This window comes from Pseudoxanthomonas sp. LjRoot206 (assembly GCF_056175725.1).
In genome coordinates this window covers 54,842-110,723 of record NZ_JBGFFI010000001.1, presented here as the reverse complement: position 1 = coordinate 110,723, position 55,882 = coordinate 54,842, and the positions used below count along the sequence as shown (strand labels likewise).

Genomic DNA, 55,882 nt, shown 5'->3' with positions numbered 1-55,882 from the left:
ACGGCTTTCTGCTGGCCGGCCGCTATACCTTGCTCGATCATGCACGTGCGCTGCAACGCGTGATGCCGAAGGTCGCCGAGCGCGACCTGGGCATCGTGGTCGGCGGTCCGTACAGCTCCGGCGCACTGGTCGGCGGCCCGAACTTCGAATACGCCCCGGCCACGCCGGAGATACTCGACAAGGTCGCCCGCATCAAGGCGCTCGCCGATCGCCACGGCATCAGCATGAAGGCCGCAGGCCTGCAGTTCGCCCTCGCGAATCCTGCGGTGGCCGCAGTGATTCCCGGCGCCAGCCGGCCCGGCCGCATCGCCGAGGATCGTGCGGCCTTGCAGGAAGTGGTGCCGGTGGATTTCTGGCGCGAGCTGCGCAGCGCCGGCCTGGTGCATCCCGACGCGCCGCTGCCCGGTCTTGGCTGAGCGCGGGATCGCGGCCGCCGTCACCGCGACGGCGGCTTGTGCTCCGGAATCCGCCGCCGCGGTGCCTGCGCCTCGCGCTCATCCATCTCGCGCACGCGACGACCCGCCTCGCGGATCAGGTCCGGAAGAAGATGCGTCTCCGGCAGGTGCTTCCAGTATTTCTGCGGCATCTCCTGCTGCATCATCCGCGTATTGAGCCGCGCTGGATTGAAGATGTTGGCGTAGTAGGTCCGCCACAGCGCATCCTCGGCATCGTCGGCCGGCGCATCCGACCGCTGCGCCCCCTCGCCTGCCCACAAATGTTCGCCATCCCACTGCACGCTGCGGTAGGGCGTGAGGATCGCCCAGCGCATGCCGGCGAAACGGCGCATGAAGAACGGCGCCACCCGATCGACGATGTAGTGATCGGGTTCGAACCAGGCGATGTAGGCGTTGTCTTCGCCGTCGACCTGGCGGAAGCGCACGAAGGCCTTCATCTTGTGCGTATCGCGGCGCACCGCCTGCGCCCAGCGCGTCGCGCGATGCACGTCGGGATCGGTCGCACGATCGAGCAGGGCGCGCTCGCCATTGCCGATCCGCCACAGCAGGCGGTACAGCAACGCATGCCGGTCCACGTCGCGATGGCACAGCACGGAGGCCGCGAACGCCATGAACTCGGCCGGCACCGACAGGCCCTTCCGGCGCGCGGGCTGATCTACGACGGCGGCCGCCGCGAGCAACGCGCCCTGCGCATCGGCCTGCCACTCGACCGCCTCCGGCGGCAGCTCCGCCTCCCAGGCATGGCGCGCCTGCACGCGCCACGCATCCAGGTCCCACGCAGGCATCACGGTGGCGCGGAACATCGCGTGCTCAGCCGAACAGGTCGGCTTGACGTGGCGCCGGCGCCAGTTCCCGCCGCAGCCGCACAGGATCGTCCAGGCGCTGGCGCGGGTGATGGTCGAGCAGCACCACGAACGGCAGCACCTTCTGCAGCGGCGCGCGCAAGCGGGCCAGGTCGGCGACGCGCAGCTTGCCCTGACGCCGCGAATCGATGATGCGCTGCACGTTGCGCGCGCCCAGCCCGGGCACCCGCAGCAGGGTCTCGCGCGGCGCGGTATTGAGGTCGACCGGGAACTGCTCGGCATGCCGCAGCGCCCACGCCAGCTTGGGATCGACGTCCAGGTCGAGCATGCCGCCCTGCGTGCCGATGTCGTCGACGATCTCCTTCACGTCGAAGCCGTAGAACCGCAGCAGCCAGTCGGCCTGGTACAGGCGGTGTTCGCGCAGCAGCGGCGGCGCGCGCAGCGGCAGCTGCGTGGACGCGTCGGGAATCGGGCTGAAGGCGGAATAGTAGACGCGCCGCATGCGGAACTGGCCATACAGCGCGTCACTGGTCTGCAGGATGGCGCGGTCGTCGGCGGCATCGGCGCCGACGATCATCTGCGTGCTCTGCCCGGCCGGCGCGAACTTCGGCGGGCGCTTCCGCTTCGATTGCTGCGCCTCCTGCTTGCTCGGCTTCGCCGCCTGGATGCGCCAGTGCAGCTCGCCCATCGCGTCGCGGATGCCCTGCGCCTGCTTCTGCGGCGCCAGCTGCTTGAGGCCCGCTTCGGTCGGCAGTTCGACGTTGATGCTCAGGCGGTCGGCGTAGCGGCCGGCGGCGGCGAGCAGTTCCGGCGAGGCCTCCGGGATCGTCTTCAGGTGGATGTAACCGGCGAAACGGTGGTCCTCGCGCAGGCTGCGCGCCACCTCGACCATCTGCTCCATCGTGTAGTCGCCGTTGCGGATGATGCCGCTGGAGAGGAACAGCCCTTCGATGTAGTTGCGCTTGTAGAACTCCAGCGTCAGCCGCACGACCTCGGCGGTGGCGAAGCGGGCCCGCGGCACGTTGCTGGATACGCGGTTGACGCAGTACGCGCAGTCGTAGATGCAGAAATTGGTCAGCAGGATCTTCAGCAGCGACACGCAGCGCCCGTCCGGCGTGTACGAATGGCAGATGCCCATGCCCTCGGTGCTGCCGATCCCGCCCTTGCCCAGCGAGTGCCGCTTGCCCGCGCCGCTGGACGCGCACGACGCGTCGTACTTGGCCGCATCGGCGAGGATCGCGAGCTTGTCCTTCAATTGCATGGCGTCATCCTATCCGGCGCCTGCTCACGCGGTGAGACCGTATCGCCGCGATCGGCCATGCGATGCCGACATGCGGACAAAGCACGATATCCAGCGCCCTGAATCCCGGCATGCGGAACGGCGGATGCCAAGCGACCAGAACTGCATTCATGAACGTGATGTCCGGCGGGCCACGCCTGGAGGGCGGGCGACAGCCCTTCTACGTCGTTACGCCACGAATGGATTCACACCAACACCGCATCTGCGGTCCGGGAGGAAGCGTCGAAGGCGGGACGGATCCACAGAGTTTCCCGTCAGCGAGAGGGAACGTTCTCCAGTACGTCGATCTTGTCTGCGGAACCGACCACGACATGCGTCTGGTAGTAGAACGAGCCCGTGGGCTTGCCATTGGCGACGAAATCGATCTTGGCCCGCTGCGCATGGCCGACCACCTGGATCACCATGCCGTTGAACAGGGTATCGGGCTCCTGCCGGTAGAGCCGACGCAATTCCTCCTGCGCCTTGGGCAGCAGGTGCACCGACAGGTTGCGCTGATCGCGATAGTCCTTTTCGGAGTTCAGGTACAGGCCGTTCCCACTGCGTCCGCTGGCCTGGACGCGCATCACGAAGATCCCGGGAACGGCCTCCGGTGCCCGGTCCGCCGCCAGCATCACGGCGTCGGCGGGCCCGATACGGAAACCCTTGCCGCTCATCTGCATCGCCTGTAACGCGCGATGCACGACAGGCCCACCGCAGACGTCCTTCAGCACCAGCGCAGGATCGGACGCACCACCGTCAGCGAGGACTTGCGACTGCCGCCACGCCTCCTCGGCCTGACTCTGGCGACCGGCCAGCACATGCGCGGACCAGCGGTCGTAAAGTGCGGCGGTTTCGGTCCGACGGGCGATGCCGTAGTCCATCACGCTACGTGCCTGGCGTACCTGTAGCAGCGCGGCGTCGACGTCTTCGCGCCAGCACAACAGCCAACTAGCGTAATCGCCTCGAAGCCACGCGCTGCCAGGATGGTCGGCCAACCGCGTCTTGTAGACGCGCTCGGCGTCGTCGAGCCTGCCGGCGCGGTTGTAGTGGGGCAGCATTTTGTTTTCTGCCGCGGCGCGTTCCGCTTTCGTCGCCTGTCTGGACCCCAGCACTTTCTGGTACTCGGCGACGGCTTCGACATGACGATCCTGATCGTCGAGCAGGTTGCCGCGCCGGATCGCCAGCCACGCCGGCTCGGCGCCGGCTTGCTCGGCCTTCCGAAGCGAGGCTTCACCTTCCTCCCATTGCCTGCTCAGGCGATGGACCTCGGCACGCAGCAGATGGTTCTTCGGGTCCGCTGGCGCCAGCGAAATGGCCCGGTCCACGGATCGCGCCGCAGCTTCCAGCGTTCCAGGCTCGTAGACGCTTCCGTATCGGAATCCCTCGGCCATCACGATCCCAGCCTCGGCACGATACGCAGGCGCGTAGTCAGGGTGCGTACGCAGTACACGATCGACGATGGCCCGGGCCCGTAACAACTCCTCGCCCGCGCCACCCCAGGCATCCAACAGTTCGACAGCCTGCTCGATCTCCCGCGAAACCTCGACAGGCACGGTCTGCGGCGATTCCTGCGCGACGGCCTGCGCAACCCCGCCCGCCAGTGCCACCCACGCAAACGCCACCCGCATCGCCCTGCGCCACTGCTCGCTCATGCCTGCATCCCTGGTCTGTTCCGCATCCGATGGCAATGCGAAAGGCCCGCACGGCGAGCCGATCCCCTCCGCGGATTCTGACGGATGCGACGGCGCCACGCACGCGCGAGCGGCATGACGCCGGGCCGCGCGACGGGCGCGATGCGCCTCAGAGCTTGAACAGCGGCTGCAGCTTACGCGCCAGCCAGCCGGGGAACCGCAGCGGTGCGTCCAGTGCGGACACGCAGATGCAGGCAGTGCCGGGCACGGTGACCGGCTGGTGTTCGACGTCGCTGTCGAGATCGGCGACGTCGCCGGGCGCGAACTGGCCCAGCGCGTCGTGGTAGGCGCCACGCAGGATCTGGGTCAGTTCGGTGCCGCCGTGGCTGTGCACCGGCATGCTGCGGCCAGGACCGATCTTCAGCATCAGCAGCGTGCCGCCCTTGGTGCCGCTCGCGCGGATGCAGTGCACGCCCGGCGCCATCCAGCGCCACTTGAGCGCGCGGTAGGAGCTGCCGAAGTACGGGTGCAGCGGCGTCGGCAGGCGGTCGTCGTCTTCGTAAGGCGCACTGCGCGGCGACAGGGCGGCGACCGGCGGCGCCACGTCGTCCAGCTGCGACAGCATGGCGGCGCGCAGGCCGGCGAACCGGTCCGTCGCCACGAGGGTCGCCGGCTGCTGGTGCTCGATCAGCTGGCCGCCGATGCGTTCGGCCTCGTCCACGCGCGCGCGGCAATGCGCGCACGTCTCCAGGTGCGTGGCGGCGACCACCGCCACCTCCACCGCGAGGGCGCCGGCCGCGTAGCTGACCACGGTGGACGGATCGAGATGGTGGTGCGGATTCACGGCTGACCTCGTACTTGGCCCTGCAGGCGCAGGAAGGCGCGCCGCAGGTGCGATTTCACGGTGCCCAGCGGCATCTGCAGTTCGTCGGCGATGTCCTGGTGGCTCTTGGCCTCGAAGTAGGACATGCGCATCAGGCGCGCCTGCACGGCGGGCAGTTCCTCGATGCGACGCTGCAGGTGGGCGTGTTCGGCGTAGTCCTCAGCGGACGAGAACGGGCGCGCCAGTTCCTCGTCGGTGGCAGGGAGCGCCTCTTCCAGCACCTGCACCCAGCCCGGCTCGCGCCGCACGCGGTCGATATGCAGGTTGCGGCCGATGCGGAACAGCCAGGTCGACACCGCCCCCTGCTGCGGGTCGTACATCGACGCGCGCTGCCACAGTCGCAGCAGCGCTTCCTGCGACAGCTCCTCCGCGATGCCTTCCGGACTGCCGAGGCCGCGCAGGTACAGGCACAGGCGCGGCATGAAGTGGTCGTACAGGCGCATGAAGCTGCCGCGGTCGCGCAGCCGGGCGACCGCGACCATTTCGCTGGTCCAGTCGTGGGCATCGCGCGCGAGGGGGATGGGCGTGGACACGGGCCGGGCCGCCCGCAGGGGCGACGGTCTCCTTGTGAGGTCGATGGGCATGGTATGCCAGGTCCTGGTTCGGCTCGTGATGGCGGTCTCTACGAAGATGACCGCGCTTCGGATGCACCGTCCCGCCCGGTCCGCATCGCATCCAGCCGCGGCCGGCGCACGTAGACGCCTCCGGCTTCCCGCGACCCACTCCGCCATGACCTACCTTCCGCCTCTCCCGTTGGTGCTGCTGGCCTTCGCCGCGCTGGCCAGCCCCACCGCGTCCGCCAGTGTCGACGTCCTGCGCCAGGAAGCCACCGCCTACGGCCGCAAGAGCGCGTCTGTGGTGTATCGCGAGTCGCACTGGCGCTACCGGCAGGACGGCACCGCCCGGCGCTTGGTGCTCTACCGCTGCCCGGACGGCCGTGCGTTCGCGCGCAAGACCCTGGTGGAGCGCACCGGCCCACAGGCGCCGGACTTCGACTTCGAGGATGCCCGCGACGGTTACCGGGAAGGCGTCCGCAGCAGCGAGCGGGGACGCGTGGTGTACGTCAGGGAAAAGTCCGGTGCACGGACCCGGGAACAGGTGGTGACGGTGCCGGCAGGCGCGGTCATCGATGCCGGTTTCGACGCCAGCGTGCGGCTGCACTGGGACGCGTTGGGTGTGGGCCGCGACGTCACCCAGCCATTCCTGTTGCCCAGCCGCTTTGCCTTCGTGCCGGTGAAGCTGGACCCGGGGCCCGTGGTGCGCTGGAACGGCGTTCCCGCCCAGCGCATGTCGATGAAACTGGACCGGTGGTACGGCTTCGTCGCGCCGACCATGCAGCTCACCTACGCCACGGCCGACCAGCGGCTGCTGGAGTTCGCCGGCATCGCCACGATCCGCGACGGTCAGGGCAAGCATCAGGACGTGCGCATCGTGTTTCCGCAGCCGGCGGCGCCGGCCACGGTGCAGGCGCTGCAGGCTGCGCTGGCAACGCCGCTGGTGCGCGCGTGCAGGGGATGACCGGTCGTCACGCATCCAATGCACGACTTCGTCCGTAGTATGAGTCAACGCAATCGAGAACCCCGTGATGCCGGCAAGCGACTCCCCCTCCTCCCCGCCGGCGCGTCGCGGCCTTGCCGCCGTTCGACGCTGGTTCGACACGGAGGCCGCACAGGACGATGACGCGCAGGCGGCCCGCATCGACTGGCTGCGGGCGGTGCCTTTCATCGGCATGCACCTGGCCTGCGTGGCGGTGCTGTGGGTGGGCGTGTCGCCGATCGCGCTGATCGTCGCGCTGGCGCTGTACGCGGTGCGCATGTTCGCCATCACCGGCTTCTACCACCGCTACTTCTCGCACCGCACCTTCCGCACCTCGCGCGTGCTGCAATTCGTGTTCGCGCTGATCGGCGCGGCCAGCGTGCAGCGCGGGCCGCTGTGGTGGGCCGCGCACCACCGCAACCACCACCGCCATGCCGACACGGCGGCCGATCCGCACTCGCCCAACGTGCACGGCTTCTGGCGGAGCCATGCCGGCTGGTTCCTGACGCGCGAGGGCTTCCGCACCGACTGGTCGCGCATTCCCGACCTCGCCCGCTATCCGGAGCTGCGCTGGCTGGACCGCTACGACACCGTCGTGCCGGTGCTGCTCGCCGCTGGCCTGTATGGCCTCGGCGCCGTGCTGGAACGCGTCGCGCCTACGCTCGGCACCAGCGGTCCGCAGTTGCTGGTGTGGGGCTTCTTCGTCTCCACCGTCGTGCTGTTCCATGCCACCGTCACCATCAACTCGCTGGCGCACCGCTTCGGCAAGCGCCGCTTCGATACGCGCGACGACAGCCGCAACAACCTGTGGCTGGCGCTGCTGACCTTCGGCGAGGGCTGGCACAACAACCACCACTTCTTCCCGGGCACCGCGCGCCAGGGCTTCCGCTGGTGGGAAATCGATCTCACCTGGTACGGCCTGCGCCTGCTGGCGATGCTGGGGCTGGTGCGCGACCTCAAGCCTGTGCCGGCCTGGGTGCTGGCGAAGGCGAGGCGCTGAGCATGCGCATCGCCGTCATCGGATCGGGCATCGCCGGGCTGGCCTCGGCCTGGTGGCTGTCGCACCACCACGACGTGGTGCTGTACGAGGCCAACGACTACCTCGGTGGGCATACGCACACGCACGACGTCGAACAGGCCGGCCGGCGCTACGCCATCGACAGCGGCTTCATCGTCTTCAATCCGGACCACTACCCGCTGCTGTGCGGCCTGTTCGACGAACTCGGCGTGGCCTCGCAAGCGACTACGATGAGCTTCTCGGTGCACAGCGAGCGTACCGGCCTGGAGTACAACGCGACCACGCTGGACACGCTGTTCTGCCAGCGCCGCAACCTGGTGTCGCCGCGCTTCCTCGGCATGCTGAGGGACCTGGCGCGGTTCTACCGCGAAGCGCCCGCCCTGCTGGCCGACCACGGGCCGGGCCCGACGCTGGGCGACTACCTGCAGGCCGGTCGTTACGGGGTGGCGTTCCGCGATGAACACCTGATCCCGATGGCCTCCGCGCTGTGGTCGTCGCCGCCGCAGGAAATCCTCGATTTCCCGGCGCGCTACCTGGTGCAGTTCATGGCCAACCACCGCATGCTGACGCTGGGCCGGCGCGATCCATGGCGCGTGGTCAGCGGCGGCTCGGCGACCTACGTGCGTGCGTTGCGCGAGCGCTGGAGCGTGCAGGAGCGCCTGTCCTGCCCCGTCTACGCCGTGCGCCGCGATGCGGGCAGCGTCGAGGTTGTCAGCGAGCACGGCCGCGAACGCTACGACCACGCCGTGCTGGCCTGCCACAGCGATACCGCCCTCGCCCTGTTGCAGGGCGATGCCGACGCGCGCGAGTGGGAGATCCTCGGTGCGATGCGCTACCAGACCAACGACACCGTGCTGCATACCGACGCGTCGCTGCTGCCGCGCCGGCGCAAAGCATGGGCGGCGTGGAACGCGCACGTGCCGCGCGATCCGGACGCGCCATGCACCGTCAGCTACTGCATGAACCTGCTGCAGGGCGTGGACGCGCCCGAGCCCTTTGTCGTCACGCTGAACCGCAGCGACGCCATCGATCCTTCGCGCATCCTGCGGCGCATGCAGTACCGGCATCCGGTGCATGACCACGCGATGGTGGCGGCGCAGCGCCGCAAGGCCGAAATCCAGGGGCGCCGCCGTACCTGGTTCGCCGGCGCGTACTGGGGCTGGGGTTTCCATGAGGACGGGATCCGCAGCGCGCACGAACTGGTCGACGCCTTCCACGCCCGGCATCGCGGCGAAGGCGTCGATCTGGGACTCGAGCTGGCCTCCGCATGACCATGGCGCTCGCCAGCGCCGTGTACGAAGGCTCGGTGCGCCACCGCCGGCATGCCCCCCGGCCGCATGCGTTCCGTTACCGGCTGGCGCAGCTCTACCTGGACCTGGACGAGCTGGAGCACGTGTTCGACCGCCGCTGGCTGTGGTCGCTGGACCGGCGCAACCTGGCCGAGTTCCGTCGCAGCGATTACCTCGCCCCGCACGACATGCCGCTCTCCGAGGCGGTGCGCGAGCGCGCGGCACGCCACCTGGGCCGGCGCCCGGCGGGCCCTATCCGCCTGCTGACGCACCTGCGGTATGGCGGGCTGGCATTCAACCCGGTGAGCTTCTACTACTGCTTCCAGCCCGACGGCGCCACGCTCGACGCGGTGGTCGCCGAGATCACCAACACCCCCTGGCGCGAACGCCACAGCTACGTGCTGCCGGTGCACGACGGCGCACCCCGGGGCGACGGTTGGGAATGGGGTTTCGACAAGGTCTTCCACGTCTCGCCGTTCCTGCCGATGGACTGCGCCTACCGCTGGCGTTTCAACACCCCCGATGACGACCTGCGCGTGCACATGCAGGTGGACCGCGAAGGTCAGCGCGCCTTCGACGCCACGCTGACGCTGCAGCGCCGCCCGCTGGACGGTGCTTCGCTGGCGCGCGTGCTGTGGCGCTACCCGCTGATGACCGCACAGGTCGTCGGCGGTATCCATTGGCAGGCCTTGCGCCTGTGGCTGAAGCGCACGCCGGTCCACGATCACCCTTCCCTCTCCCGCGAAGCCCCATGAACGAGATCGCCCACGCTTCCCCTCCTGTTGCATTCAGTGCGATCGACCGCTGGCTGCGCACGCAACTGCTCGCCCGCCTAGACGCCCTCGACCACGGCACGCTGGTCGTGCACGACGCGCTCGGCGAGCATCGATTCGGTGATGCGAGCGGCGATGCGCTGCCCCCGGTGCACGTGTGGGTAGACGAGCCCGCGTTCTATCGCGCCGTCGCCGCGCAGGGCAGCGTCGGTGCCGGCGAGGCCTACATCGCCGGTCATTGGCGGTGCGACGACCTGGTCGCACTGGTGCGCCTGCTGGTGCGCAACCGCGCACTGTTGGACGGCATGGAAAGCGGACTTGCCCGCCTGGGCGGCTGGGCGCTGCGGCGCTGGCACGCGCTGCGCCGCAATACGCGCGAAGGCAGCCGCCGCAACATCGCCGCGCACTATGACCTGGGCAACGACTTCTTCGCGCTGTTCCTGTCGCCGGACCTGATGTACTCGTCGGCGATGTTCGCCTCGGCGGACGACGACCTGGACACCGCCTCGTTCCGCAAGCTCGACGCGGTATGCCGCAAGCTGGCACTGGGCCCCGACGATCGCGTCATCGAGATCGGTACGGGCTGGGGCGGCTTCGCGCTGCATGCCGCCCGTCACTACGGCTGCCACGTCACCACCACCACCATCTCGCGCGAGCAGCATGCGCTGGCCAGCCAGCGCGTGGCCGGCGCCGGCCTGCAGGACCGCGTGACCCTGCTGCTGCAGGACTACCGCGACCTGCAGGGCACGTACGACAAGCTGGTATCGATCGAGATGATCGAGGCGATCGGCGCGCAGTACCTGGACACCTTCTTCGGCAAGCTGGGCGCGCTGCTGCGTCCCGGCGGCCAGGCGCTGCTGCAGGCGATCACCATCGAGGATCACCGCTACGTGCAGGCGCGCGACTCGGTGGACTACATCAAGCGCTTCGTCTTCCCGGGCAGCTTCATTCCGTCGCTCAACGCCATGTATGCGGCCAAGACCCGCGCCAGCGATCTGCAGGTGGTGCACCAGGAGGACTTCGGCCTGTCCTATGCGTACACGCTGCGCGCGTGGCGCCGCCGCTTCCTGACGCGCCTGCACGACGTTCGCGCGCAGGGCTTCGACGAGCGCTTCATCCGCCTGTGGGAGTTCTACCTGGCGTATTGCGAAGGCGGCTTCCTCGAGCGCTCGATCGGCGTGTCGCACCTGCTGATGGCCCGTCCCCATCATCCGGAGGTCGCGTGAGCGCGCCGCATTCCCTCGGTCTGGTCGCGGTGCTGGCCGCAGCGGTGATGACGCTGGGCTGGTGGTGGCAGCGGCGGCGCGAGAACGCCGGCATCGTCGACGTGCTGTGGTCGGCCTGCGTCGGCGGCAGCGCGGTGCTGCTGGCGGCGCTGGGCGACGGCGCGTGGCAGGCGCGCGCGGTCATGGCCCTGCTCGGCGGCCTGTGGGGCGCGCGACTGGCGCTGCACCTGTGGCACCGCGTGCGCAGCGAGCCGGAAGACGGCCGCTACCGCTACCTGCGCGAGCACTGGCAGGGGCACCAGGGCAAGTTCTTCCTGTTCTTCATGGCGCAAGCGCTGCTGGTGGTGCTGTTCGCCCTGCCCTTCGCCGCCGTCGCGCGCAGCCCGGTGGACACCGCGTGGCCGTGGATCGCGCTGGCGGTGGCGATCTGGGTCGGCAGCGTGGCCGGCGAAGCCATCGCCGACCGCCAGCTTGCGCGCTTCCGTGCCGATCCGGCCAACCGCGGCAAGACCTGCCGCGACGGCCTGTGGCGCTACTCGCGCCATCCCAACTACTTCTTCGAGTGGCTGCACTGGTTCGCCTACATCGCGCTGGCGGTCGGCTCGCCATGGGCGTGGCTGTCCTGGTGCGGGCCGGTGGTGATGTACGTGTTCCTGCGCTGGATCAGCGGCATTCCCTATACCGAAGCGCAGGCGCTGCGCACGCGCGGCGAGGAGTACCGCGAGTACCAGCGCACCACGCCGATGCTGTTCCCCTGGTTTCCCAAACCCGCCACCAAGGAGGCGACACGATGAACGCAATGGTGGACGAACTGGCGGCCGACCGCGCCGCTTCCGGCCTGCTTGGCCTGGCCGAACGTGGGCTGCTGCCCGACGCACTGATCCGCCACGGCATCCGCCAGCTCTGCGCACAGCGCCTGCGCGACGAGCGCCAGGGCGGCCAGGAAGCCCAATCGGCGCTGCTGGCGCACCGGCTGCGTGCGTTGCGGCAGGGCGCGCTTGCGGTCCATACCGATGCCGCCAACCGGCAGCATTACGAATTGCCGGCGGACTTCTTCCGCCGCTGCCTGGGCGCACGGCTGAAGTACAGCAGCTGCTATTACCCGACCGGCGACGAGACGCTGGACCAGGCCGAAGAGGCGATGCTGGCGCTGTACGGCGAGCGCGCCGCGCTGGCCGACGGCCAGGACATCCTGGAACTCGGCTGCGGCTGGGGTTCGCTGACGCTGTGGATGGCCGAGCGCTACCCGAACGCGCGCATCACCGGCGTGTCCAATTCGCACTCGCAGCGACAGTTCATCGAGGCGCGCTGTGCGGAACGTGGCCTGCGCAACGTCCGCATCATCACCTGCGACGTGAACCAGCTGCAGCTCGAAGCGCAGGCCTTCGACCGGTGCGTGTCGGTCGAGATGTTCGAGCACGTCAGCAACCATGCTGCGCTGATGCGCCGCATCCACGATGCGCTGCGCCCCGGCGGCGCGCTGTTCGTGCATATCTTCGTCCACCGCGATCTGATGTATCCGTTCGAGACGCAGGGCGAGGACAACTGGATGGGCCGGCATTTCTTCACCGGCGGGATGATGCCGTCGGCCGACCTGCTGCTGTTCTTCCAGGAGCACCTGAAGCTGCAGGAGCGCTGGCTGCTGGACGGCACCCACTACCAGCGCACCGCCAACCACTGGCTGGCGCAGCACGACGCCAACCGCGACGCGGTGATGGCGGTGCTGCGCGAGGCCTACGGCGACGCCGCGGCGCTGTGGAACCAGCGCTGGCGCATGTTCTGGATGGCCTGCGCCGAACTGTTCGGCTACCGCGACGGCCAGGAATGGCTGGTGGCGCACTACCGTTTCCAGCGTCCGGCCAGGGAGCACTGAGATGCGCACCCTGCCCTTCGTGCTGCTCGCCCTGGTCGTGGCGACCACCGCCGCCTGCCGCTCGGGCAACGTCAAGCCTTCCATCCCGACCGCCGCACCGGTGGACGTGGACCGTTTCATGGGCGACTGGTACGTCATCGCCCACATCCCGTCGTTTCCGGAGCGCGAGGCCTACAACGCGGTGGAGTCCTACGCGAAGCTGCCGGATGGCCGCATCCAGACCACGTTCCGCTTTCGCAAGGGAGCGCTGGATGGCCCGGAGAAGACCATGCATCCGGTTGGCACGGTCAAGTCCGACGGTGGCGGCGCCGTGTGGGACATGCAGTTCGTCTGGCCGATCCAGGCCGAATACGTGATCGCGTGGGTGGATGCCGACTATCGGCAAACGATCGTGGGACGCAGCAAGCGCGACTACGTGTGGCTGATGGCGCGTACGCCGAAGATTCCGGAAGCCGACTATCAGGCGCGCGTGAAGCAGATCGAGGCACTGGGCTACGACGTCTCGAAGCTCCGTCGGGTACCGCACTGACGGCGCGCGGGGAGTCGCTGGTTGCCGGCCATCAGAAAAGAGCACCGAACACGTCCGTGCTACCTGGCAGCGCGTTCGTTGTTCCAGGCCTCGAAACGGCGTTCCGCATCGCGGATCTGCGCCGGGGTCAGGCTGGCCCGCAGCTCGCTGTCCAGAGCCGGATCCCCGGGGTTGCCGAGGGCGACCGCCTGCAGGTAGAGCACCAGCGCACGGACAGGATCCGCTTCCACGCCCTGCCCCAGCAGGTACATCACCGCCATGCCCCGCAGCGCATGCGGTTGGTCGTGGCGAGCCGCGTCCTCGTACAGGCTCAAGGCCTTGGCATAGTCCTGTGGTACGCCGTCGCCGGTCGCGTACATGACGGCCAGCGAGGTCATGCCACTGCCGTCGCCGCCCTCGGCCGCACGCTGGAAGTGCGCGACCGCACGCGCGGCATCGCGCGGACGACCCTCGCCGTTCACCGACGCGAGGCCCATGCGCCAGTTGGCGCGCGCGTTGCCGTTCTCGGCGGCCTTGGCGTACCAGGCCAGCGCTTCCACGGGATCGGTGGTCACGCCGACGCCCTGCTCCAGCGCCAGTGCCAGATCGTGCTGGGCAGCCGCCAAGTCCTTGTCCGCTGCTCTGCGGAACATTTTCACGGCGGCAGCTTCGTCGACGGCACGGCCGCATTCACCACGCATCAGGATCAGCCCGACCGTGTGCGCCGCAATCTCCCGCACCTGCTCCTCTTCCAGCAGATCGAAGGCCAGCGGGCACGCCTTTGCTCGGTCGCGCGGCACCAGCTCGCTGCCCGCGTACAACGCGTGCATGTAGTTGAGCTTGGCCCCGACATCGCCTCCTTCCGCACCCTTGATCATGTAATCGAGCGCGCGCCCGAGATCTTCCGGCACCCCGATGCCGTTGACATGGATGAGGTAAAGCAGGTTGTACGCCGCCGCATTGCCGTGCCTCGCGCTCCGTTCCGCGTAGTGGATGGCCCGTCCGATCCCGTCCGCATCGACACGGCCGTTTCCGATGGCCATCGCCGCCTTCATGTTGGCAAACGCGAGCGCGTATTCTGCGGATGCGTCCTGGCTGTCCTCGTAGGGTTTCAGAACGGACAGCGCACCGGAAAAATCGCCTTCGTCCAGTCGCTGTTCCGACGTGGTGATCGCACGTTGCATGTCACCCGGCGTCGCCAGGACAGACGCCGCGGACAACGCGAGGAGCAGCAGGACGAGGGCGCGCATGCGTCAGCGCCCGATCATCGGCAACTTCAACCCCTGCTCCTTCGCGCACTGCACGGCGAGGTCGTAGCCGGCATCCGCATGCCGCATGACGCCGGTGCCAGGATCGTTCCACAGCACGCGGGCGATGCGCTGGTCGGCGGCTTCGCTGCCGTCGCAAACGATGACGACGCCCGAGTGCTGCGAGTAGCCCATGCCCACGCCGCCGCCGTGGTGCAGCGACACCCAGGTGGCGCCGCCGGCGACGTTCAACATCGCATTCAACAGCGGCCAATCGGACACGGCATCGCTGCCGTCCTTCATCGCTTCGGTCTCGCGGTTCGGCGAGGCCACGCTGCCACTGTCCAGGTGATCGCGGCCGATCACCACCGGTGCCTTCAATTCGCCGTTGCGCACCATCTCGTTGAACGCCAGGCCGAGCTTGTGGCGCAGGCCCAGGCCGACCCAGCAGATGCGCGCCGGCAGACCCTGGAAGCTGATGCGTTCGCGCGCCATGTCCAGCCAGCGGTGCAGGTGCGCGTCATCGGGAATCAGTTCCTTCACCTTCGCATCGGTCTTGTAGATGTCCTCCGAGTCGCCGCTCAACGCAACCCAGCGGAACGGACCCACGCCGCGGCAGAACAGCGGGCGTACGTAGGCCGGCACGAACCCGGGGAAATCGAACGCATTCTGCAAGCCCTGGTCGAATGCCATCTGGCGGATATTGTTGCCGTAGTCGAACGTCGGCACGCCCATCTGCTGGAACGCCAGCATCGCTTCGACATGCACGCGCATCGCCTGCTTGGCAGCGTCGCGCACGCGTTCGGGTTCGGACTTCTGCGCGGCCAGCCATTGCTCGACCGTCCAGCCGATCGGCAGGTAGCCATGCACCGGATCGTGCGCGCTGGTCTGGTCGGTGACCGCATCCGGACGCACGCCGCGCTTCACCAGCGCCGGCAGGATTTCCGCCGCATTGCCGAGCAGCGCGATGGACTTCGCTTCGCCGGCCGCGGTGTATTTCGCGATGCGGGCAAGCGCGTCGTCGAGGTCGCTGGCCTGCTCGTCCACGTAGCGCGTGCGCAGGCGCATGTCGATGCTGGACTGGCGGCATTCGATGTTGAGCGAACTCGCGCCGGCCAGCGCCGCGGCCAGCGGCTGCGCGCCGCCCATGCCCCCGAGACCGGCGGTGAGGATCCACTTGCCGGTCAGATCGCCGCCGTAGTGCTGGCGCCCCATCTCGACGAAGGTCTCGTAGGTGCCCTGCACGATGCCCTGGCTGCCGATGTAGATCCACGAGCCGGCGGTCATCTGGCCGTACATGGCCAGACCCTTCTTGTCGAGTTCGTTGAAGTGCTCCCACGTGGCCCAGTGCGGCACCAGGTTGGAGTTGGCGATCAGCACGCGCGGCGCATCGGCGTGCGTGGGGAACACGCCGACCGGCTTGCCCGACTGCACCAGCAGCGTCTCGTTGTCGTCGAGGTCGCGCAGCGATTTCAGGATGGCGTCGTAGCAGGCCCAGTCGCGCGCGGCGCGGCCGATGCCGCCGTAGACGACGAGCGAAGTGGGATCCTCGGCCACTTCCGCATCCAGGTTGTTCTGCAGCATCCGGTACGGCGCTTCGCTGAGCCAGGACTTGCAGGTGAGCGTGGCGCCGCGCGGGGCGCGGATGACGCGGGACGGGTCGTGGCGGGGATCGGACATCGCGGATTCCAGGTGCAGGTCTGGCGCCATTATCGGCGGGAGCGCCCTCGAGGCGCGAGCCGCGCCGATGCTGCAGTGCGTGATGGGCTGCGTGGCAGAATCCGGCCATGAACGCCCATCGCCCCGCCGTCTCCCTGCTGCTTGCCGCCCTGCTGCTGATCTCGCCGACATTCGCCGCCCCGCCGGAGCGGGTGCTGGTCTTCACCAAGACCGCAGGCTTCCGCCACGACGCCATTCCCACCGCCGTGGCGACGTTGAAGACGCTGGCGAGCGACGCCGGCATGGTGGCCGACCACACCGAGGATGCGCAGGCCTTCACCGCCGGCAACCTGGCGCGCTACCGCGTGGTGGTGTTCGCCAGCACCACCGGCGACGTGCTGGACGACGCGCAGCAGGCAGCGATGGAAGGCTTCGTGCGCGGTGGTGGCGGCTTCGTCGGCGTGCATGCGGCAGCGGATACCGAGTACGACTGGCCGTGGTACGGACGACTGGTCGGTGCCTATTTCAAGAACCATCCGCCGGGACTGCAGTCGACGCATGTGCAGCCCGAGCACGACGGCAAACCCGCCGGTGCACGCTGGCCGATCACCGACGAGCTGTACAACTACCGCGCCAATCCGCGCGCGCAGGTACGCGTCGTTGCATCGGTGGATGAGCAGGAATACGAAGGCGGACAGATGGGCGCGGACCACCCGATCACCTGGTGCCATGCCTTCGATGGTGGCCGCAGCTGGTACACGGGGCTGGGGCACGACGAGAAGGTCTACGCGGACAAGAACCCCCTCGCCCAACTGGCACGCGGGCTGCGCTACGCCGCAGGTCGTTCCGGGGAGTGCTGAGTCGCACCGCCTCCCGCGTATCGCGCGGGAAGCGGTTCAGCCGACATCGGTCAGTTCATCGCCGGATCGAGCGCGCGCAGCGCGTCGGCGAGATTGGTGTGGCCGGTGCGGTCGATGTCGTCCTTGCTGTAGACGCGACCCGGCTGGCCGGTGCAGCGCGGCTTGCCGTCGCGCTGGGTGATGCGGCTGCCGGTGTGGCGCAGGCAGGTCTCCTCGGACAGGCGCTTCTTGCCATCGGCTGCCGCAGGGGTCTGCGCGTCGGTGGCCGCCTGCGGGGCTTGTTCTGCAGGGGCAGGCGCGGCGGTCGGGGTCTGTTCGGCGGTGGTCTGCGCCTGCGCGGTCGCGGCGGCCAGGCAGACCACCAGGGCCAGCATCAGGGGAAGGCGGTTCATGGGCGGCTCCCGGACTTGAATGTGACTTCACCATACGCCTCCCGCCCGCGGGCGGCACTCCGGCAACGCCCCGCGTTTAGGCCGGCCTCAGCCGGCGGGACAGGCGGCGCCTTCGCCGTCGCGGAAGCGTTGCACGGCGGCCGCATCGGCTGGCTGCGGCGGGATGCCGTCGTCGAACAGCACCCGCCAGACACCATCGTCGCCACGCTGCCAGACCGAGCCGAACCGCCCGAGCCGCGTGGCCCCGGTCTTCGGATCCTCGTACAGCGCCGGGCCACTGGAATAGGCCGTGCGGCCGTCTCCGCCCAGGGTGACGACGGTGGGATACCAGCGCAGGATCACTGCGGTGCCATCGATCAGGCCCGCCCACTCGCGGGTGATCGCATCGCGGCCGTGCGTAGGCTTACCACTGACGCCGAACGCGGCATCGGGATGCAGGTGCTCGGCGAAGGCGGCGGCGTCGTGCTCGGCGACCGAGCGGGCGAAGCTCAGCTCGCGCTGCCAGACGGCGCATTCCGCCGCATGCGCCGGTCCGGACGCGGACGCGTGAAGGGGCGCGACCACGAGCGCCAGACAGCACAGGGACGAAAGTCGAAGAGACCGTGTCATGCGGATGTTCCCGGAGTCTGCCAAGCTGTACGCGATTTCAGCTTCTGTCCGTACCGCATGCGCCTGCCATTGGTCAGGGTGACGGTGCTGGCCGCCCTGCTGGGCATGGCCGGCTGCACCATCCCTTCCACCCGCCCCACTCCCGCCAAGCCGGTCGACCCGCACAGCGTCGTCCTGATCTCCGTCGATGGCCTGCCGGCCAGCGCCCTCGGCCGCGGCAACACCCCCGTCCTCGATGCGCTTGCGCGCGAGGGCGTGCGCGCTGCGTGGATGAATCCGTCCTACCCGGTGCTGACGTTCCCCAACCACTTCACCCTGGTGACCGGCCTGCGGCCTGACCGCCACGGGATCATCCACAACAGCATGCGCGACGAGACCGTCGGCGGCTTCAAGGTGGCCGACAAGGCGGCCGGCGCCGATGCGCGCTGGTGGCAGGGCGAACCGATCTGGAACACCGCCGGCAAGGCCGGGCTGCGCACCGCCGTCTGGGCGTGGCCGGGCAACGCTGCGCCGATCGAGGGCCTGCGCCCCACACGCTGGGTACCGTACTCGCCGGAAATAAATTCCGCTGCGCGCGCCGACCAGGTCGCGGCCTGGATGACGGAACCGCCGGCCACGCGCCCGCACCTGGCGGCGCTGTACATCGAGCGCGTCGACAACGTCGGCCACGAGCAGGGCCCGGAGGCGCCGGAGACGCAGGCCGCGATCCGTGAGGTCGACGCCGCCATCGGGCGCATCGTGCAGGCACTGGACGCCCATGGCCTGCGCGCATCGACCGACATCGTCGTGGTCTCCGACCACGGTATGGCGCCGGTACGTCCGGATCAGTACATCGCGATCGAGGACATGGCCACCATCGAACAGGCCGAAGCGGTGAGCACCGGCCAGGTGATCGGCTTCAACCCGCGCGCGGGCCACGAGGCGTCCACCGCGCAGCGCCTGCTCGGTCGCCACGACCACTACACCTGCTGGCGCAAGCACGACCTGCCGGCGCGCTGGCATTACGGCACGCATCCGCGCGTGCCGGCGATCGTCTGCCAGTTCGACGAGGGCTGGAACGCACTGCCCGCCGAGCAACTGGCGCGGGTACCGACCGATCGCCTGAACCGGGGGTCGCACGGCTACGACAATGCGCTGCCCTCGATGCGCGCGGTGTTCGTGGCCGCCGGTCCGAGCTTCCGCCACGGCACCACGCTGCCTGCATTCGACAACGTCGATGTCTATCCGCTGCTGGCGAAGCTGCTTGGCCTCACGCCGGCGCGCAACAACGGGACGGCGGATGGGTTCACGCCGATACTGACGCCGCGGACGGCCCCCGCGCATTGATGTCCGGAAACGGCGAGTCCGTGCACGGGGCCGGTGCTAGCCTGCGCACATGCCCGCCGTCGACACCACCGCCCTGCCCGATCCGCGCGTCTGCGAACAGGCGCGACTGAGCCGCGACGCGCGCTTCGACGGCCTGTTCTTCACCGCCGTCACCAGCACGCGCATTTACTGCCGGCCGGTCTGCCCCGCGCCCGCGCCGAAGCCGTCCAACATCGTCTACTACCGCCATGCTGCGGCGGCGGAAGCGGCCGGCTTCCGTCCCTGCCTGCGCTGCCGCCCGGAGCTCGCACCGGGTGACGGCGCGTGGCGGCGCGGCGACGATGTGGTGGCGCGTGCGCTGAAGATGATCGACCAGGGCGCGCTGGTGGATGCACCGCTCGCGGACCTGGCGGACAAGGTCGGGCTGGGCGAACGGCAGTTGCGTCGTCTCTTCAGCGAACGGCTCGGTGCGACCCCGAACGAAGTGCACGGCACGCGCCGGCTGCTGTTCGCCAAGCAACTGCTGACCGAGACCACGTTGCCGATCACCCAGGTGGCGCTGGCCGCCGGCTTCGGCAGCCTGACCCGCTTCAATACTGCGTTCCGCGAGGAGTACCGCATGGCGCCGCGCGAACTGCGCAAGCGCGATGTGCCGCCGGCACACGACGGGGTGACGCTGCGGCTGGGCTATCGCCCGCCCTACGATCTCGCGGCGATGCTGGATTTCCTGCGCGGGCGGGCGTTGCCTGGCGTGGAAGTCGTCGACGAACGCAGTTACCGGCGCGTGATCGGCACCGCCGACGCGCCGGGCTGGCTGCGCGTCAGCGCATGGGGCGGCGATGCGCATGCGCTCAGGCTGGAGCTGCACGGCGCGGCGCCGGCGCAGTTGCTGGGCATCGTGCAGCGCCTGCGCCGCATGTTCGACGTGGATGCGGATCCGCACGTCATCGCGCAGGCGCTGGGCCATGATGCGCGCCTGCGCCCGCTGCTGGAGGCACGCCCCGGCCTGCGCCTGCCGAGCGGCTGGGACGGCTTCGAGATCGCAGTGCGCGCCGTGATCGGCCAGCAGGTCAGCGTCGCGGCCGCCCGCACGCTGACCGCGCGGCTGGCACAGCGGCATGGCACGCCGCTGGCGCTGGCCTCGGAGGGACTGACGCACCTGTTCCCGACACCGGAGCGGCTGGTCGATGTCGACCTGACCGAGATCGGCCTGACCCGCGCGCGCGCCGACACGATCCACGGACTGTCGCGCGCCCTGCTGGACGGCCGCGTCGATTTCCTTCCCGAACGGACGCTGGAAGACTTCACTTCGCGCTGGGTGGCGCTGCCCGGCATCGGCCCGTGGACCGCGCACTACATGGCGCTGCGTGCGCTCGGCCATCCGGATGCGTTTCCCGCCGACGACCTGGTGCTGCAGAAGGCCGTGCCCACCGACGGCGTGCGCATGACCGCGAAAGCGCTGACCGCGCGCGCGGAGACGTGGCGCCCGTGGCGCGCCTATGCGGTGATCCATGTGTGGAAGGGGAGTATGGTGCCGAGCAAATCCCCGGCCGTTGTAGGAGCGAAGTGAGTCGCGACCGGAATGCTGCCATCGGCAAGGACATTTCATTCATGCGGTCGCGACTCACGTCGCTCCTACATTGAGCTTTCCCACCATGATCCTCTTCCGCCACCTGGACAGCCCCGTCGGCACGCTCACCGTCGCCGCGACCGATGCCGGCCTGCACGCGATCGAGTTCCCGCGCAATCGTCATCCGGCGGATCGCGAGGGATGGAGCGAAGGCGATCACGCCGTGATCGACGCGGCAGCGAGCCAGCTGCAGGACTACTTCGCTGGCCGGCTGAAGGGCTTCGACCTGCCGCTGGCACCGCGCGGCACGGACTTCCAGCGCACGGTGTGGATGACACTGGCGGGCATCGGCTATGGCGAGACGATCAGCTACGCGCAGCTGGCGCAGCGTGTCGGCAAACCTACCGCGATGCGCGCAGTCGGCGCGGCGAACGGACGCAACCCGCTGCCCATCGTGCTGCCCTGCCATCGCGTGATCGGTGCGGACGGCTCGCTGACCGGGTTCGGCGGCGGCTTGCCGACCAAGCAGTTCCTGCTGGAACTCGAAGGTGCCTTGAAGAAGGCGGACGACCTGTTCGGTTGAAGGCGGCTACATGCCGCGGAAGCGCTGCTGGAATGCGGCGCTGACCGGCAGCACCTCGCTGCGACCCCTGACGCTGAGCTGGTGGCGGCCGAGTTCGTCCTTGCGTACGCGATCGATCGCCTGCACGCGTACCAGCACGCCACGATGCACCTGCCAAAACACGTCCGGATCCAGCCCGCCCAGCAACTCCTTAAGCGGCATGCGGATGATCGCTTCGTCGCTGGCGGTGACCACGCGCACGTACTTGTCCTGCGCCTGGAAGAACAGCACGTCGTCGATGGCGATCATGCGCACGCTGTCGCCGACGCTGGCGGTGATCCAGCGGATCAGCCGGTCGCCCTGCGGACGCAGGCGCGCCTCCAGGTCGTCGATCAGCGTACGCAGGTCCAGCGCATGCGCATCGGCGAGGCGTTCGCGCACGCGCAGCACGGCCTGCTCCAGGCGCGCGTCCTGCACCGGCTTGAGCAGGTAATCGGCGGCGCCGGCGTCGAACGCGCGGATCGCGTAGTCCTCGTAGGCGGTGGTGAAGACGACCAGCCCACCCTGCGCGACGACCTGGCGCGCCACGTCCAGCCCGCTGACGCCCGGCATGCGGATATCGAGGAAGGCCACCTGCGGTCGGTGCTGCGCGACGGCTTCCAGTGCGGATACACCGTCTTCGCAGACCGCCACGATGTCCAGCTCCGGCCATACCGCGCGCAACTGCTGCTGCAGCGCACGCCGTTGCGGCGCTTCGTCTTCGGCGATCAACGCGGTGACCGGATTCATGCCGGCGACCCTAGCGGTACCCGGATCTCGGCGCAAACACCGCGTCCTTCCTCGCACGCCGCCAGCGAGAACGATGCCAGCGCTCCGTAGCGCGCCACCAGTTGCTCGCGCACGTTCGCCAGGCCAACGCCGGTGCTCAGCCCCGGCTGCAGGCCTGCGCCATCGTCGATGACACGGACCTGCAGGCGGTCGCCATTCCGTTCGGCGATCACCTCGATGCGGCCAGCGCCCGGACGCGGTTCGATGCCGTGCTTGATCGCGTTCTCGACGAGCGTGATCAGCAGCGAGGGCGGAAACGGCAGCGGACGCAGTGCGTCGTCGGCCTGGACGGCAAAGGTCAACCGTCCGCCCATGCGTACCTGCATCAGCGCCAGGTAGCTCGCGCACAGGTCGAGCTGCTGGCCGAGCGTCGCATGCAGGCCGCGGTCGTCGCGTAGCTTGGGAATGGTGGCGCGCAGGAAGTCGACCAGCGCGTCCAGCGTGGCTTCCGCCTGCGCGGGATCCTGACGGACCAGTGCGCGCACCGACGCCAGCGTGTTGAACAGGAAGTGCGGTTCCACCTGCGCCTGCAGCACGCCCAGGCGAAGATCGGCGGCCTGCACGCGACCCTCGAGCGCCTGCACTTCGCGGGCGTGATGGTGGTCGTCCCACCGACGGCGTTCGCTGAAGTAGGCACGCAGCGCCAGGCCGCCGCCGAACAGCCCATAGATCAGCACCAGCGCGGCGACATTGATCGCCACGCCGATCGCCTTCAGCAGCGGCTGCGGCGGTACCACCTGCTTGGGCATCGGCAGGCCGGCGGCCAGCATGCCGGGGCGGATCAGCTGCTCGATGTACGACGACGCCAGCCGGTCCACGAAAAAGCTCAGCACCATGCCGGCCAGCACCGCCACCACCACCGCCTTGCGCTCGCGCGATTCCGGCCAGCGGCGGTGGCGCACGGCGGTGGCCAGCGCCGGGCCCAGCGTCGCCATCAGGCTGAAGGCGACGAACTGGATGACGACCACCTGCAGCGCGACCCCCAGATCGCGTACCGCGATGCCGGTGCCCAGGCCGATGAACGCGGCCACCACCGCGATCGCGCTGCAGAACAGCAGGCTGCGACCGGCCCACCAGCGCAGGCCGAACACCGGGTACTGGCGATAGCGACTCCAGATCGCGTTGCTGCCGACCAGCACTTCGGCGGGCAGCTTCTGTCCCAGCGGATAGGTGTTCCTCGCGCTCACTGCTTCTCGCCCCGCAACTGCTGGCCGGCCTGCTTCAGCGTCAGGGCGACGACCTTGCCGGCGGCATCGCGTTCGAAACGGATCTCCGCACCCACCGCATCCATGACGAAGACATCGCGCTCCACCGCCTGCACCGGCAATGCCGGCTGGCCCGTGCCCTGGATCGTCAGCGCGTCGCCCTGCACGTTCACCGTCAAGCCGAAGCCGGGCACCAGCGGGTACTCGCCTTCATAGTCGCGCAGCGCAGCGGGATCGACAGCGAAGGACGGCTTCGCCGCCGTCTTGTCGACGCGCGTCGCGGGCAGCGCCCCGCCCATCTGCATCCAGATGAAGGACTGGCCCGCGGCGTTGCGCTGAGGACGCAGCACCGCATCGAATTCGCGCGGATAGAAGTCGCCGGCGCTGTCGTAGCCCATGGCGTGCGCGCCCTGCCCGGCCGCCTGGACTTGCAGGCCATCGTCTTTGCGGCGCAGGGTCATCTTCATGCCGCCGGCGAGCTGGTACTCGCCCGCCAGTGCATCGAGCAGGGCAACGTCTGGCTTCACTTCCCGACGTGGCGCCCCGAGCGGGAAGCTGGCGTCGACCAGATGCAGGCCGAGCGAGCCGAGGCTGCCGATCGAGTTCCACGTCGTATCGGAGAGGATCACCACGCCGCGCCGCTTCGCCTGGTCGAACGATACGAACGAGGAGAAACCACCGGTGCCGCCCTCATGGACGTGCACGTTGCGCCCGCCGACCGGCACCAGCATCCAGTTCATCGCCATCGGCGGTGCATCGGAAATCTTCTGCTGCGACATCCGCAGCGCAGGCGAGATGGAACTTGTTTCCGTACCGAGCTGGCCCTGCACGTAGCGCACCATGTCGTCGAGCGTTGCGCGCACGCCGCCTACGCCGGCGAGGTTGGTCTGGAAATGCCAGGCCGACGTCGGTCGCGTATTCGGCGTATGTCCTGTGGCGGCGCGCACGCCTGTCGGCACGGCGGTGACGTAGGCGTGCCGCATGCCGAGCGGCGCGAACAGGCGTTGCTTCAGCAGCGTTTCCATGTCGGTGCCGGCGCGGCGCGCGACCGCGTACGACAGCACCATCGAGGCGAAATTGGAGTACTCGAACTTCGTGCCCGGTGAAGCGCCGAGCGTGACGTCGCCGAGGGACGCGAGCAATGCAGCTTCGTCCAGCTTGGCGTAGGGATCCGCCATGTCCGGCGCCCCCATGCGCGATGGCAACGCCGGCAGGCCCGAGGTGTGGGTGACGACATGGCGCAGCAGGATGGGCTTGCCCTGGTAGTCCGGCAGCTTCGTGGCCGGCGGGAGCCAAGCGGACAGCGGATCGTCGAGCGAGCCCTTGCCCTGCCCGATCAGGTCGGCCAGCAGCGCGGCGGTCATCGTCTTGCTGACCGAACCGATCTCGAATGCGGTATCGGGCCCGATGCGGGCGGCATCCTTCGGATCCGCGCACTGGAACGTCCGCGCCACCGTCCCGTTCTCGACCACGGCCACCGCCATGCAGGCGCCGGTGCGATCGCCGGTCAGGCGCTGGCCGACCATGTCGGCCAAGGCGGCGTCGTTCATCGCGTGGGCGGAACCGCTGGCGATCGCCAGCGTCAGGGCAAGGGTATGCGCGTAGGGCATGGCGGAGCTCCTGTAGGGACGAGGGCCATGCTGCCGCGCGCGCTCGACCCGTATGCGCATATCGGATGGGACCTGGTCTGCCCGCGATGGAACCCCCGATCCGGCCGATGACCTGCGGCGCCCGCGCATCATCCCCAGCCCGACTCAATCACGCAGCAACCGCCGGAGCGTCTCGCCATAGCGGCGCGCGATGCTGTCGCGATCTACATGGCGACCTTCGGTGACGACCTCGCGCCCTGCCACGCGCACCTGCTTCACCAGCGGCCGGTTGCCCGCGAACAGCCAGCGATCCACGACGTCGTCCGCCGTCGCACCGGCCAGCAGCGGCGCTGCCGCATCCAGCAACACCTCATCGTCCGCGTGCGGGAAGCCGGTCGCCTCCTTCGCGCTGTCCAGCACGCCACGCAGCAGGGTTTCGCCGACGCTCGGCGACTGCGTCGTGACCGCGATATTGCGATGGCGCGTGACCAGACGCTGGCCGTATTCCAGCCAGCGCAACTCTTCCACCGGAGACACCGAGACATGCGAATCCGAACCGATGCCCCAGCGCCCGCCCGCCTGAAGATAGTCGCGCAACGGGAACAGGCCGTCGCCGAGGTTGGCTTCGGTCGTCGGACAGATCGCGACAGTGGCTCCGCTCGACGCGATGCCCTGCGTTTCCTCGCCGGTCAGGTGGGTGGCGTGCACCAGCGTCCAGCGACGGCCGACGGGAAACTCGCGCAGCAGCCATTCGACCGGGCGCGCATTGCGCACCGCCAGGCAGTCCTGCACTTCGCCCACCTGCTCGGCGATGTGGATATGCACCGGCGCATCGGCAGGTAGCCCGGCCAGGACCTGCCGCATGGCCGCTTCCGGCACGGCGCGCAGGCTGTGGAACGCGCAGCCGATGCGCAACGTTTCATCCTGCAGCGGCCGCACATCCTCGAGCAGCCGGAGGAAATCCTCGACGCCATGGCCAAAACGCTGCTGCCGCGCCGACAACGCGCGCCCGTCGAATCCACCCGTCATGTACAGCACCGGCAACAGCGTCACGCGGATGCCGGTGTCGCGCGCCGCGGCGATCAGGGCCTTCGACATGGCAGCCCGATCGGCGTACGGCGTGCCGTCCGGTTGGTGGTGGACGTAATGGAACTCGCAGACGGTCGTGTAACCGGCTTCCAGCATTTCCGCATAGAGCTGCGTCGCTACCGCATACGTGCTGTCCGGATCCATGCGCGCGGCGAAGCGGTACATGATCTCGCGCCAGGTCCAGAAGCTGTCTTCCGGATGGGTCTGCCGCTCCGCCAGTCCAGCCATGGCGCGCTGGAACGCATGCGAATGCAGGTTGGCGATGCCCGGCACGCGCCAACCGCCGTCGACGGCGGAGGCCAGGCCTGCGATGGAATCGGGGTTCGACATGGCGGTGCTTACGGCCGGCGACAGGGGTGCGTTAGGCTACCGCGTCGCTCCCCGCTCTGGCACAACCGTGGACATCCTGGAAATCTTCCTGCTGGTCGCGGTGGCGGTGCTGTTCGCGGCCATGGTCTTCCTGAAGGTCGCGAGACGCGGCCAGGATGGCGGCGGTAACGGCAGCATCCATGGCTTCGAGGGCGATTCCGATGGTGGCGGCGATGGCGGAGGCGACTGATCGCATGACGGTGCAGTGGGATGGCGTGCTGGTGAACGCGCGGCTGGTGACGCTGGCGGGCGACACGGGATATGGCGTGTTCGAGGCGGGCGCACTGGCGTGGCACGAAGGCCGGCTGGTCTTCGTCGGCCCCATGGACGACTTGCCTGCGGCAGCCGAAACGCTGGCGACCCACGTGGTCGATGGAGCGGGCGACTGGGTAACCCCGGGACTTGTCGACTGCCATACGCACGTCGTGTTCGGCGGCGACCGCGCGGGCGAGTTCGAGCAGCGCCTGCAAGGCGCGAGCTACGAAGACATCGCGCGCGCCGGCGGCGGCATCGTCTCGACCGTGCGCGCCACCCGCGCCGCCAACGAGGAAGACCTGCTTGCCCAGTCGCTGCCGCGCGCCCGGGCATTGCGCGATGACGGCGTGACCACGCTGGAGATCAAGTCGGGCTACGGACTGGACCTGGAGAACGAGCGCAAGATGCTGCGCGTGGCGCGCAGGATCGGCGAGGCACTCGGCATCACGGTGCGTACGACGTTCCTCGGCGCCCACGCACTGCCACCGGAATACGCGGGACGAGCGGACGACTACATCGGCGCCGTCTGCGAATGGCTGCCGATCCTGCACGCGGAAGGGCTGGTGGATGCGGTGGATGCGTTCTGCGAGCGCATCGGATTCAGCGCAGCGCAAACGCAGCGCGTGTTCGAAACGGCCCGCGCCCTCGGGCTGCCGGTGAAGCTGCATGCCGACCAGCTCAGCGATGGCGGCGGCGCGGCGCTGGTGGCCGGCTTCGGCGGCCTGTCCGCCGACCATGTCGAATACACCTCGGACGCCGGCGTGGCCGCGATGAAGCAGGCCGGCAGCGTGGCCGTGCTGCTGCCCGGCGCGTTCCATGTGCTGCGCGAGACGACGTTGCCGCCCCTCGACGCGTTCCGCGCGCACGGCGTGCCGATGGCGGTGGCGACCGACTGCAATCCGGGCACCTCACCGCTGCAGTCGCTGCGGTTGGCAATGTCGCTGGCCTGCACCCACTTCCGCCTGACCCCGGAGGAAGCCCTGCGCGGCGCCACCGTGCATGCAGCGCAGGCTTTGGGTCTAAGCGACCGGGGACGCTTGGTGGTGGGCCAGCGTGCGGACTTCGTGCGCTGGCGCATCGGCCAGCCAGCGCAACTGGCGTACTGGCTGGGCGGCAACCTGGTATCCGGCGTCTACGCCGGCGGTCGCGCGATCACGACGGGCCGATAAAAACGAAAACCCCGGCCAGGGCCGGGGTTTCGTGTTCGCTGCCGGTCGAACCGGCGCGGATGGCTTACGCCTTGGCGACGGCCTTCTTGGCGACGGCCTTCTTGACCGGCGCCTTCACCACGGCCTTCTTGGCGGTGGCGGTAGCAGCCACGGCGGCCTTGGCGACGGTGCTCTTGCGCGCATTGCCGTAGCTCGACGAATAGCGCTTGCCCTTGGCCGTCTTGCGATCACCCTTGCCCATCTCTGTTCTCCTGATTCGATGAAAAGTCCGCCCGGGTCTGGGCGGCTGCGCGGGCGTCCACCGGTTCGGGGGCCGCGCGCGAGGCCGCAAAGCCTATCACAGCAGGGCCTTCCCGGCCGCTTCCGGGGCCCCGGGGACGGGTCAATGCGCGCAGCTGGCGTCGTGGACGTGCCAGTGGTTCAGGCGCAGGTTCAACAGATGGGCGAGGCCCACCAGCATGCCGCCGACCGTCATCACGATGGCGTGCGGCACGACCGATTCGTGTAGCGGCGCGTACAACACGCCCGCCCATAGTGCTGCCAAGCCGAACAGCAACATCCCCAGCGCGCGGAAGGCGCGATGCCGGCGATAGCCCCAGACCAAGCTGAAAAGACCGAGCACGGTCACAAACACCACGAAGGCGCGTTCGAAGCCGTCACCCAACCAGATCGACAGGCCCAGCGACGGGATGACGGCCAGCATCAGCGGCGTGATGGCGCAATGGAGCGCGCAGACCAGTGAGCCGGCGGCAGCGAATCGGTCGAGCAGGGAGCGGAAGGAGGACTTCATGGGGACCAGTATGACTTCTGGGAGGGTTATATTGTCACTATTGGTATAATATAACATCATTCTTCACCCTCACGAGTGCACCACCCCATGCCCAACGCACGTCGCCTGTCTCCCGTCCCCTCGACCCTTGCCGTCGCACTCGCCCTCGCGCTGGCCTCTCCGCTGGCATCGGCCGACGACGCCTCCGGATCGACACCCAAGGATCTGGATGCGGTGGTGGTGACCGCTTCGCCGCTGAAGGGCAATGCCGAATCCGTGGCGACGCCCGTGGACGTGCTGTACGGCGAGGACCTGGACAAGGCCAAGGCCGGCACCCTTGGCGAGACCGTCGCCAAGCTGCCGGGCGTGCAGACCACCTATTTCGGCACCGGCGTCGGCCGCCCCATCATCCGTGGCCAGGAAGGTCCGCGCGTGCAGGTGCTGTCGGGCGGCATCGGCTCGATGGATGCCTCCACGGTCAGCGCCGACCACGCCGTCAGCATCGAACCCTTCCTCGCCGACCAGATCGAAGTGCTGAAGGGCCCCGCCACCCTGCTGTTCGGCAGCGGCGCCATCGGTGGCGCGGTCAACGTGGTGGATGGACGTCTCGCCGAGTCGATTCCGGACCAGCCGCTGAGCGGCCGAGCCGAAGTCCGCGGCAACACGGTCAACGACGAGCGCACCGGCATGTTTCGCCTCGATGGCGTGAACGGGAACTGGGTGCTGCATGTCGACGGCCTGGTGCGCGACACGGACGACTACGACATTCCCGGCGTCGCCATCCTGCACGACCACGAGGAAGGCGAAGAACACGATGAAGCACCCCAGCCGACCGGGACGCTGCCCAATAGTTCGGTCAGGACCAAGGCCGGCGCCATCGGTGCGACCTATCTGGGCGACCGCGGCTATTTCGGCCTGGCCGCCAGCACCTATCGCAGCAACTACGGCATTCCGGCCGGTGCGCACGTGCATGGCGAGGAAGACCACGATCACGACCATGACGGCGAAGAAGACCACGACCACGAGGAGCACGAGGAAGGCCCCGTGCGCATCGACATGGTGCAGAACCGCCTGGACATGAAGGCCGGCATCTACAACCCGGTGTCGTTCCTGGAAAGCGTCAACCTGCGTGCCGCCTGGAACGACTACGAGCACCTCGAGCTGGAAGGCGACGAGATCGGCACGCGCTTCACCAATGAAGGCTACGACGCGCGCCTGGACGCGGTGCAGAAGACGTGGAACGGCTGGCGCGGCGCGTTCGGCCTGCAGTTCGGCAGCACCGATTTCAGCGCGGTGGGCGCGGAGGCGTTCGTGCCTTCCACCGTCACCGACACGCTGGGCCTGTTCGTGCTGCAGCAGAAGGATTTCGGCCCGTGGAAGCTGGAACTGGGCGGCCGCTACGACCAGGTCAAGCTGAAGCCCGATGATCGCGCCTCCACCGATTTCGATTCGGTCAACCTGTCGGCCGCCGCGATCTGGCGCCTGAGCGATGGCTTCGACCTGCGCTTCGGCCTGGACCGCTCCGAGCGCGCGCCGACCAACGAGGAGCTGTTCGCCGGCGGCACGCACGTGGCCACGCAGTCGATCGAGATCGGCGATGCAGCACTGGATACTGAAAAAGGCATGCGCGCGGAGATCGGCGCGCACTGGCATACCGATCGCGTCGACCTGAAGCTCGCCGTGTACCAGACCAAGTTCAAGGACTTCATCTACCTGACCGATACCGGCGTGGAAGAGGAAGGCTATCCGGTCCGCCTGTGGACGCAGGACGACGCCACGTTCACCGGCGCGGAGGCCGAAGCCAAGATCCAGCTCGCCGACACCACCGCCGGCGCGTGGGACCTGCGCCTGTACGGCGACTATGTGCGCGCCAAGCTCGACGGCAGCGGCCTGCGCACGGTCGCCTTCGAGGTGCCGCATGGCGATCACACGCATGGCTATGAAGTCGACATCGCACAGGGTGGCTACCTGCCGCGCATCTCGCCGATGCGCGTGGGCGCCGACCTCGGCTGGTCGCTCGGCGGCTGGCGCGCGTCGCTGGGCGCGGTGCGCTACAGCAAGCAGGACGATCTGGCGCAGAACGAGGAACCGAGCGACGGCTACACGCTGGTCGATGCCCACGTGGCGTACCGCTGGGATCGCCCCGCATCGAGCTGGGAAGTCTTCCTCGACGGCAGCAACCTGACCGACGAAGAAGCCCGCCCGCACACCTCGCTGCTGCGCGACTACGCGCCGCTGCCGGGTCGCGGCGTCGCCTTCGGCATCCGCGCGTACTTCTGATCCACCGCTGACGATCCTCCCCCGGGGCGGCTGGCCGGCATGGCAGCCGCCCTTCTTGACAGGATTTAAGTGCATATACACATAATTGCCCAGCCCCTTGCCTGCTTGCCCGCTTGCCCGATGACGCCCTCTCCTGCCCTCGTCACGCCCAGCCTGTGCACCTGCTTCCGCCTGCGGCGCGCCAGTCGCCGGGTGACGCAGGTCTACGACCACGAACTCGCGGCCGTCGGTCTGAGCCTCAACCAGTACTCGATCCTGCGCCGGACCGAACGCGAGCCCCGCGTGCTGGGCGGCTTGGCGGAAGAACTGGGCATGGACCGCACCACGCTCACCCGCAACCTGTCGCCGTTGATGGACGCCGGCCTGCTGGAAACGGTCCGCGGCCAAGATGCCCGCCAGCGGGTGATCACGTTGACGGACGAGGGCCGCGCTCGCCTGGCCGCCGCGACGCCTTGTTGGCAGCGTGCGCAGGCCGTCATCGACGCGATGCTGGGAGAAACCGGCATCCAGCAACTCCATGGCGAGTTGGACCGCCTCGACGGTCTTCTGCGGCGGCACCTGGGAGAGGCGGCATGAACACCGGCGCTGCGACCTCTGCACCCCGCATGCACTGGGGCCTGCTGCTTGCAGCCTCCGCGACGCTGATGATCACGATGGGCGCGCGCCAGACCACCGGCCTGTTCGTGTCGCCGATCCACCAGGACACCGGCATCGGCATCGCCGCGATCAGCTTCGCGCTGGCCATCGGCCAGTTCACCTGGGGCGCCGTGCAGCCGGTGTTCGGGGCGATTGCCGACAAGCGTGGTTCCACCGGCATCCTCGTGCTCGGCGCTGTCCTGCTCGCCCTGGGCCTGGCCCTGACGCCTCACCTGACATCGCCGTGGGGCCTGATGTTCACGCTCGGCGTGTTGACCGCCGCGGGCGCGGGCGCCGGCAGCTTCTCCATCCTGATCGGCGCCACCGCGCAGCAGCTTGCACCCGAGAAACGTTCGTTCGCCGCGGGCTTCATCAATGCCGGCGGCTCGCTGGGCCAGTTCGTGTTCGCCCCACTCGTGCAGGCCGTGATTGCGTTCGCGGGCTGGGCCAGCGCGATGTATACGCTGGCGGTCGCTTCACTGCTGGCGATTCCGCTGGCCTTCCCGCTGCGCAGGAAAGTGGCGCCGACAATGGCGGCAACCACGGCGACCGCGATCAGCGATATCGGCCTCAAGCAACAGATCGCCATCGCCTTGCGCGACCGCAGCTACTGGATGCTGCACCTCGGCTTCTTCACCTGCGGGGTGCACATCGCCTTCCTGGTGACGCACCTGCCCGGTGAAATCGCGCTATGCGGATTGTCGCCGAGCGTTTCGGGGGTATCGATCGCGTTGATCGGCCTGTTCAACGTCGCCGGCAGTCTGGTCGCCGGTGCACTCGGCCAGCGTATGCGGATGAAATGGATCCTCGCGGTGATGTACGCCAGCCGCGCGGTGATGATCGCGCTCTATCTGATGTCGCCGCCGACACCGTTGACGTTCTACGTCTTCGCCGCGGCACTGGGCTTCACCTGGCTGGCGACGGTGCCGCCGACGGCCGGGCTGGTCGGCAAGCTGTTCGGGCCGCGCTACCTGGGCACGCTGTTCGGCCTGACGCTGCTGTCGCACCAGATCGGCGGCTTCTTCGGTGCCTGGCTCGGTGGACTGGCGCTGGAGCGTTTCGGCGACTACAGCTGGATGTGGTACGCCGACATGGCGCTGGCGTTGATCGCGGCTGTGGCCAACCTGCCGATCAGGGAAACCCCACCGAAGGCATTGCCGGCGGCAGCATGATCGAGTGTTTGCGGGAGCGACTGTAGGAGCGACCGCACGTCGTCAGCTACTAGACACTTCGAGAATTACCGATTCTGACCCGCAGGATCAAGCGCGATGATAGCTTCCGGATCAGCATTGGCAGCGGTCGCGACTGACGTCGCTCCTACAACAAGCGATTCGTTACGCCGCCGCGCAGCGCGCGCACAGCCCGTGCACTTCCAGCGTCTGCGCCTGCGGCTGGAAGCCCAGCGCCTTGGCGCGTGCATCGAGGGCGGCGACCACGTCGCGATCTTCCAGTTCCACCGCGCTGTGGCAGCGGTCGCAGATGAGGAACGGCACCGAGTGCTGGGCGCTGTTGGGGTGATGGCAGGCGACGAAGGCGTTCACCGACTCGAGCTTGTGCACGAAGCCATTGGCCATCAGGAAATCCAGCGCGCGATACACGGTCGGCGGCGCGTCGGCACCCACGCCCTTGGTGGCGCGCACCCATTCCAGCAGTTCGTACGCCTTGACCGGCTTGCCGGCCTCGGCAATCAACTGCAGCACGCGCGCGCGGATCGGCGTCAGCCGCAGGCCGCGTTCCTGGCACGCGTGCTCCACCGCCGACACGAACGCCTGCGCGTCGTGGACGTGGTGATGCGGGTCGGTGCAGCTGTGGGCGTTCGGCATGGGCGATCCGGAGTCAGGCGGACGTACTTACCTTGATAAGTGCCGCGTCGATGCGTTTCAAGGCCTCGTCGCGGCCGGCCAGGTAAACCGTCTGCGAAATGTCGGGGCTGACCTGGGTGCCAGTGATGGCCACGCGCAGCGGCTGCGCCACCTTGCCCATGCCGAGCTCCAGCGCCGCTGCGGCCTCGTGCAGGGCCGCCGACACGCTGTCCGCGCTCCAGTCCGCCAGCGCTGCCAGACACTCGCGGGCCTTGGCCAACGGCGCCTGGGCAGCGGCCACCAGGTGCTTGGCCACCGCCGCATCGTCATAAACCGTCAGCGGCTGGTACCAGACCACCGCCTTCTCGGCCATGTCCTTCAGCGTCTGCACGCGATCGCGCAGCGCGACCACCACATCGGCCGGCGCAGGACCCGCGGCGAGATCGACACCCAGCTTCTCCAGCTGGTAGACGAGGTGCGGCGCGATGGCGGCCGGCGCATCGGTCTTCAGATAGTGCTGGTTCACCCAGCCCAGTTTGGCCATGTCCAGGCGCGCGGCCTTGGAGTTCACGTCCTTCACGTCGAACAGGTCGATCAGCTCCTGCCGCGAGAACAGCTCCTGGTCGCCGTGCGACCAGCCCAGCCTTGCGAGGTAGTTGATCAGCGCATGCGGCAAGTAGCCGGCGTCCTTGTACTGCATCACGTCGGCCGCGCCGGTGCGCTTGGAGAGCTTGGCGCCCTCCTCGTCCAGGATCATCGGCATGTGCGCGAACTTCGGCACCGGCGCGCCCAGCGCTTCGTAGATGTTGATCTGGCGCGGCGTGTTGTTGATGTGGTCGTCGCCGCGGATCACCTCGGTGATGCCCATGTCCCAGTCGTCGACGACGACGGCGAAGTTGTAGGTCGGGTAGCCGTCGGGCCGGAAGATCACCATGTCGTCGAGTTCGCTGTTGGCGATCTCGATGCGGCCCTTGATCAGGTCATCGAAGACCACGACGCCATCGATGGGGTTCTTGAAGCGGATCACCCGGTTCGGGTCGTCGCGCTGCGGCAGGTTCTGCTCGCGCGCGGCCCCGTTGTAGCGCGGCTTCTCCTGCTTCGCCATCGCCGCCTCGCGCATGGCGTCCAGTTCCTCGCGCGTCTCGTACGCGTAGTAGGCCTTGCCCGCGGCAACCAGTTGCTCGGCGACCTCGCGGTAACGGTCGATGCGCTGGGTCTGGTAGACCGGGCCCTCGTCATAATCCAGGCCCAGCCAGTCCATCGCCTCGAGGATCGCGTCGATGGCGGCCTGCGTGCTGCGCTCGCGGTCGGTGTCTTCGATGCGCAGGATGAAATCGCCGCCGCGATGACGCGCCTCCAGCCAGCAGTACAGCGCCGTGCGGGCGCCGCCGATGTGCAGGTAGCCGGTGGGACTGGGGGCGAAGCGGGTGCGGCAGGCCATGGGGAAGCTCGAAATACGGAATCTCGCAATTTTACCCTGTAGGAGGGGCTTCAGCCCCGATCGCTGCCGCCGGGCAGCCGACGGCGCACGCACGGATGCGATCGCTTGGGGTGACGAACTCTGGCGCCATGCAAGGCGGGCATGTGGTCGGGGCTAAAGCCCCTCCTACAGGGGAAGGCTTAGAATTCCCCCATGACCACGCTCTTCATCTCCGACCTGCACCTGGACGCCGAACGTCCCGCCGTCACCGAGCTGTTCGGCGCGTTCATGCAGCAGGAGGCCACGCAGGCCGATGCGCTGTACATCCTCGGCGACCTGTTCGAGGCCTGGGTGGGCGACGACGATCCGTCCGAAACCGGCGCCTACGTGGCCGCCCGGATCCGCGAGGTGGCCGATGCAGGGGTGCCGGTGTTCTTCATCCGCGGCAACCGCGATTTCCTGCTGGGCGAGGCGTTCGCCCGCCGCGCCGGCATGCGTATCCTGCCCGACCCGGCCGTCGTCATGCTGTACGGCAAGCCGGTGCTGCTGATGCATGGCGACCTGTTGTGCACGGGCGATACGGCCTACCAGGCGTTCCGGGCGCAGACGCGGAATCCGGCCTGGCAGGCGCAGTTCCTCTCCCAACCGCTGGCGGCGCGCCTGGCCTTCGCGGCGCAGGCCCGGGCCGCCAGTGCAGCGCACCAGGGCGGGATGAAGCAGAGCGACAAGGCGCAGTTCGAAACGCTGACCGACGTGGCGCCGGCGGCCGTGGACGCGACGTTCGCGCAGTTCGGCATCGACACGATCATCCATGGCCATACGCATCGGCCGGCCATCCACGACCTCACGGTCGAAACCCGCGCCTGCCGGCGCATCGTGCTGGGGGACTGGTACGAGCAGGGTTCGGTGTTGCGCGTGGAACCCGACGCAATGGCATTGGAAGCGCTCTTGTAGGAGCGCCCCATGGGCGCGATGCTTTCTGCACTCGGGATGGAAAAGCATCGCGGGCATGGCCCGCTCCTACTAAGCAGGCGCCCACAGTGCGGCCCTACGGCGCTTCCAGCGCCGCCAGCTCATCCTCATCGAAGCCGGCCAGCAGGCGTGCCTCGATGTTGAACGGTCCATGCAGGTAGCCGCCGGCGTACTCCCTCAACAGCTCGCGGAAGCGCGCACGCGGCTCGATGCCGCGCTGTGTGCAGTACCAGCGGTACCAGCGCGAACCGGCAGCGACATGCGCGACTTCCTCGCGCAGGATCAGGTCGAGGATGGCCACGGTGGCGTCGTCACCCAGGTCGTGCAGTTTGACGATCATGCCGGGCGTCACGTCGAGACCGCGCGCCTCCAGCACCCGCGGCACCAGCGCCATACGCGTCAGGCCATCATGCGCGGTCTTCTCGGTCATTTCCCACAGGCCATTGTGGGCGTCGAAGTCGCCGTAGTCGTGGCCGAGCTCGCGCAGGCGATCACGCAGCAGCACGAAGTGGCGCGACTCGTCGTGCGCCACGCCCACCCAGTCGGCGTAGAACGCGTGCGGCAGGTCGCGGAAGCGATACACCGCATCCCAGGCCAGGTCGATGGCGTTGAGTTCGATGTGCGCGATGGCATGGATGAAGGCCGCCCTGCCCGCCACGCTGCCCAGGCCACGGCGCGGCAGATCGCGCGGATGCACCAGCACCGGCCTGGGCGGTCGCCCGGGCGCGCGGATCGGGTCGGGAGGCGCCGCGTCGGCAGGGATTGCGAGTTCACCGCGTGCGAACGCGTCGGCGTACTGCTGCGTCAGCGCGACCTTCGCATCGACGTCCGCCGCATCCAGGCAGATGCGCGCGGCCTCGAACAGCGTGGTCATGCCGCGCGGTGCCGCGTCAGCCGACGCGGCGCTTGCGCTTGGCTTCGTCCGAGCGCGCCTGTTCGATGCGCTCGAAGTACCCCGGCTCGATGCCGGTGACGTACTTGCCGTCGAAGCACGACGAATCGAACTCCGCCAGGTTCGGGTTGCCCTCGCGCACGGCAGCTTCCAGATCCTCGAGATCCTGGTAGATCAGCCAATCGCAGCCCAGCTCACGCTCGATGTCCTCGACGGTGCGGTTGTGCGCGACCAGCTCGTCCGCCGCAGGCATGTCGATGCCGTAGATGTTGGGATGGCGCACCGGCGGTGCGGCGCTGGCCAGGTAGACCTTTCGCGCGCCGGCATCGCGCGCCATCTGCACGATCTGCTTCGAAGTGGTGCCGCGCACGATGGAATCGTCCACCAGCAGCACCACGCGGTTGCGGAACTCCAGGTTGATCGGGTTGAGCTTGCGGCGCACCGACTTCACCCGCTCGCCCTGCCCCGGCATGATGAAGGTGCGGCCGACGTAGCGGTTCTTGATGAAGCCCTCGCGGTACTTCACGCCCAGCACGTTGGAGATCTCCAGCGCGGCGTCGCGCGAGGTGTCCGGGATCGGGATGATGGTGTCGATGTCGTGGTCGGGACGCAGGCGCAGGATCTTCTCCCCCAGCTTTACGCCCATGCGCATGCGCGCCTTGTGCACCGACACGTTGTCGATCATCGAGTCAGGACGCGCGAAGTAGACGTACTCGAAGATGCAGGGCGCATGTTCGGGCGCATCGGCGACGATCTCGCTGAACAGCTCGCCGCGCGCGGTGATCACGATCGCCTCGCCCGGCTGCACGTCGCGCATGCGCACGAAGCCTAGGATGTCGAGCGCGGCGGACTCCGACGCGATGATGTATTCGGTGCCCTCGCCGTGCTCGCGCTTGCCCAGCACCAGCGGACGGATGCCGTGCGGGTCGCGGAACGCCACCAGCCCCAGGCCCAGCACCACGCTGACGACGGCGTAGCCGCCCTTGACGCGACGGTGCACGCCGGCGACGGCGCGGATGGCCGCTTCCGGGGTCAGCGTGCGCTGCAGGTCCAGCTCGTGCGCGAACACGTTCAGCAGCACTTCGCTGTCGGAGTCGGTGTTGATGTTGCGGCGGTCCTGCGCGAACACGTCCTGGCGCAGCGATTCAGTGTTGATCAGGTTGCCGTTGTGCGCCAGCGCGATGCCGTACGGCGAATTGACGTAGAACGGCTGCGCCTCGTCCATGCCTTCCGAACCCGCGGTCGGATAGCGGCAGTGGGCGATGCCCACGCGACCCTCCAGCACACTCATCGCCTTGGCGCTGAACACGTCCCGTACCAGCCCATTGTCCTTGTGCACGCGCAGGCGCGTGCCGTCGGCGGTGGCGATGCCGGCGGCGTCCTGTCCGCGATGCTGGAGGACGGTCAGCCCGTCATAAAGCTGGCCGGCGACGTTCTGGTTGCCGACGATTCCGACGATGCCGCACATGGTGGATCTACTCCGGTTTCGACGCGGGTGAGGCGGACGAGGGGACGCGCTCCTGCGGTGCGCCAGGGTCGTCCAGCGGCAGGGGCAGAGATTGCAGGCGCGCATTATCGCCCGCCGGGGAGCCATTGCCAAAGTCCAGTTCCTGCACAGTCCATTCCGGCAGCCACTGCGACAGCCACTGCGCACCCGGCAGCAACAGCGGCACGACCGGCGAATTGTTCCATTCAGGTTCTCTCGGCAGGTCGGTGAACGCCGCCAGCAACAGCACGATGCAGGCGACGAGCGCGCCGCGCAGCAGCCCCAGCGCCAGCCCCAGCACGCGATCCAGCCCCGACAGGCCCACCGATTTCACGAGGTGGCGGATCGCCCATCCGGTCAGGCCGACGAAGATCATCACGCCGACGAAGCTGAGTACATAACCGCCCAGCACCTCGCTGGCCGAGGGTTGTCCGTCACTGGCAAGCAAGTGCGCGACGTCGCCGCCGTAATGGAAGGCCACCCAGCCGGACATCAGCCACGCGACCATCGAGGCGAGCGCGCTGATGAAGCCGCGCATCAGCCCGAACAGGGTCGACACGCCGACGATGGCCAGCAAGGTCAGGTCGAGCGCGCTCACCTCGCGCGCCCGTGGCTATCCGCCATGCGCTCGGGCAACCGCATCAAGGGTGCGGGCGCACCATGCCGTCGACGCCGATCTTGGACGCCACCTGCGTCTTCAGCCGGTCGGCGTCAGCACGGTTGGCGACCGGACCCACCCGCACGCGGCTGAGCGTGCCCTTGTCGGTGCGGACCTGTTCGACGAACGCGCTGAAACCAGCGCCACGTGCGCGGTCGCGCAAGGCATTGGCATCGGCCGCATTCGAGAACGCACCCAGCTGCACCGCGAAGCCAGTGCCGGATGCGGCCGGTTTCGCCGGCTCGGCCGGCTTGGGCGCCGGGGCGGCAGGCTTCGGGGTGGGCGGTGGAACGGGCTTGGTCTCGGTCGCCGTCGCGGCAACGGGCTTGGATTCGGTCGCAGCCGGCTTCGGCGCGGGCTTGGCCGGTTCCGGCGGCAGTGCCTGGGTGGTGACCGCCGCTGCGGCAGGCGCCGCCGTAGCGACGGACGCGGGCGTCGTGGCCACCGGCGTCTCGGCCGGCACATCCAGCGTCACCACCTGCGCATTGACATCACCGCGGATCTTGATCGCGTCCAGTCGCGCCGCTTCGGCCTGCGGACGGTCGGCGTACGGACCGACCCGCACCCGGAACGCCGGCTTGCCGTTGATGGTCGCCGGCTCGACGAAACCGGGGAGCTTGGCTTGCTTCACGCGGGCCAGCACGGCATCGGCATCGGCCTGCGTGGCGTAGGCACCGAAACTGACGGCGAAGTTGCCGCCGGCCGTAGTGGCGGGTTGCAGCGTGCCGGAGTTCGGCGCCGTCTCCGCGGCGGGCGCGGCGACCTGGCCCTGCAGGCCCACGGCACCGGTGGAGGGCGCGTTGCCGGGCGTCACCAGCGGCAGTTCGCGGGTTTCGAATTCGCCGTCGGCGGCGGGCGGCACGTCCAGCGGCACGTCGGATACACCGCTGTCGGGCGCGGGGCCCTTCACCAGCATGGGCAGGAAGATGACGGCCAGCGCCACCAGCACGACCGCGCCGATCAGGCGCTGTTTCAGGGCAGTTTCCATCCAGGTCCACGGCAGCTGCGGCGGGAATGCCGCGGCGATTATACGGCGCGCCCCGGCGCGCTTTCCGTCATCGACCTGAATGCAGCACGTTCAATGCATCGGCGGCGGTGTGGAAGGAGCCGAACACCAGCACGCGATCTCCCGGCACCGAAGCGTCGAGCGCCGCCTGCAATGCATCCGGTACAGCGGCATGCAGAGCCGGTGTTTCCGCAAGGGCGTCCTGCAGACGAGTTGCGAGCTGTTCCGCGGTCTGCGAGCGCGGACCGAGTGCCAGTCCGGCCAGGAGCCAGTGCAGGGGCGCCCCCGCGAACGCATCCACCACGCCGCGTACATCCTTGTCGGCGAGTGCGGCGAACACGACGCGGGTCATGCCCGCGATCGGACGAGCCTGCAGCCAGGCCGCCAGTTCGCGCGCCGCTTGCGGGTTGTGGCCGACATCCAGCACGACCTCGATGCCGTCGCGCATGAATTGCTGCAGGCGTCCGGGCAATGCCGCCTTGGCCACGCCTTCGACGAAGGCGTGGTCCGGCAGCGCATCGTCAGGCAGGGCGCGCAATGCCGCGATCGCCGTCGCCGCATTCGCGCGCTGCGAGGGCGCCGTCAATGCCGGCGACGGCAGTTCCAGCTCGGCACCGACCTCGCGCCAGCGCCAGCGCTGGCTGTCGATCGGCTCGTGGAAGAAGTCGCTGCCCAATCGCAACGCGTTCGCGCCGATCGCGTAGGCATGGCGCAGCACGCTGGACGGCGAATCCACTTCGCCCAGCACCAGCGGCTTCCACGCGCGGGCGATGCCGGCTTTCTCGGCCCCGATGGCTTCGCGGTCGTTGCCCAGCCAATCGGTGTGGTCGATGTCGACGGTGGTGATGACGGCGACGTCGGGATCGACGATGTTCACCGCGTCCAGTCGCCCGCCCAGCCCGATCTCCAGCACCGCGAGGTCGAGGCCATTGCGCTGGAACAACCACAGCGCGGCCAGCGTGCCGAACTCGAAATAGGTCAGCAGCGTGTCGCCGCGCGCGGCCTCCACGGCTTCGAAGGCTTCGACCAGCGAAGCATCATCGGCGTCTGTGCCGTCGATGCGCACGCGCTCGTTGTAACGCAGCAGGTGCGGCGAGGTGTAGGCGCCGACCTTCCAGCCCGCGGCGCGTGCGATGGCCTCGATGAAGGCCACGGTCGAACCCTTGCCGTTGGTGCCACCGACCGTGATGACGCGGCCGCCCGGCCTGCCCAGCGGCAGCCGCGTCGCGACCTCGCGCACGCGATCCAGGCCCATCTCGATGGACTTGGGATGTTGCTGCTCGATGTGGGAAAGCCAGTCGTCGAGGGTGCGCATGGCACGCATTATCCCCTACGGCGGGTCCGGATCAGCGGTGTTCGCCCGGCGGTGTAGGCGGCGGCGGGATGGTGCGCTGCCTGCCTTCGATACGCATCGCGGCGTCGAAACGCTCGCATACCAACGCCTCCTGCGAACCGCAGAGCCCATTGCTGACCCAGAACGCCTTCTTGCCATCGCTGACGAGCCTGCGCCGGATCACCGACGGCGCGAGCGCCGAACCGGCCTGATGCAGTTCCCAGGTCGAGATATCGAGACCATCGTAGAGCCGATAGACGCTGACGCCCTTCGACGGCGCCTGCATCTGCTCGCCCTTGGACGACAGCAGCGCGACGGCTTCATCGACACTGGCCACCGGCATGGCCTGGGGATCCGGCAAGTACGACGGTACGGTCGCATCCGCGTCGGCCTGGACCTCCGGCACCTGCATGCGACGCCATTGCTCCAGATCGCGCTCGAAGCCGGCCGAACGCGAGGGCGAGCGCGAGTAGGTCGCATCGGTATCGAAGTCGACTGGGACACGCACCCTGCCCGCCACCGCCTTGCCGTCGCGCACAGGAGGACTGAAGTGCCAGGTACGGGCCGCGTCACTGGCAGCGGCATCGAGCGCGGGAATCCCCGAACTCTTTTCGACCGTCACCCGGGTCGCCATGCCGCATGCGTCGTGGTCGATGACCAGCGTGACGATGCCCCGGTCGCCTTCCTTCAGGCCCTCGGGCATCGACGGCGGGCGCGGCTCGACGGTTTCGCGGCCGGCGCACTCCGCGGGCAGGGGTGGCAACGCCTCGGCGGTCGCGCACGCCACCCGTCCGACCATCAGCACCAGACCCAGACACACCTGTACGGCAATCTTCATTCCTTTCCCCTGGAGTGACGCGATAAGCTTCGCAACGTATTCCGCTCAGCACTGCGCCGAGGAACAGCGCGATGCGTGCCTCATCGCCCGGGTCCGGGCTCCAGCGGCACGGCACGTTGCCGGTAAGGGCGCTGTACGCTGCCGTTGAGGCGCGCGCATACGTCGGCTTCTATCGCCTCGCACAGTACACGCGTCACCAGGTAGGCATGGCGCCCATCGTGCGCCACGCGCTTGCGGACCAGGGCTGGCGCGTAGTAGTGCGTGCCTTCGTATACGAGCCAACGTGTCCTGTCGTTCTCGCCATCGAGCGTATAGATGGCGACGCCAGGCGACATGCCCGCAGTACTGCGTTGGCTACCGCGCGCCTTCAGCATGGCGATGGCGTCCGCCACGTTGCCGACCTCAAGCGGAATCGGATCCTCGACATATCCCGGCACCGTACCATCGGCATCGAGGTCCACCGACGATGCAGGCACCTGCAGCCGCGACGGCAAGGTAAGCGCGCGCTCCCGCACTGCTTCATCCTCGGCATCGCCGTGCTCCCACGCGAACGACACGGGAATACGTACCCTGCCTCGCGCTGGAACGCCATTCACGACCGCAGCGGAAAAGCGCCACGTCCTGGCGGCTCCGATAGCCGCCTTGTCGAGCGCGCGGTTGCGTGAACTCTGCTCGACGAACACCTGCTCAACCGCGCCATCCAAGCCGACGTCCATGATCAGCACGGCAGTGCCGGTGATGCCAAGATAGAACTCCTCGGGAGGATACTGCGGCGGTGGCGATTCGATCACACGCGGGAGGACGTCTTCGGCGGCCCACGCAGCCGACGCGGCGGCCAGAACGGCGCCCAGCAGGAGCAGACGATGCATCGTCAGTCGCCTCATCGTCATTCCTCGTGGACCGTAAACCCCGGAGCCCTACAGCGCCCGATGCTTCGCTTCGCCGAAGAACGGCGTGTGGTGCGCGCAGTCGTTGAGACGCACGACTTCAAGCTGGTCCACCGACGGACCTTCCAGCAGGTTGAGCGTGGTCGGCGCCTGGCGGAAGCTCCACAGCTTGGCGATCGGCAGGCCGAGGATGCGGCACAGCAGGACGCGGTTGACCGCGTCGTGCGCGACGATCAACAGCGTGTCGTCGTCACCCAGCCCCTCGGCGGCGCGCGCAAGACCGCGCCAGGAACGGTCGAGGACCTGACGCAGCGATTCGCCGCCCGGCATCAGCACGGTGTCGGGCTCTTCGCGCCACGCGAGCAGGCGCGCCGGATCCTTGTCCTGGATCTCGCTGGCCAGCAAACCTTCCCACTCGCCGTGGGCGATTTCCTGCAGTTCGGGATCGGTGAGCAGCATGTCGGCGCGCGCGTCGCCCAACGCCAGCTGCGCGGTGCGCTGCGCACGCGCCAGTGGCGACGCCACCGCACGATCGATGCGTACGTCCTTCAACCGCTGGCCCAGCGCGGTTGCCTGGCCTTCACCGACCGGCGAGAGCGGGATGTCGATCTGGCCCTGGTAGCGGCCTTCGGCGTTCCACGGCGTTTCGCCATGGCGGGCAAGCAGGATGCGCATGCGTCGATGTGTCCATTCGGGGGAGTCGGTCCGGTTTCCTGGAGCCGGAAACGAAGACGGGAGCGGATGATACCCGCTCCCGTCCCGTCTCTTGCGACCGTTGCAGCTGTTACTTGCCGACGCCCATTTCCTTCAGCAGCTGCGGCGCCGGGTAGACCTCCTGCATGATCCAGCGCAGGTAGCGGCCGTCCACGGCGATCATGCGGGTCATCTTCGGATCGAACACCCAGTTCGAGCTGACCGACTCCCAGTTGCCGTCGAACGCCAGGCCGATCAGCTTGCCGTGCGCGTCGAGCACCGGCGAACCGGAATTGCCACCCGTGATGTCCAGGTTCGACAGGTAGTTGACCGGCACCGAACCCAGGCGATTGTCTTCCAGGCCGCCGTAACGCTTGGCGGCCACTGCGTCGAGCAGCGCCTTCGGCGAGTCGAACGGATCTTCGCCGGTCTCCTTGGCGACCACGCCTTCCAGGGTGGTGAACGGGGTGTATTCCACGCCGTCCTTGGGCGCGTAACCCATGACGTTGCCGAAGGTGATGCGCAGCGACAGGTTGGCGTCCGGATAGACGAACTCGCCCTGGCTCTTCTTGTAATCGGCCAACGCCTGCAGGTAGACCGGGCGCGCTGCCAGGTTCTCGCCGGCGCGCGTCTTGCGCTCCTGTTCGAGCTTCAGCAGCGTGGGCATCACCGCGACGGCGTACTGGATCGCCGGATCCTTGCTGGCCTCGAACGCCTTGCGGTCGGCGGCGAACCACGTCAGCCGCTCTTCCGTGCTGCCGAGCTTCGTGCCGGCCAGGCGGTCGAGCGCGCGCTTCACGGCCGCCGCATCATTGCCGCCCAGCCAGGTGTCCACCGCCGCGACACGCTGGTCGGCCGGCAGCTTGATGTACTCGTTCAACCAGTATTCCTGCAGCTGGCGATCCATCGCGGCGACATAGCGGCGCTCGAGCTGCTTCAGACCGCCCTCGATGGCCGGCAGGTCGCGTTCCTGGTAGCCGGATTCGCGCTCCGCGTTCGGCTTTTCGCGTTCGATCGCCAGGCGGTACAGCTGCGTGGCCGAACCCACCATCGCCGTGTTGTTGAACATCGCCAGCGTCAGGTCGCGCTCGCGCGTGGCCTTGTTCTGTTCGAGCAGCGCCAGCAGCTTGGCGTGGGCGTCCAGCGCCGCCTGGCCCTTGGCGCCCTGCCCCTTCAGCCAGGCCAGCACGGCGGCCTCCTCGCGCTGCTTCTGGCCGGCGGCGTCGATGCGCTTGAAGCCTTCCAGCTGGCCGTCGTAGTTCTTGCTGGTGTTGTTCCAGCCGGCCATGGTGTTGGCGTACTTCACCTGAATATCGGCGTTCTTCTTGCCGGCCTCCTGCACCATCGCGATCTGGTTCTTGTAGTGGCGCGCGATGGTCGGGTACGTCCACGCGGCGGTATTGTCGAACTCGGCCGCCAAGGCATAGCGGTTGGTCGAACCCGGATAGCCGGCGACCATCACGAAGTCGCCCTCGCCCAGCGGCTTGTCGGCGAACTTCAGCCAGTGCTTGGGACGGTACGGCACGTTGTCCTTCGAGTACGCCGCCGGCTTGCCGTCCTTGCCCACGTAGGCGCGGTAGAACGCGAAGTCGCCGGTGTGGCGCGGCCACATCCAGTTGTCGATGTCGCCGCCGTACTTGCCCACGCTGCCTGGGGGTGCGTACGCCAGGCGCACGTCCTTGATCTCCAGGTTCTTGAACAGCCGGTAGGTGTTGCCGCCGGAGAAGCTGTACAGGCGGCAGCGGAACCCGGCATCGGCCTCGCACTCGGCGATCAGCTGCTTCTCGAACGCCTCCAGTGCCTTGGTCCGCGCCAGCGCATCGTCGCCCGCGGTCGCGATGGCGGCCTTCGCGTCCTTGGTCACGTCGGTGATCTCGTCCAGCACGAACACGCGTGCGTTGGGACCGGCACTGACTTCGTCCGTGGTGGCCGGCGCATTGAAGCCGTTCTTGATCAGGTTGTTCTCGGCGGTCGAATTCAGCTGGATCGCGCCGTAGGCGCAGTGATGGTTGGTGACGACCAGCCCGGTCGGCGAGACGAAGCTGGCCGTGCAGCCGCCCAGCGCGACCACGGCGCCCATCGGATTGCCGGTCAGGTCCGACAACTGCTGTGGAGACAGCTTGAGGCCGGCTTTCTTCAGCGGTCCGGCGATTTCGGGCAGCTGCTGCGGCACCCACATGCCTTCGCCGGCATGGGACAGCTGGGCGGCGAGCAGGGACAACGGAACCGCGATGGCGGCGGCGAGCAGGTTCGGACGCATGGAAACCCCGGGACTGGCAGGAAAGTTCCGATTGTAATGAACCCGTCATCCCGGCCGACCATGACTTATGGCCTACCCGGCTGCACCCGGACCATCGCGGGGCGTCGCGACAGGAGGCCGTGGGGCCGGGGCGTATAATCCGCGCCCTCTTGACCCTGGATCGACGCCCGATGGCACAGACGATGAAGGCGCTGGTGAAGCGCGAGGCCGGCAAAGGCATCTGGATGGAGGAGCTGGCCGTCCCGCAGCCGGGTCCCAACGAGGTGCTGATCAAGCTGGAAAAGACCGCCATCTGCGGCACCGACCTGCACATCTACCTGTGGGACGAGTGGAGCCAGCGCACGATCACGCCCGGCCTGACCATCGGCCACGAGTTCGTCGGCCGCATCGCCCAGCTGGGCTCGGCGGTGACCGGTTACGAGGTCGGCCAGCGCGTGTCGGCCGAGGGCCACATCGTCTGCGGCCATTGCCGCAACTGCCGCGGCGGCCGCCAGCACCTGTGCCCGAACACCGTCGGCATCGGCGTGAACCGCAACGGCGCGTTCGCCGAATACATGGTGATGCCGGCCAGCAACCTGTGGCCGATCCCCGACCAGATCCCGTCCGAACTGGCTGCGTTCTTCGACCCCTACGGCAACGCGGCACACTGCGCGCTGGAATTCGACGTGGTCGGCGAGGACGTGCTGATCACTGGCGCCGGCCCGATCGGCATCATCGCCGCCGGCATCTGCAAGCACATCGGCGCGCGCAACGTGGTGGTCACCGACGTCAACGACTTCCGCCTGAAGCTGGCCGCCGACATGGGCGCCACGCGCGTCGTGAACGTCGCCAACACCTCGCTGAAGGACGTGATGGCCGACCTGCACATGGAAGGCTTCGACGTGGGCCTGGAAATGAGCGGCAACCCGCGCGCGTTCAACGACATGCTCGACTGCATGTACCACGGTGGCAAGATCGCGATGCTCGGCATCATGCCGAAGGGCGCCGGCTGCGACTGGGACAAGATCATCTTCAAGGGCCTCACCGTGCAGGGCATCTACGGCCGCAAGATGTACGAGACCTGGTACAAGATGACGCAGCTGGTGCTGAGCGGCTTCCCGCTCGGCAAGGTGCTGACCCACCAGCTGCCGATCGACGACTTCCAGAAGGGTTTCGACCTGATGGAACAGGGCAAGGCTGGCAAGGTGGTGTTGAGCTGGAACTGACGCCACCGGCCCGGTGAAGAAAAAGGCGCCTCTCGGCGCCTTTTTCTTTGCTGCGGGAACGGGCCGATCAGTTGCCGACGCTGAGCGAGAACACCACACGATCATCGGCCCAGCTGCCGAAGTTGGTGTCGCCGTGGCTGTCGGTGCCCACGTAACCCAGCGATGCCGTCACGGCACCGAACGACTTGCTGAAGGTGACGCCGTAGTCGGTGTAATCGTCGTACGCGAGCTTCTCGCTGATGGTGGTGTGGCCTACGTTGAGCGCCACGGAGAAATCCCGGGGCAGGTCGTACGACGCGCCGAGCGCGTAATAGAAACTCTCTTCGTCCAGCCCGAAGAAATCGTCCGTATAGGCGACCGTGGCGCTGTAGTTGTCGAAAAAGGTGGTCTTGGTGATCAGCTCGGCGAAGTTGCCACCGGCCGCATCCGGATAGGTGTAGCGGTTGAGCATCACGTCGAAGTTGACCTTCTCGCTCAGGTCGACGTTGTAGCCCACGAAGTAGTCGACTTCGAAGTCCGGCTTGTTGGTGCCGAAATCGACACCCGATCCCCAGACGCCGGCATACACGCCGATCGGGGAGGTATAGGTGATGCCAGCCTGTGCGGTGGGGTCTTCGTCGCTCTGCGACACGCCGCGGAACACGTAATCGGAGGTGGCGGTCAGCGACCAGCTGATGGGGGACTCTTCTTCTTCGGCGTCCTGCGCAAAGGCGGACATCGGCAGTGCCAGCAGCAGGGCGGTGGCGAGGGCGGTGGCGAGTTTGACGGGCTTCATCCGGAGTCTCCTGATCGGTTGGCGGACGGGGCAGCGGCGGTGATCCGGTAGCGGACCGTAACCACAGCTTCACGGTTTTTTAACTGCGAACCGATAGTGCGCCGCACCAATCGGTGCCGTCAAGTGCTGGATGAAACCTCCTTCAACTGGTTTCTTTTTCAATCAATTCAGCGGCTTATGGCGCCTCATGCTGGTGCCGGCGCACCGTCGCGGGGAAACCATCCGAACCGTTTTGGTGCCAAGCGCACCGGTTGGCCGGGAGTGGTCGCAGGCCCCTCGCTGTGGGCGGGAAGGTCCACGTCGACCTCCACGCCGCTGTCCGCCAGACGAGCACGCAGGCGAAGGCGCGGACCGCTGCGCTGCGCGCCGACGATGGTGGCCGGCCATGCAGGCGCGCCTTCCGCCTCCACCAGATGCAGGTCCTCGGGCCGTACGTAGACCTCGGCGTCGCCCTCGCCCGCGTGACCACGCGGCTGCAGCGGCAGCCCACCGACCTGGAGCGACCCTGCCTGCCACTGGCCGGGCACCCGGTTCACCGCACCCACGAACGAATAGACGAACGGCGAGGCCGGCACATCGTAGGCCTCGGCCGGGCTGCCGAGTTGCTCGATGCGGCCACGGTTGAGGATGGCGACGCGGTCCGCGAGTTCCAGCGCCTCTTCCTGGTCGTGGGTGACGAAGATGGTGGTCAGTCCCGTGCGATCGTGCAGTTCGCGCAGCCAGCGCCTCAGGTCGCGGCGTACCTGTGCGTCGAGCGCACCAAACGGTTCGTCCAGCAGCAGCACGCGCGGCTCGATCGCCAGCGCGCGGGCGAGCGCCACGCGTTGCCGCTGGCCGCCCGACAGCTGCGCCGGATAGCGTGCGCCGAATCCATCGAGCTGGACGAGCGACAGCAGCTCCGCGACGCGCGCACGGATGGTCGCATCCGGCACGCGATCGCGCCCCTTGCGCACGCGCAGCCCGAAGGCGACGTTCTCCTCCACCGTCAGGTGGCGGAACAAGGCGTAGTGCTGGAACACGAAACCTGCACGCCGTGCCTGCACGCTGAGGCGGGTCGCGTCCTCGCCATCGAACAGCACGCGCCCGCCATCCGCCTGTTCGAGGCCGGCGATCACGCGCAGCAGCGTGGTCTTGCCGGAGCCCGACGGCCCCAGCAGTGCCAGCAGTTCGCCCTGGCGGATGTCCAGCGACACGTCGTCCAGCGCCTTGAAATCGCCGAATCGCTTGCCCAGGTGTTCGATCTTGATGCCCATGATGGTCGTCTTCTCAATGCCGGTGGTTGGCGGCCAGCGCTTCGCCGTGGCGCCATTCCAGCCAGGTCTTCAGTCCGAGGGTCACCAGCGCCGTCAGCGCCAGCAGCGAAGCCGCCGCGAACGCGGCGCTGTACGCGTATTCGTTGTAGAGGATCTCGACGTGCAGCGGCAGCGTATTGGTGCGTCCACGAATGTGGCCCGACACGACCGAGACCGCCCCGAACTCGCCCAGCGCACGCGCACTGCACAGCAGCACGCCGTACAGCAGCGCCCAACGGATGTTCGGCAGCGTCACCCGCCAGAACGTCTGCCAGCCGCTGGCCCCCAGGCTGAGCGCGGCGAGCTCCTCGTCGGTGCCCTGCTGCTCCATCAGCGGCATCAGCTCGCGCGCGACGAAGGGAAACGTCACGAAAATCGTGGCCAGCACGATGCCCGGCAGCGCGAAGACGATCTTCGGCAGCTGCAGGTGCAGTTCGCCCAGCAGCGGCAGCGTGAACCGCCAGCCTTCGTCGATCAGCGAATACGCCCAGCCCTGCGCACCGAAGATCAGCACGTAGATCAGGCCCGCCACCACCGGCGACACCGCGAATGGCAGGTCGATCAGCGTGACCAGCCAGCGCTTGCCGCGAAACTCGTGCTTGCTGACCGCCCACGCCGCCGCCAGGCCGAACAGCAGGTTCAACGGAACGACGATGCCGGTCACCAGCAACGTCAGTTTCACCGCCGCCAGCGCGTCCGCTTCGCTGACGGCCGCGAGGAACGCGGTCCAGCCGCCACGCAAGGCCTCAACGAACACCAGCGCGAGCGGCAGCAGCAGGAACGACAGCAGGAATCCGAGCGCGCCCAGCACCAGCAGCACCTGCACCCAGACGGGTTCAGTGGTGGCGGCCTGGCGGCGGACAGGACGTGCGGGCGCTTCCACGGCCGACGACTCCGGAGGCATGGCGATGACGGCGGAGATGGCGTCGCCCATGTCAGCCCCCCGCCCGCTTGCCAGTGCGCTGCAGGCGCGCCTGCAGCGTATTGATCAGCAGCAGCAGCGCGAACGACAGCAACAGCATCGCCGCAGCGATCGCGGTGGCACCTTCGTAGTCGAACTCCTCCAGCTTGATCGTGATCAGCAGCGGTGCGATCTCCGACACGCCCGGCAGGTTGCCGGCGATGAAGATGACGGAGCCGTATTCGCCCACGCCGCGGGCGAACGCCAGCGCGAAACCTGCCAGCACGGCCGGCCACAGCGTGGGCAGCACCACGTATCGCACGGCCTGCCAACGACTCGCGCCAAGGGTGGCCGCCGCTTCCTCCAGTTCGGTCTCGATTTCGGCCAGTACCGGCTGCACCACGCGCACCACGAACGGCAGGCCGATGAACACCAGCGCCACGGTGATGCCGAGCGGCGTGTACGCGACCTTGATGCCGGCCGCCTCCAGCCATTGCCCGATCCAACCGGTCGGCCCGTACAGCGCCGTCAGTGCGATGCCGGCCACGGCGGTGGGCAGCGCGAACGGCAGGTCGATCATCGCGTCGAACAGGCGCTTGCCCGGGAAGCGGTAGCGCACGAACACCCACGCGACCAGCGTGCCCATCACCGCGTTGAACGCGGCCGCCGCCAGTGCGGTGCCGAAGCTGATGCGCAGCGCCGCCAGCACGCGCGGCTCGGTCCAGATCGCCCAGATGCCGGCCGGCCCCAGCCCGCTGGCCTTGGCGAACACGCCCACCAGCGGGATCAACACGATCAGCCCCAGCCAGGCCAGCGTATAGCCCAGGCTGAGGCCGAAACCGGGAATGACGCGCTTGGCGCGCGCCCTTCCCGGCCAGGGATGTACTGCCGCCACGCTACTTCGCCTGGATCTGGTCGAACACGCCGCCGTCGGCGAAGTGCGTGGCCTGCGCCTTCGCCCAGGAACCGAAGACGCCGTCGATCGTCACCAGTTCCAGCTTGGGGAAGCGTGCGATGTCTTCCGGCGCCGCGTACTGCGGATAGCGGGGACGGTAGTAGTGCTTGGCGGCCAGGCGCTGGCCGGTCGGCGAATACAGGTACTTCAGGTAGGCCTGCGCCGCCTCGCGCGTACCGTGCTTGTCGACGTTGCGGTCCACCAGCGCCACCGGCGGTTCGGCGAGGATCGACAGCGACGGCACGACGATGTCGAACTTGTCCGGGCCCAGTTCCTCGATCGACAGGAAGGCCTCGTTCTCCCACGCCAGCAGCACGTCGCCGATCCCGCGCTGGACGAACGTGGTGGTCGCGCCGCGCGCGCCGGTGTCGAGCACCGGCACGTTGCGGAACAGCCCGCGCACGAAGTTGCGCGTCTTCGCCTCGTCGCCCTTGAAGATCTTCAACCCGTAGGCCCACGCGGCCAGGTAGTTCCAGCGCGCGCCACCGGAGGTCTTCGGATTCGGCGTGATCACCGAAATGCCCGGCTTCACCAGGTCGTGCCAGTCGCGGATCTTCTTCGGATTGCCCTTGCGCACCAGGAACACGATCGTCGAGGTGTACGGCGCGCTGTTCTCCGGCAGCCGCGATCGCCAGTTCGCCGGGAACAACTTGGCGCGCTGGGCGATGGAGTCGACGTCGTAGGCCAGCGCCAGCGTCACCACGTCGGCTTCGAGGCCGTCGATGACCGACCGCGCCTGCTTGCCGGACCCGCCGTGCGAGGTCTCGATGCTGACCTTCTGGCCCTTGGTCTTGTGCCAGTCGGCGGCAAAGGCCGTGTTGAACTCGCGGTAGAACTCGCGCGTCGGGTCGTACGACACGTTGAGCAGGTTGGTGTCCTTGGCGCCCGCGGCGGCGGCCAGCGTCAGGCCGAAGGCGAGCAGCGCGTTGCGCGCGTGGCGGCGGATGGAAGTCTTCATGCGATGTCTCCGGGAATCAGAAGGCGACCTGCAGTCGCGAGAACACGGCCTTTTCGTCGTCGCGGTCCGCGCCTGCCGCGGCACCGCCCTCGAATTGCGTATCCAGGTAATTGACGACCAGCTTCAGGTTGCTGGTGAGGTACCAGTTGACGCCGAGCGTCCACGCCTTGGCACGGCGGGCGGAGACCACGGGATCGGCGAACAGCGGGAAGGCGCCGTCGTCGATCTCCAGTTCGCCGTAGCGTCCGACCAGTTCCCACGCGCCCCAGCCGCCCTTGCCGGGACTGAAGGGTTTCGACGGCTTGACCACGCCGCGGTAGCTCGCATTCTCGCCCGTCAGCACGTAGCTGGCGGTCGCCTGCCAGGCGGTGTTTTCCAGTTCTGCGGACGCGGCGCCGACCTGCAGTTCCTGCTTCGAGGCGATGTATTCCGCGAGCAGGCCGAAGCCGTTGCGGTAGAAGTAACCCTGCGGCGACCAGCGCGTGCGCTTGCCGTCGGCGACCACCGCGCTGCGGTAGTTGAAGAACTGCACCTGGCCTGGCGTGCGGTAGCGCGGCAGGATGTTGTTGCCGGTGCCGATGGTGTCGCCGACGCTGCCGCCGATACCGAAGCCGAGGCCGGACCAGAAACCCGCACCGTCCTTGAACGGTTCGACGAACAGGCGGCCGGCGACTTCGAACTCGTCATCCGGATTGGTCGTCACGGCATCACGGCCATCGACCGTGCCGTTGAACACACCGACGGCATAGCTCAGCTTGCTGCCGGCCAGTTCGCCCTGCAGCTGCACGCCGATGTCGCGGTTGGGGGCCAGTTCGCTGGGCAGCGCGCGCTCGATGTCGGACAACGCGGACGACGACTGCAGGCGTTCCAGGCCGACCGGCGAGGTGAACTTGCCCAGTCGCACCGTGGCCGCGGGCGAGAACTTCAGGTCGGCATAGGCATCGACGATGCTGGCGCTGTCGCCGGCGAACTCCGGCGTGAAGCGGAAGCCGATCCACTTGCCCAGCGTGCCTTCGATGGTCGGACGTGCCGTACGCAACAGGAAGGTGTCGTAGGTGCCCGACGGCACGCCGCTGCTGAAGAAGCGTCCGTCGCCCTGGATCAGGCCACGGATCTTGATCTCGTAGTCGCCGTTCGCCGACTTCAGCGACGCGCCCTTGTCGTTCACCGCGATGACCGGCGCCTCCTTGGCCTTGGCGGCGGTCTCTTCCTGCTGCAGTTCGAGACGGCGCTCCAGGATGCGCAGGCGCTGGTCCAGGTCGCCCAGCGTCGCCGGCGCGGATTCGCCTTCGGCCACCACCGTCGCCGGCGCCTCGCCGACGCGGCGTTCCAGGGCTTCCAGTCGCTGCAGCAGCTCCTGCACGGTCGGTTGGTTCTGTGCGGATACGGGGAGGGCCAGCGAACAGGCCAGCGCGCCCAGCATGGCGAAGCCGCTGCCCTTCCGCTTGCCTGGTCCCGCGTGTGTCCGCATGACCGCTTGTCCCCGCGAGAAGACCCGTGATGGGCCGGAAACGCGATGCTGCGGGCGCACATCCGGGCAGGGAAATGACGAAACGGGGACCGCTTATGCCGTATGCGCATGACGCGGAGAGGCCACACAGGCCGCAGGTAGAATGGCGGCTTTCTCGCCTGCGCCCGAGCCATGTCCAATCCGCTGACCGCCCATTACGCCGCCACCCTCGACGAGATCCGTGCCCAGGGCCTGTTCAAGTCCGAACGGATCATCACCAGCCCGCAGTCGGCGGAAATCACCCTGGCCGACGGCCGTACCGTGCTGAACTTCTGCGCCAACAACTACCTGGGCCTGGCCGACCATCCGGACGTCATCCAGGCGGCGAAGGACACGCTGGATACCCACGGCTTCGGCATGGCCTCGGTGCGCTTCATCTGCGGCACCCAGGACCTGCACAAGCAGCTGGAACAGACGATCGCCGAGTTCTTCGGCACCGAGGACACCATCCTCTACGCCGCCTGCTTCGACGCCAACGGTGGCCTGTTCGAGCCGCTGCTGGGCGAAGACGACGCCATCATCTCCGACGCGCTGAACCATGCCTCGATCATCGACGGCGTGCGCCTGTGCAAGGCCAAGCGCTTCCGCTACGCCAACTGCGACATGGCCGACCTGGAGGCGCAACTGCAGGCCGCCGATGCGGCGGGCTGCAAGACCAAGCTGATCACCACCGACGGCGTGTTCTCGATGGACGGCTTCATTGCTCCGCTCGACGAGATCACCGCGCTGGCGAAGCAGTACAACGCGCTGGTGCACATCGACGAATGCCACGCCACCGGCTTCCTCGGCGCCACCGGCCGTGGTTCTGCAGAAGTGAAGGGCGTGCTGGACAGGATCGACATCATCACCGGCACGCTGGGCAAGGCCATGGGCGGTGCACTGGGTGGTTTCACCACGGCGCGCAAGGAAGTGATCGAACTGCTGCGCCAGCGTTCGCGCCCGTACCTGTTTTCCAACTCGCTGCCGCCGCATGTCGTGGCCGCCGGCATCAAGGCGTTCGAGATGCTGGCTGCCGCCGGCGACCTGCGCGACACGCTGGCCGCGAATACCGCCTACTTCCGCGAGAAGATGACCGCCGCCGGTTTCGACATCAAGCCGGGCGTGCATCCGATCAGCCCGGTGATGCTGTACGACGCGCCGCTGGCGCAGCGCTTCGCCGAGCGCCTGCTCGAGGAAGGCATCTACGCGATCGGCTTCTTCTTCCCGGTGGTACCCAAGGGGCAGGCGCGCATCCGCACGCAGATCAGTGCGGCGCACACCCGCGAACACCTGGACCGCGCGATCGACGCATTCATCCGCATCGGGCGCGAACTGGGCGTGGTGAAGGCCTGACCGATACCCCTGCGTGCCCGCCTGTCAGCGGGCGCGCTTGGCGGTGCTGGCGGCCTTCGGCTTCGCCGGCGCACCCTTGGCCACGCGGATGCCGCGGGCCTTCATCCAGGCATCGAATTCCTCGGCCGTCATGCTGCGGCCGTTCTGCTGCATGTCGAACCGGTGTCCGTGCGGTCCGGCCTTCACGGTGACGACCTCGTCCGGGGTGGCCTTCTCCGCCGCAGCGGTCGGCGATTTCGACGCACAGCCGGTGAACAGGCCAACAGCGAGCAGCACGGCGCAGCACAGCGGCAAGCGCGGGATCGAACGGTACATGTGATTTCCCCAAGGTCAGCGCTGACGAGTGTAGGCAGCCGCATCGCGGCGAACCCGGACCGCCGTCGCGCAATCAGCGGCCGGTCGTCGGCGCGAGCGCCTCGCGCTCGTGCGGTTCGAGCATGCGCCATGCGCGCTTGCCCAGGTCTCCCAGCGCAAGCGGGCCCACGGCGACCCGCACCAGCCTCAGCACGCCGACATCGAACGCGGCCAGCAGGCGGCGGATCTGCCGGTTGCGCCCCTCCTCCAGCACGATTTCCAGCCACGCGTTGCGCTCGCCGCGCCTGAGCACCTGCACGGAACGCGCGGACAGATGCTCGCCGTCGACGCTTACGCCGGCCGTCAGTCCCTGCAACAAGGCGTCATCCGGGAGCGCGTCGATCTGCACGTGGTAGGTCTTGTCCGGCCCCTGTGCGGGATCGGTGATGCGCGCCGCCCATTCGGGGTCGTTGGTGAACAGCAGGAGGCCTTCGCTGGCCTTGTCCAGCCTGCCCACCGGTGCGACCCACGGCAGCCCCGCACCGTCCAGGCAGCGATAGACCGTATCGCGCCCCTGTTCGTCGCGCGCCGTCGTGACCAGACCACGTGGCTTGTTGAGCATCAGATAGCAGCGTTCCGGCGCAGCATTCGCCAGACCGTCCACGCGGACGACGGCACGACCGGCGATAACGGGGAATTCGGGATCGCGCACGATGCGGCCATCGACGGACACCCGGCCCTCGACG

The 55,882-nt window shown here is 68.2% G+C and carries 54 protein-coding genes and 1 pseudogene (2 of these 55 cut by a window edge); 21 read left to right on the top strand and 34 right to left on the bottom strand.

Annotated features, from left to right (window positions below):
- Window positions 1–416, top strand: the final stretch of a protein-coding gene (locus AC04MD_RS00565) for an aldo/keto reductase (protein ID WP_475495399.1). It extends 598 nt beyond the left edge of the window; 416 of the gene's 1,014 nt are visible here — the last part of the coding sequence; its start codon lies off the left edge, out of view; the stop codon is at window positions 414–416.
- A gap of 29 nt (window positions 417–445) precedes the next feature.
- On the opposite strand, the pseudogene AC04MD_RS00560 reads toward AC04MD_RS00565, so the two are convergent.
- The 5 genes and pseudogenes from AC04MD_RS00560 to AC04MD_RS00540 all read right to left on the bottom strand — a co-directional run.
- Window positions 446–1,258 (bottom strand): annotated as a pseudogene (locus tag AC04MD_RS00560) (TIGR03915 family putative DNA repair protein); the annotation flags it as partial.
- Between the two features lie 7 nt (window positions 1,259–1,265).
- Window positions 1,266–2,519 carry a putative DNA modification/repair radical SAM protein gene (locus AC04MD_RS00555; protein WP_475495398.1) on the bottom strand — a complete coding sequence of 418 codons (1,254 nt, stop codon included), beginning with the start codon at window positions 2,517–2,519 and terminating at the stop codon, window positions 1,266–1,268.
- A gap of 293 nt (window positions 2,520–2,812) precedes the next feature.
- Window positions 2,813–4,189, bottom strand: coding sequence for a hypothetical protein (locus tag AC04MD_RS00550; RefSeq protein ID WP_475495397.1), 1,377 nt, complete (start codon window positions 4,187–4,189; stop codon window positions 2,813–2,815).
- A 148-nt stretch (window positions 4,190–4,337) separates the two neighbouring features.
- Window positions 4,338–5,012: a ChrR family anti-sigma-E factor gene (locus AC04MD_RS00545; RefSeq protein WP_475495396.1), complete on the bottom strand. Its 675-nt coding sequence runs from the start codon at window positions 5,010–5,012 to the stop codon at window positions 4,338–4,340.
- Entirely contained in the window at window positions 5,009–5,635 is a 627-nt protein-coding gene (locus AC04MD_RS00540; protein WP_475495395.1) for a sigma-70 family RNA polymerase sigma factor, read from the bottom strand. The genes AC04MD_RS00545 and AC04MD_RS00540 overlap by 4 nt, the downstream gene beginning before the upstream one ends.
- A gap of 145 nt (window positions 5,636–5,780) precedes the next feature.
- On the opposite strand from AC04MD_RS00540, the gene AC04MD_RS00535 reads away from it, so the two are divergent.
- From AC04MD_RS00535 to AC04MD_RS00500, 8 genes are all read left to right on the top strand, one after another.
- Complete coding sequence (locus tag AC04MD_RS00535; protein WP_475495394.1) at window positions 5,781–6,569, top strand: hypothetical protein; 789 nt, start codon at window positions 5,781–5,783, stop codon at window positions 6,567–6,569.
- Window positions 6,570–6,636: 67 nt separating this feature from the next.
- Window positions 6,637–7,587 (top strand): acyl-CoA desaturase, encoded by a 951-nt coding sequence (locus AC04MD_RS00530; RefSeq protein WP_475495393.1) that lies wholly within the window; start codon window positions 6,637–6,639, stop codon window positions 7,585–7,587.
- Window positions 7,588–7,589: 2 nt separating this feature from the next.
- Window positions 7,590–8,876: an NAD(P)/FAD-dependent oxidoreductase gene (locus tag AC04MD_RS00525; RefSeq protein ID WP_475495392.1), complete on the top strand. Its 1,287-nt coding sequence runs from the start codon at window positions 7,590–7,592 to the stop codon at window positions 8,874–8,876.
- The gene (locus tag AC04MD_RS00520) at window positions 8,873–9,649 is read left to right on the top strand and encodes a DUF1365 domain-containing protein (RefSeq protein ID WP_475495391.1); all 777 of its coding nucleotides are present in this window, start codon (window positions 8,873–8,875) and stop codon (window positions 9,647–9,649) included. Before AC04MD_RS00525 ends, AC04MD_RS00520 begins: the two co-directional genes overlap by 4 nt.
- Window positions 9,646–10,893 (top strand): class I SAM-dependent methyltransferase, encoded by a 1,248-nt coding sequence (locus tag AC04MD_RS00515; RefSeq protein WP_475495390.1) that lies wholly within the window; start codon window positions 9,646–9,648, stop codon window positions 10,891–10,893. Before AC04MD_RS00520 ends, AC04MD_RS00515 begins: the two co-directional genes overlap by 4 nt.
- Before the next feature lie 47 nt (window positions 10,894–10,940).
- Window positions 10,941–11,687: a DUF1295 domain-containing protein gene (locus tag AC04MD_RS00510; protein WP_475496141.1), complete on the top strand. Its 747-nt coding sequence runs from the start codon at window positions 10,941–10,943 to the stop codon at window positions 11,685–11,687.
- Complete coding sequence (locus tag AC04MD_RS00505) at window positions 11,684–12,766, top strand: cyclopropane-fatty-acyl-phospholipid synthase family protein (RefSeq protein ID WP_475495389.1); 1,083 nt, start codon at window positions 11,684–11,686, stop codon at window positions 12,764–12,766. The genes AC04MD_RS00510 and AC04MD_RS00505 overlap by 4 nt, the downstream gene beginning before the upstream one ends.
- Before the next feature lies 1 nt (window position 12,767).
- Window positions 12,768–13,295 (top strand): lipocalin family protein, encoded by a 528-nt coding sequence (locus tag AC04MD_RS00500; protein ID WP_475495388.1) that lies wholly within the window; start codon window positions 12,768–12,770, stop codon window positions 13,293–13,295.
- A gap of 59 nt (window positions 13,296–13,354) precedes the next feature.
- On the opposite strand, the gene AC04MD_RS00495 is transcribed toward AC04MD_RS00500, so the two are convergent.
- A complete protein-coding gene (locus AC04MD_RS00495; RefSeq protein WP_475495387.1) occupies window positions 13,355–14,524 on the bottom strand; it encodes a tetratricopeptide repeat protein in 1,170 nt (389 codons plus the stop codon).
- Between the two features lie 3 nt (window positions 14,525–14,527).
- The gene (gene hutU / locus AC04MD_RS00490; RefSeq protein WP_475495386.1) at window positions 14,528–16,201 is read right to left on the bottom strand and encodes a urocanate hydratase; all 1,674 of its coding nucleotides are present in this window, start codon (window positions 16,199–16,201) and stop codon (window positions 14,528–14,530) included.
- 107 nt (window positions 16,202–16,308) lie between these two features.
- Here hutU and AC04MD_RS00485 point away from each other — a divergent pair, with 107 nt between their 5' ends.
- On the top strand, window positions 16,309–17,040 hold the full coding sequence (locus AC04MD_RS00485) for a ThuA domain-containing protein (protein ID WP_475495385.1): 732 nt from the start codon (window positions 16,309–16,311) through the stop codon (window positions 17,038–17,040).
- A gap of 50 nt (window positions 17,041–17,090) precedes the next feature.
- Here the strand turns inward: AC04MD_RS00485 and AC04MD_RS00480 are convergent, their stop codons facing one another.
- Together AC04MD_RS00480 and AC04MD_RS00475 are read right to left on the bottom strand one after the other, a co-directional pair.
- Entirely contained in the window at window positions 17,091–17,432 is a 342-nt protein-coding gene (locus AC04MD_RS00480; RefSeq protein WP_475495384.1) for a hypothetical protein, read from the bottom strand.
- Window positions 17,433–17,519: 87 nt separating this feature from the next.
- Complete coding sequence (locus AC04MD_RS00475) at window positions 17,520–18,041, bottom strand: YybH family protein (protein ID WP_475495383.1); 522 nt, start codon at window positions 18,039–18,041, stop codon at window positions 17,520–17,522.
- A 57-nt stretch (window positions 18,042–18,098) separates the two neighbouring features.
- On the opposite strand from AC04MD_RS00475, the gene AC04MD_RS00470 reads away from it, so the two are divergent.
- From AC04MD_RS00470 to AC04MD_RS00460, 3 genes are all read left to right on the top strand, one after another.
- The gene (locus AC04MD_RS00470) at window positions 18,099–19,367 is read left to right on the top strand and encodes an alkaline phosphatase family protein (RefSeq protein WP_475495382.1); all 1,269 of its coding nucleotides are present in this window, start codon (window positions 18,099–18,101) and stop codon (window positions 19,365–19,367) included.
- 49 nt (window positions 19,368–19,416) lie between these two features.
- Window positions 19,417–20,916 carry an AlkA N-terminal domain-containing protein gene (locus AC04MD_RS00465; protein WP_475495381.1) on the top strand — a complete coding sequence of 500 codons (1,500 nt, stop codon included), beginning with the start codon at window positions 19,417–19,419 and terminating at the stop codon, window positions 20,914–20,916.
- Window positions 20,917–21,001: 85 nt separating this feature from the next.
- On the top strand, window positions 21,002–21,499 hold the full coding sequence (locus tag AC04MD_RS00460; protein WP_475495380.1) for a methylated-DNA--[protein]-cysteine S-methyltransferase: 498 nt from the start codon (window positions 21,002–21,004) through the stop codon (window positions 21,497–21,499).
- A 6-nt stretch (window positions 21,500–21,505) separates the two neighbouring features.
- Here AC04MD_RS00460 and AC04MD_RS00455 read toward each other — a convergent pair whose 3' ends face one another.
- From AC04MD_RS00455 to AC04MD_RS00440, 4 genes are all read right to left on the bottom strand, one after another.
- Window positions 21,506–22,267, bottom strand: coding sequence for a LytR/AlgR family response regulator transcription factor (locus AC04MD_RS00455; protein WP_475495379.1), 762 nt, complete (start codon window positions 22,265–22,267; stop codon window positions 21,506–21,508).
- Window positions 22,264–23,493, bottom strand: a complete 1,230-nt coding sequence (locus AC04MD_RS00450; RefSeq protein WP_475495378.1) for a sensor histidine kinase — start codon at window positions 23,491–23,493, stop codon at window positions 22,264–22,266. Before AC04MD_RS00450 ends, AC04MD_RS00455 begins: the two co-directional genes overlap by 4 nt.
- Window positions 23,490–25,121 (bottom strand): serine hydrolase, encoded by a 1,632-nt coding sequence (locus AC04MD_RS00445; RefSeq protein WP_475495377.1) that lies wholly within the window; start codon window positions 25,119–25,121, stop codon window positions 23,490–23,492. The genes AC04MD_RS00450 and AC04MD_RS00445 overlap by 4 nt, the downstream gene beginning before the upstream one ends.
- Window positions 25,122–25,265: 144 nt before the next feature.
- Complete coding sequence (locus tag AC04MD_RS00440; RefSeq protein ID WP_475495376.1) at window positions 25,266–26,519, bottom strand: formimidoylglutamate deiminase; 1,254 nt, start codon at window positions 26,517–26,519, stop codon at window positions 25,266–25,268.
- Window positions 26,520–26,586: 67 nt separating this feature from the next.
- Here AC04MD_RS00440 and AC04MD_RS00435 point away from each other — a divergent pair, with 67 nt between their 5' ends.
- Together AC04MD_RS00435 and hutI are read left to right on the top strand one after the other, a co-directional pair.
- Window positions 26,587–26,748 carry a hypothetical protein gene (locus AC04MD_RS00435; protein WP_475495375.1) on the top strand — a complete coding sequence of 54 codons (162 nt, stop codon included), beginning with the start codon at window positions 26,587–26,589 and terminating at the stop codon, window positions 26,746–26,748.
- Between the two features lie 4 nt (window positions 26,749–26,752).
- Entirely contained in the window at window positions 26,753–27,982 is a 1,230-nt protein-coding gene (hutI, locus tag AC04MD_RS00430; RefSeq protein WP_475496140.1) for an imidazolonepropionase, read from the top strand.
- Between the two features lie 64 nt (window positions 27,983–28,046).
- On the opposite strand, the gene AC04MD_RS00425 is transcribed toward hutI, so the two are convergent.
- Together AC04MD_RS00425 and AC04MD_RS00420 are read right to left on the bottom strand one after the other, a co-directional pair.
- Window positions 28,047–28,223 carry a 30S ribosomal protein THX gene (locus AC04MD_RS00425; RefSeq protein WP_055941418.1) on the bottom strand — a complete coding sequence of 59 codons (177 nt, stop codon included), beginning with the start codon at window positions 28,221–28,223 and terminating at the stop codon, window positions 28,047–28,049.
- 141 nt (window positions 28,224–28,364) lie between these two features.
- The gene (locus AC04MD_RS00420; RefSeq protein WP_475495374.1) at window positions 28,365–28,772 is read right to left on the bottom strand and encodes a MerC domain-containing protein; all 408 of its coding nucleotides are present in this window, start codon (window positions 28,770–28,772) and stop codon (window positions 28,365–28,367) included.
- 87 nt (window positions 28,773–28,859) lie between these two features.
- On the opposite strand from AC04MD_RS00420, the gene AC04MD_RS00415 reads away from it, so the two are divergent.
- The 3 genes from AC04MD_RS00415 (at window position 28,860) to AC04MD_RS00405 (ending at window position 32,839) form a co-directional block, all read left to right on the top strand.
- Entirely contained in the window at window positions 28,860–31,031 is a 2,172-nt protein-coding gene (locus tag AC04MD_RS00415) for a TonB-dependent receptor (protein ID WP_475495373.1), read from the top strand.
- A 120-nt stretch (window positions 31,032–31,151) separates the two neighbouring features.
- Window positions 31,152–31,607 carry a MarR family winged helix-turn-helix transcriptional regulator gene (locus tag AC04MD_RS00410; protein ID WP_475495372.1) on the top strand — a complete coding sequence of 152 codons (456 nt, stop codon included), beginning with the start codon at window positions 31,152–31,154 and terminating at the stop codon, window positions 31,605–31,607.
- Window positions 31,604–32,839 carry an MFS transporter gene (locus AC04MD_RS00405; RefSeq protein ID WP_475495371.1) on the top strand — a complete coding sequence of 412 codons (1,236 nt, stop codon included), beginning with the start codon at window positions 31,604–31,606 and terminating at the stop codon, window positions 32,837–32,839. Before AC04MD_RS00410 ends, AC04MD_RS00405 begins: the two co-directional genes overlap by 4 nt.
- 162 nt (window positions 32,840–33,001) lie before the next feature.
- Here AC04MD_RS00405 and AC04MD_RS00400 read toward each other — a convergent pair whose 3' ends face one another.
- Entirely contained in the window at window positions 33,002–33,490 is a 489-nt protein-coding gene (locus AC04MD_RS00400) for a transcriptional repressor (RefSeq protein ID WP_475495370.1), read from the bottom strand.
- A 13-nt stretch (window positions 33,491–33,503) separates the two neighbouring features.
- The gene (gene gltX / locus AC04MD_RS00395) at window positions 33,504–34,910 is read right to left on the bottom strand and encodes a glutamate--tRNA ligase (RefSeq protein ID WP_475495369.1); all 1,407 of its coding nucleotides are present in this window, start codon (window positions 34,908–34,910) and stop codon (window positions 33,504–33,506) included.
- A 192-nt stretch (window positions 34,911–35,102) separates the two neighbouring features.
- On the opposite strand from gltX, the gene lpxH reads away from it, so the two are divergent.
- Window positions 35,103–35,843 carry a UDP-2,3-diacylglucosamine diphosphatase gene (lpxH, locus tag AC04MD_RS00390; RefSeq protein WP_475495368.1) on the top strand — a complete coding sequence of 247 codons (741 nt, stop codon included), beginning with the start codon at window positions 35,103–35,105 and terminating at the stop codon, window positions 35,841–35,843.
- 94 nt (window positions 35,844–35,937) lie between these two features.
- On the opposite strand, the gene AC04MD_RS00385 is transcribed toward lpxH, so the two are convergent.
- The 9 genes from AC04MD_RS00385 to AC04MD_RS00345 form a co-directional block, all read right to left on the bottom strand.
- The gene (locus AC04MD_RS00385) at window positions 35,938–36,735 is read right to left on the bottom strand and encodes a ferritin-like domain-containing protein (protein WP_475495367.1); all 798 of its coding nucleotides are present in this window, start codon (window positions 36,733–36,735) and stop codon (window positions 35,938–35,940) included.
- Window positions 36,736–36,751: 16 nt separating this feature from the next.
- A complete protein-coding gene (purF, locus tag AC04MD_RS00380; protein ID WP_475495366.1) occupies window positions 36,752–38,221 on the bottom strand; it encodes an amidophosphoribosyltransferase in 1,470 nt (489 codons plus the stop codon).
- A gap of 7 nt (window positions 38,222–38,228) precedes the next feature.
- The gene (locus AC04MD_RS00375; protein ID WP_475495365.1) at window positions 38,229–38,837 is read right to left on the bottom strand and encodes a CvpA family protein; all 609 of its coding nucleotides are present in this window, start codon (window positions 38,835–38,837) and stop codon (window positions 38,229–38,231) included.
- A gap of 43 nt (window positions 38,838–38,880) precedes the next feature.
- Entirely contained in the window at window positions 38,881–39,885 is a 1,005-nt protein-coding gene (locus AC04MD_RS00370) for an SPOR domain-containing protein (protein ID WP_475495364.1), read from the bottom strand.
- Between the two features lie 67 nt (window positions 39,886–39,952).
- Window positions 39,953–41,227, bottom strand: a complete 1,275-nt coding sequence (gene folC, locus AC04MD_RS00365) for a bifunctional tetrahydrofolate synthase/dihydrofolate synthase (protein ID WP_475495363.1) — start codon at window positions 41,225–41,227, stop codon at window positions 39,953–39,955.
- Window positions 41,228–41,249: 22 nt separating this feature from the next.
- On the bottom strand, window positions 41,250–42,074 hold the full coding sequence (locus AC04MD_RS00360; RefSeq protein ID WP_475495362.1) for an energy transducer TonB family protein: 825 nt from the start codon (window positions 42,072–42,074) through the stop codon (window positions 41,250–41,252).
- Between the two features lie 80 nt (window positions 42,075–42,154).
- The gene (locus AC04MD_RS00355) at window positions 42,155–42,958 is read right to left on the bottom strand and encodes an energy transducer TonB (RefSeq protein WP_475495361.1); all 804 of its coding nucleotides are present in this window, start codon (window positions 42,956–42,958) and stop codon (window positions 42,155–42,157) included.
- A 33-nt stretch (window positions 42,959–42,991) separates the two neighbouring features.
- Window positions 42,992–43,636 carry a histidine phosphatase family protein gene (locus AC04MD_RS00350; protein ID WP_475495360.1) on the bottom strand — a complete coding sequence of 215 codons (645 nt, stop codon included), beginning with the start codon at window positions 43,634–43,636 and terminating at the stop codon, window positions 42,992–42,994.
- Window positions 43,637–43,745: 109 nt separating this feature from the next.
- On the bottom strand, window positions 43,746–45,914 hold the full coding sequence (locus tag AC04MD_RS00345; protein ID WP_475495359.1) for a S46 family peptidase: 2,169 nt from the start codon (window positions 45,912–45,914) through the stop codon (window positions 43,746–43,748).
- A gap of 170 nt (window positions 45,915–46,084) precedes the next feature.
- Here AC04MD_RS00345 and tdh point away from each other — a divergent pair, with 170 nt between their 5' ends.
- The gene (gene tdh / locus AC04MD_RS00340; protein ID WP_475495358.1) at window positions 46,085–47,119 is read left to right on the top strand and encodes an L-threonine 3-dehydrogenase; all 1,035 of its coding nucleotides are present in this window, start codon (window positions 46,085–46,087) and stop codon (window positions 47,117–47,119) included.
- Window positions 47,120–47,186: 67 nt separating this feature from the next.
- Here the strand turns inward: tdh and AC04MD_RS00335 are convergent, their stop codons facing one another.
- The 6 genes from AC04MD_RS00335 to AC04MD_RS00310 form a co-directional block, all read right to left on the bottom strand.
- Complete coding sequence (locus AC04MD_RS00335; protein ID WP_475495357.1) at window positions 47,187–47,894, bottom strand: TorF family putative porin; 708 nt, start codon at window positions 47,892–47,894, stop codon at window positions 47,187–47,189.
- A gap of 185 nt (window positions 47,895–48,079) precedes the next feature.
- Window positions 48,080–49,147 (bottom strand): sulfate/molybdate ABC transporter ATP-binding protein, encoded by a 1,068-nt coding sequence (locus AC04MD_RS00330; RefSeq protein WP_475495356.1) that lies wholly within the window; start codon window positions 49,145–49,147, stop codon window positions 48,080–48,082.
- Between the two features lie 13 nt (window positions 49,148–49,160).
- Window positions 49,161–50,120: a sulfate ABC transporter permease subunit CysW gene (cysW, locus tag AC04MD_RS00325; RefSeq protein ID WP_475495355.1), complete on the bottom strand. Its 960-nt coding sequence runs from the start codon at window positions 50,118–50,120 to the stop codon at window positions 49,161–49,163.
- 1 nt (window position 50,121) lies between these two features.
- Entirely contained in the window at window positions 50,122–50,982 is an 861-nt protein-coding gene (gene cysT, locus AC04MD_RS00320; protein WP_475495354.1) for a sulfate ABC transporter permease subunit CysT, read from the bottom strand.
- A gap of 1 nt (window position 50,983) precedes the next feature.
- Entirely contained in the window at window positions 50,984–52,000 is a 1,017-nt protein-coding gene (locus tag AC04MD_RS00315; RefSeq protein ID WP_475495352.1) for a sulfate ABC transporter substrate-binding protein, read from the bottom strand.
- A gap of 16 nt (window positions 52,001–52,016) precedes the next feature.
- Entirely contained in the window at window positions 52,017–53,471 is a 1,455-nt protein-coding gene (locus AC04MD_RS00310; RefSeq protein ID WP_475495351.1) for an OprO/OprP family phosphate-selective porin, read from the bottom strand.
- Window positions 53,472–53,642: 171 nt separating this feature from the next.
- On the opposite strand from AC04MD_RS00310, the gene kbl reads away from it, so the two are divergent.
- Window positions 53,643–54,842, top strand: a complete 1,200-nt coding sequence (kbl, locus tag AC04MD_RS00305; protein ID WP_475495350.1) for a glycine C-acetyltransferase — start codon at window positions 53,643–53,645, stop codon at window positions 54,840–54,842.
- A 24-nt stretch (window positions 54,843–54,866) separates the two neighbouring features.
- On the opposite strand, the gene AC04MD_RS00300 is transcribed toward kbl, so the two are convergent.
- Together AC04MD_RS00300 and AC04MD_RS00295 are read right to left on the bottom strand one after the other, a co-directional pair.
- A complete protein-coding gene (locus tag AC04MD_RS00300; protein ID WP_475496173.1) occupies window positions 54,867–55,157 on the bottom strand; it encodes a hypothetical protein in 291 nt (96 codons plus the stop codon).
- Between the two features lie 73 nt (window positions 55,158–55,230).
- A protein-coding gene (locus AC04MD_RS00295; RefSeq protein WP_475495349.1) for a pseudouridine synthase crosses the window boundary here: on the bottom strand, window positions 55,231–55,882 show its 3' portion. It continues 143 nt past the right edge of the window; only the last 652 of its 795 coding nucleotides appear in the window; the start codon falls outside the window, past its right edge; it ends in the stop codon at window positions 55,231–55,233.

Coding starts and splice junctions, on each gene's coding strand:
- AC04MD_RS00515 (WP_475495390.1), top strand. CDS start 9,646: ATGAACGAGATCGCCCACGCTTCCCCTCCTGTTGCATTCAGTGCGATC.
- AC04MD_RS00425 (WP_055941418.1), bottom strand. CDS start 28,223: ATGGGCAAGGGTGATCGCAAGACGGCCAAGGGCAAGCGCTATTCGTCG.
- AC04MD_RS00415 (WP_475495373.1), top strand. CDS start 28,860: ATGCCCAACGCACGTCGCCTGTCTCCCGTCCCCTCGACCCTTGCCGTC.
- AC04MD_RS00370 (WP_475495364.1), bottom strand. CDS start 39,885: ATGGAAACTGCCCTGAAACAGCGCCTGATCGGCGCGGTCGTGCTGGTG.
- folC (WP_475495363.1), bottom strand. CDS start 41,227: ATGCGTGCCATGCGCACCCTCGACGACTGGCTTTCCCACATCGAGCAG.
- AC04MD_RS00400 (WP_475495370.1), bottom strand. CDS start 33,490: ATGCCGAACGCCCACAGCTGCACCGACCCGCATCACCACGTCCACGAC.
- AC04MD_RS00455 (WP_475495379.1), bottom strand. CDS start 22,267: ATGAATCCGGTCACCGCGTTGATCGCCGAAGACGAAGCGCCGCAACGG.
- AC04MD_RS00410 (WP_475495372.1), top strand. CDS start 31,152: ATGACGCCCTCTCCTGCCCTCGTCACGCCCAGCCTGTGCACCTGCTTC.
- AC04MD_RS00500 (WP_475495388.1), top strand. CDS start 12,768: ATGCGCACCCTGCCCTTCGTGCTGCTCGCCCTGGTCGTGGCGACCACC.
- gltX (WP_475495369.1), bottom strand. CDS start 34,910: ATGGCCTGCCGCACCCGCTTCGCCCCCAGTCCCACCGGCTACCTGCAC.
- AC04MD_RS00345 (WP_475495359.1), bottom strand. CDS start 45,914: ATGCGTCCGAACCTGCTCGCCGCCGCCATCGCGGTTCCGTTGTCCCTG.
- AC04MD_RS00465 (WP_475495381.1), top strand. CDS start 19,417: ATGCCCGCCGTCGACACCACCGCCCTGCCCGATCCGCGCGTCTGCGAA.
- tdh (WP_475495358.1), top strand. CDS start 46,085: ATGGCACAGACGATGAAGGCGCTGGTGAAGCGCGAGGCCGGCAAAGGC.
- AC04MD_RS00445 (WP_475495377.1), bottom strand. CDS start 25,121: ATGCCCTACGCGCATACCCTTGCCCTGACGCTGGCGATCGCCAGCGGT.
- AC04MD_RS00350 (WP_475495360.1), bottom strand. CDS start 43,636: ATGCGCATCCTGCTTGCCCGCCATGGCGAAACGCCGTGGAACGCCGAA.
- AC04MD_RS00525 (WP_475495392.1), top strand. CDS start 7,590: ATGCGCATCGCCGTCATCGGATCGGGCATCGCCGGGCTGGCCTCGGCC.
- cysW (WP_475495355.1), bottom strand. CDS start 50,120: ATGGGCGACGCCATCTCCGCCGTCATCGCCATGCCTCCGGAGTCGTCG.
- AC04MD_RS00360 (WP_475495362.1), bottom strand. CDS start 42,074: ATGAAGATTGCCGTACAGGTGTGTCTGGGTCTGGTGCTGATGGTCGGA.
- AC04MD_RS00310 (WP_475495351.1), bottom strand. CDS start 53,471: ATGCGGACACACGCGGGACCAGGCAAGCGGAAGGGCAGCGGCTTCGCC.
- AC04MD_RS00495 (WP_475495387.1), bottom strand. CDS start 14,524: ATGCGCGCCCTCGTCCTGCTGCTCCTCGCGTTGTCCGCGGCGTCTGTC.
- kbl (WP_475495350.1), top strand. CDS start 53,643: ATGTCCAATCCGCTGACCGCCCATTACGCCGCCACCCTCGACGAGATC.
- AC04MD_RS00510 (WP_475496141.1), top strand. CDS start 10,941: ATGACGCTGGGCTGGTGGTGGCAGCGGCGGCGCGAGAACGCCGGCATC.
- AC04MD_RS00520 (WP_475495391.1), top strand. CDS start 8,873: ATGACCATGGCGCTCGCCAGCGCCGTGTACGAAGGCTCGGTGCGCCAC.
- purF (WP_475495366.1), bottom strand. CDS start 38,221: ATGTGCGGCATCGTCGGAATCGTCGGCAACCAGAACGTCGCCGGCCAG.
- hutI (WP_475496140.1), top strand. CDS start 26,753: ATGACGGTGCAGTGGGATGGCGTGCTGGTGAACGCGCGGCTGGTGACG.
- AC04MD_RS00300 (WP_475496173.1), bottom strand. CDS start 55,157: ATGTACCGTTCGATCCCGCGCTTGCCGCTGTGCTGCGCCGTGCTGCTC.
- AC04MD_RS00540 (WP_475495395.1), bottom strand. CDS start 5,635: ATGCCCATCGACCTCACAAGGAGACCGTCGCCCCTGCGGGCGGCCCGG.
- AC04MD_RS00480 (WP_475495384.1), bottom strand. CDS start 17,432: ATGAACCGCCTTCCCCTGATGCTGGCCCTGGTGGTCTGCCTGGCCGCC.
- AC04MD_RS00530 (WP_475495393.1), top strand. CDS start 6,637: ATGCCGGCAAGCGACTCCCCCTCCTCCCCGCCGGCGCGTCGCGGCCTT.
- AC04MD_RS00405 (WP_475495371.1), top strand. CDS start 31,604: ATGAACACCGGCGCTGCGACCTCTGCACCCCGCATGCACTGGGGCCTG.
- lpxH (WP_475495368.1), top strand. CDS start 35,103: ATGACCACGCTCTTCATCTCCGACCTGCACCTGGACGCCGAACGTCCC.
- AC04MD_RS00460 (WP_475495380.1), top strand. CDS start 21,002: ATGATCCTCTTCCGCCACCTGGACAGCCCCGTCGGCACGCTCACCGTC.
- AC04MD_RS00505 (WP_475495389.1), top strand. CDS start 11,684: ATGAACGCAATGGTGGACGAACTGGCGGCCGACCGCGCCGCTTCCGGC.
- AC04MD_RS00420 (WP_475495374.1), bottom strand. CDS start 28,772: ATGAAGTCCTCCTTCCGCTCCCTGCTCGACCGATTCGCTGCCGCCGGC.
- AC04MD_RS00555 (WP_475495398.1), bottom strand. CDS start 2,519: ATGCAATTGAAGGACAAGCTCGCGATCCTCGCCGATGCGGCCAAGTAC.
- AC04MD_RS00535 (WP_475495394.1), top strand. CDS start 5,781: ATGACCTACCTTCCGCCTCTCCCGTTGGTGCTGCTGGCCTTCGCCGCG.
- hutU (WP_475495386.1), bottom strand. CDS start 16,201: ATGTCCGATCCCCGCCACGACCCGTCCCGCGTCATCCGCGCCCCGCGC.
- AC04MD_RS00355 (WP_475495361.1), bottom strand. CDS start 42,958: ATGAGGCGACTGACGATGCATCGTCTGCTCCTGCTGGGCGCCGTTCTG.
- AC04MD_RS00385 (WP_475495367.1), bottom strand. CDS start 36,735: ATGACCACGCTGTTCGAGGCCGCGCGCATCTGCCTGGATGCGGCGGAC.
- AC04MD_RS00475 (WP_475495383.1), bottom strand. CDS start 18,041: ATGACACGGTCTCTTCGACTTTCGTCCCTGTGCTGTCTGGCGCTCGTG.
- AC04MD_RS00550 (WP_475495397.1), bottom strand. CDS start 4,189: ATGAGCGAGCAGTGGCGCAGGGCGATGCGGGTGGCGTTTGCGTGGGTG.
- AC04MD_RS00330 (WP_475495356.1), bottom strand. CDS start 49,147: ATGGGCATCAAGATCGAACACCTGGGCAAGCGATTCGGCGATTTCAAG.
- AC04MD_RS00440 (WP_475495376.1), bottom strand. CDS start 26,519: ATGTCGAACCCCGATTCCATCGCAGGCCTGGCCTCCGCCGTCGACGGC.
- AC04MD_RS00470 (WP_475495382.1), top strand. CDS start 18,099: ATGCGCCTGCCATTGGTCAGGGTGACGGTGCTGGCCGCCCTGCTGGGC.
- AC04MD_RS00335 (WP_475495357.1), bottom strand. CDS start 47,894: ATGAAGCCCGTCAAACTCGCCACCGCCCTCGCCACCGCCCTGCTGCTG.
- AC04MD_RS00485 (WP_475495385.1), top strand. CDS start 16,309: ATGAACGCCCATCGCCCCGCCGTCTCCCTGCTGCTTGCCGCCCTGCTG.
- AC04MD_RS00315 (WP_475495352.1), bottom strand. CDS start 52,000: ATGAAGACTTCCATCCGCCGCCACGCGCGCAACGCGCTGCTCGCCTTC.